Genomic DNA, 45,487 nt, shown 5'->3' on the forward strand with positions numbered 1-45,487 from the left:
GCTCACACCCCCACCCCACCACCCCCCCCACCCCCCTCGCCCACCCCCCCCCCGACGGTGATCAAGGAAGTTCAAACAACCTTGAACACCGAGGGGTTCGTGGGGCGGGGCCCTCAGAGGGGGGCGACGGCGGTGAGCAGGTGGGTGCGGGCACCGTCGCGGCTGCGCACGGCCGTGCGCCAGGTGCCGCCGGCCGGCCCGGGGACGTGCTCGTGCAGGTGCTCCACCGTCGCCGGCAGCAGCAGCGGCGCCTTGAAGCGCACGTCGGCGCGCACCGCGTCCGGCAGCCGGCCGTCGAGGACCGCCAGGCTGCGCGAGGCGGTCCACACCCCGTGCGCCAGGGCGCGCCGGAAACCCAGAAGCCGCGCGGCCGGGGCGGCCAGGTGGATCGGGTTCACGTCGCCGCTGACCTCCGCGTAGCACCGGCCGGCGCCCGCCCCCACCCGCCACCTCCCGACCGCGGCGCCGGGCCCGGGGGACGGCGGCTCCTGCTCGGCCGGCGGGACCGAGCCCGGCAGCCGCGCGCCCGGGGCGAGGTAGCGGCTCGTGCCGGACCATGCCGGCGGCCCGCCGGGGCCCTCGGCGGCACCGCGCACCTCGGTGACCAGTTCCACGACGGCGCCGCGCCGGTGCGGGCGCATCGCCACCGCCCGCACCGACACGTCCAGCTCCTCGGCGACCTCCAGCGGCCGGTGCTGGGTGAAGCCCTGCGCGACGTGCACGAGGCCCAGCAGCCGGAAGGGGAACGGCTCGGACACCAGCAGCTGCACCTGGGCGGTGAAACCCAGCAGGTGCGGGTACGGCAGCGGCAGCCGCGAGCGCAGCGGGTACCCGCACAGGCGCGACCACGCCGCCAGGCGGTCGGGGTCCACGCGCACGCCGCGCTGCTCGACGCGCCGGCGCGGCAGGTCCACCGCGCCGCGCGGTCGGGGCACCACGAGGGAGCGCAGGTAGTTCACGGCCAGGGGCTTCGGGGAGCCCGTCACGGCGCTCACGCCCCCGTCAGGTGCTGGCCGCACACGCGCAGCACCTGCCCGCCGACCCCGCCGGCGCCCGGGGAGGCCAGCCAGGCGACGGCCTCGGCGACGTCCACGGGCAGCCCACCCTGCTGCAGGCTGCTGGCGCGCCTGCCGACCTCCCGCGGCACCGCTGGCATCGCCGCGGTCATGGGCGTCTCGATGAAACCCGGCGCGACGGCGTTGACCACCATCCCGCGCTGCGCCAGCGGCCCGGCCAGCGCCTGCACGAACCCCACGAGCGCGGCCTTGCTGGCGGCGTAGTTCGCCTGCCCCTTCGCCCCGGCGAGACCGTTGATGGAGGACAGGCACACGAACCGCGCCCCGGGCGCCAGGGCGCCGTCGGTGCCGAGCAGCTCCTCGGTCAGCCGCAGCGGGGCGGCGAGGTTCACCCCCAGCACGCTGTCCCAGGCCTCGGCGTCGAGGTTCACGAACGAGCGATCACGGGTGATGCCGGCGTTGTGCACGACGACGTCGGCGCCGCCGAACCGGCGCCGCAGGTGGTCGGCGAGGACCCGCGGGGCGTCGGCGGCGGTGACGTCGAGCGTCAGCGCGGAACCCCGCACCCGGTTGGCGACGCGGGCGAGCTGCTCGCCGGCGGCGGCGACATCGGCGCACACGACGTGGGCGCCGTCGCGGGCGAGGACCTCGGCGATCGCCGCGCCGATGCCGCGCGCGGCACCGGTGACCACGGCGACGCGCCGGCGGGCGGGGTCGGCGGGGGTGCCGGTGGCCGGGCCGACGACGAGGGGCTGACCGGAGACGAACGCCGAGCGGGCCGAGCAGAGGAACTCCAGCGGGGAGCGGAGGGCCTGACCCGCCCCCTCGGCGACGCGCAGCAGGTTCACGGTGGTGCCGCCGCGAGCCTCCTTGGCGAGGCTGCGCACCAGGCCGTCCAGGCCCTGCTGCACGGCACGGGCCTCCACGCCGCCGGGCCCTTCGCCCGCCTCGGCGGGCACCGCGCCCAACAGCAGGACCCGGCCGCTGCGGGCGGTGCGCCGGAACGCCGGCGCCAGCAGCTCCCGCAGCCGCCCCAGGTCCTCCACGCGGCGGGCGGTGCTCGCGTCGACGACGACGGCGCCGAGGCGCTCCTCACCGGCGGCCTCGAGGTCGGCGAGCACGTGGGCCCCGGCGGCCGCCAGCCACACCGCCGCGTCGTCGGCCAGCGGCGCGGCGCCCACGCGCAGGACCAGGGCCGGACCGGTCAGGAACTCCTGCCCGGGGGCGTACCGGCGCAAGCGCGGCGGCACCGGCAGACCCAGCCGCTTCGCCGCAGCGGCACCGGGGCCGGTGCCCACGAGGTCGCCGTACACGTCGTCGGGGAACCCCAGCGGCGCCATCACGCCTCCACCAGGGCCGCGATGCCCTGCCCGCCGGCCGCGCAGATCGAGATGAGCGCGCGCCCGCCGCCGCGCTCGGCGAGCAGCTTCGCCGTGGTGGCCAGGATCCGCGCGCCCGTGGCGGCGAACGGGTGACCGGTGGCCAGCGAGGAGCCGGCGACGTTGAGCTTGGCGCGGTCCACCCGCCCCAGCGGCCCGTCCAGACCGAGGCGCTCGCGGCAGAACTCCTCGTCCTCCCACGCGGCCAGCGTGGCCAGCACGGTGGAGGCGAACGCCTCGTGGACCTCCACGACGTCCAGGTCGGCCAGCGTCCAGCCGTTGCGCTGCAGCAGGACCGGTACGGCGTGGACGGGAGCGGTGAGCAGCCCCTCGCCGCGGTGGACGTGGTCGACCGCGGCGGTCTGCGCGTCGACCAGGTGCGCCAGGACGTCCAGGCGGTGCTCGGCGGCCCACTCGTCGGTGGAGAGCAGCACCGCGGCGGCGCCGTCGGTCAGCGGGGTCGAGTTCCCGGCCGTCATCGTGGCCGGAACCTCCAGGTCGCGGCCGAACACCGGTTCCAGCGCGGCGAGCTTCTCCAGCGTGGTGTCCGGGCGCAGCAGCCCGTCGCGGCGCACCCCCAGGTACGGGGTGACGAGGTCGTCGAAGAACCCGCGGTCGTAGGCGGCGGCGAGGTTGCGGTGGCTGGCCAGGGCCAGTTCGTCCTGCGCCTGCCGGCTCACGCCCCAGTGCGCGGCGGTGCGGGCGGCGTGCTCGCCCATCGACAGCCCGGTGCGGGCCTCGGCGTTGCGCGGGAACTCCGGCACGAGCTGCCCGGGGCGCAGGCCCGCGAGCGCCTTCAGGCGCGCTGCGGGGGTGCGGGCGCGGTTCAGGGCCAGCAGGACGCGGCGCAGGCCCTCGTCGACGGCGATCGGGGCGTCGCTGGCGCTGTCGGCGCCGCCGGCGATGCCGGCGTCCACCTGGCCGAGGGCGATCTTCCCGGCGAGGAGCACGGCGGTCTCCAGACCGGTGGCGCACGCCTGGGAGACGTCGAAGGCGGGGGTGGCCGGGTCCAGCGCCGTGGACAGCACCGCCTCGCGGGTGAGGTTGAGGTCGCGGCTGTGCTTGAGCACGGCACCGGCGACGACCTCGCCGAGGCGCTCGCCGGCCAGCCCGGTGCGGGCCACCAGGCCGTCGACCGCGGCGACGAGCAGGTCCTTCGCGGAGGCCTGCGCGTAGCGGCCGCCCGCCTTGGCGAACGGGGTGCGGTTGCCGGCGACCACGGCCACCGGGCGCACGGCCCGGGTGGAGCGGGGCGGGGGCGTCAGTGCGGTCACGGGACCTCCTCGTCGAGCCTGGACCCCCGAAACTTAACAGGTACTTGGGGTACCGGGTACCCGTCGTCCGGGGTACCGTCGAGACGTGGAACCCGTCACCGCCGACGCACCCGGCGCCGTCGCACCGCGACCGGACGGCCGGCGCACGCGCTGGGCCGAGCACCGCCGCGCCCGGCGCGAGGAGCTCGTCACCGCCGCGCTGCGCGCCATCACCACGCACGGCGCCGGGCTCGGCATGGACGAGCTGGCCGCGGCCGCCGGCACCAGCAAGACGGTCCTGTACCGGCACTTCGCCGACAAGGAGGACCTGTACCTGGCGGTGGCGCGCCGCGTGAACCGGCTGATCGTGCGCGAACTGCGCAGCGCCGTGGAGCGCGCGAGCAGCCCCCGCGAGGCGCTGGCCGGGATCGTCGCCACCTACCTCGGCCTCGTCGAGGCCGACCCCGAGGTGTACCGGTTCGTCGTCTCCCACCCGTTCGGCGCCACCGCCCGCGACCCCGAGCGCGACCCCGTGCAGCGCCTGACCCGCGCGCTGGCCGACGAGACCGCTCGCACCCTCACCGCGCACCTGCGCGCCGCCGGGGCCGCCGACACCTCCGCCGACGCCCTCGCGCACGGCCTCGTCGCGCTCATCCGCTCCGCGGCCGACCGGTGGATCTCCACCCCGGACCGGATCGGCGCCGCCGAGATGAGCGCGACCCTCACCGACCTCGCCTGGGGCGGCCTCGGCGCCGTCCTGGGCACCAGCGCCACCACCCACCCCCGGACCGAGGAGCTCCCGTGACCACCACCGAGTTCGACACCGCCGTCGACGCCCGGGTCACCGCCCCGAACCCCGCAACCCCGGCGCCCGAACCCGGCCCCGTCGACACCGAGGTGCTGCGCACCGTCCTGGACGGCAGGTCCGCCGCACTGCGCGAGCGAGCCCGCCGCGAGTTCCCCGCCGACCTGTTCGGCCCGATCGACCACCTGAGCACCGCCGAGCAGCGCGACCTGACCCGCGCCCGGCTGCGGGTGCTGGCCGAGATGGGCGGGCACGAGGCGGGGTTCTCCTCGCGGTACGGCGGCGGGGACTCCCCCGGCGCGCAGGTCGGCCAGTTCGAGGTGCTGGGTTTTGGTGACGCCTCCCTGATGATCAAGTCGGGCGTGCAGTGGGGCCTGTTCGGCGGCGCCGTGCAGGCGCTGGGCACCGAGCGCCACCACGCCGAACTGCTGCCGCGACTGCTGCGCCTGGAGCTCGTCGGCTGCTTCGCGATGACCGAGACCGGCCACGGCTCCGACGTCGCCTCCCTGGGCACCACGGCCACGTACGACCCCGCCGCGCAGGAGTTCGTCGTCCACACCCCGGACGTCTCCTGCCGCAAGGACTACATCGGCGGGGCGGCCGAGGACGCCGAGGTCGCCGTGGTGTTCGCGCAGCTGATCACCGGCGGGACGTCCCACGGGGTCCACGCGTTCGTCGTCCCGCTGCGCGGCGAGGACGGGAACGACCTGCCCGGGGTGCGGCGCTTCGACGACGGCCGCAAGGCGGGCCTGAACGGCGTGGACAACGGCCGCCTCGAGTTCGACTCCGTGCGGGTCCCGCGCACCGCCCTGCTGGACCGCTACGCGAGCGTCGCGCCGGACGGCACGTACTCCAGCCCCATCGCCAGCAAGAACGCCCGGTTCTTCACGATGCTCGGCGCGCTGGTCAAGGGCCGCGTCAGCATCTCCGGCGGCGCGATCGGCCAGACGAAGGTCGCCCTGGAGATCGCCCTGCGCTACGCGTTGCGCCGCAAGCAGTTCGCCCGACCGGGAACACAGAAGGGGGAACGCGGCGAGGAGGTCGTCCTGCTGGACTACCTGGCCCACCAGCGCCGCCTGCTGATCCCGCTGGCCACCACGTACGCGCTGAGCTTCGCCCAGGACGAGCTCCTGGGCGAGATGGACGACCTGCTGCGCGTGCAGCTGGCCGGCGGCGACCCCGACCCCGCCCGCCAGCGCGCCTTCGAGGCGCACGCGGCCGGGATGAAGGTGGCCTCCACCTGGCACGCCACCCGCACCATCCAGACCTGCCGGGAGGCGTGCGGCGGCAACGGCTACCTCGCCGACTCGCGCCTGCCCCAGCTGAAGGCGGACACCGACGTGTTCACCACGTTCGAGGGCGACAACACCGTCCTGCTGCAGCTGGTCGCCAAGAGCCAGCTGACCGCGTACGCCCAGCAGTTCTCCGACCTGGACACCCTGGGCATGGCGCGGTTCGCCACCCGCGACTTCGTCAGCACCCTCGCCGGGCGCAGCCCCGCCCGCTCCCTGGTCGCCGACGTCGTCGAGGCCGGGCGGGTGCCCGACGACCTGCACGACCGCGCGTGGCAGCTGCGGATGCTCGCCGACCGCGAGCGCCACGTGGTGGAGTCCCTGGCCAAGCGGATGCGCAAGGCCCGCTCCCGCAGCGAGCAGGACGAGTTCGAGGCCGTCGACGGCCTGCAGGACCACCTGCTGCTGGCGGGGCGCGCGCACGTCGACCGCGTGGTCGCCGAGGCGTTCGCCGCCGCCATCGCCCGCACCGAGGACCCCGCGGTCGCCACGCTGCTGGGCGAGGTGCTGGACCTGCACGTGCTGGCGCTGCTGGAGGCGGAGAAGGGCTGGTACCTGGAGCACCGCCGGATGACGACGTTGCGGGCCAAGGCCGTCACCCACGCCGTGAACGAGCTGTGCCGCCGGTTGCGCCCGCGCACCGGGGAGCTGCTCGCCGGCTTCGGGATCCCGCGGCACTGGCTGGCGTCCTCCCTGGTGCCCGGCTCGGTGGTCGCCCGCGAGGACGCAGGGGCGCTCTCGTAGGGTCGCCCCGTGCACGGTGAGTACAAGGTCCCCGGTGGCAAGCTCGTGGTCGCCGACCTGGAGGTGGTCGACGGCGCGCTGGCCGCCGTCCGCCTCTCCGGCGACTTCTTCCTCGAGCCGGACGACGCCCTGGAGGCCGTCGACGCGGCGCTGACGGGCCTGTCGGCGGACGCGGACGCCGCGGCGATCGCCGGCCGGGTCCGTTCGGCGCTGCCGCCGGGGGCCGTGCTGCTGGGGTTCTCCCCCGAGTCGGTCGCCACCGCGGTGCGCCGCGCGGTCGGCGGGGCCAGCGGCTGGCTGGACCACGACTGGCAGCTGGTCCACACCGGCCCGCAGCCGCCGCAGGTGCACATGGCCCTGGACGAGGTCCTGGCCCGCGAGGTCGCCGCGGGCCGGCGCCCGCCGACGCTGCGGGTGTGGGAGTGGGCGAGCTCCGCCGTGGTCATCGGCAGCTTCCAGTCGCTGGCCAACGAGGTGGACGGCGAGGCCGCCCAGCGCTTGGGCGTCGAGGTGGTGCGGCGCATCTCCGGCGGCGGGGCGATGTTCGTCGAACCGGGCAACACCATCACGTACTCGCTGTACGCGCCCGCCTCCCTGGTGGAGGGCCTGTCGTTCACCGAGTCGTACGCGTTCCTCGACGACTGGGTGCTGGTGGCGCTCGGCGACCTGGGCGTGAAGGCGTGGTACCAGCCGATCAACGACATCGCCACCGAACAGGGGAAGATCGCCGGCGCCGCGCAGAAGCGCCTGGCCGACGGCACCGTCCTGCACCACGTGACGATGTCCTACGACATCGACGCCGCGAAGATGCTGCAGGTGCTGCGCATCGGGCGCGAGAAGCTGCAGGGCAAGGGCCTGGCCAGCGCCGCCAAGCGGGTCGACCCGCTGCGGCGCCAGACGGGCCTGCCGCGCGAGGAGGTCATCGAGCGGATGGTCGCCACCTTCCGCCGCCAGTACGGCCTGACCAGTTCCGGCCTCACCGACGCGGAGCTGGCCGCCGCCGAGGAGCTCGTGGCCTCGAAGTTCGCCACCCGCGACTGGATCGCCCGCGTCCCCTGACCCGACCGGCCCACCGCCCCTCGACAAGGGGTGTGCCGCGGCGCACCATCGACGGGTGGACGACGCGGCGGTGCGGACCAGGCACGGGATCCCCACCGGCGTGCTGCGCGACGCCGACCGCCCCGGGCGCGCCCTGCGCGTCAGCGCCCACCCCGACGACGACCGGGTCGTGCTGTCCACCTGGCAGGGGACCTCGTGCGTGTCCACCGTCCGGCTGGACCGCGCCGAGGTCGTCGAGCTGCTCGCGGCCCTGGGGGCGGCGCTGCTGCCGCCCCCGGGGCCGGGCGGTCACCAGGGCACGACGCCGTAGCGGTCCCGGAACACCCCCGTCGGCCCGTCCGGCCCGATCGTCGCCAGCTCGACGATCGCGTCGGCGCCCTCCGCGACGCTCTGGGTGCCGCTGTGGCCGTTGAAGTCGGTGGCGGTGTACCCCGGGTCGGCGGCGTTGACCTTCACACCCGGCAGCGCCTTGGCGTACTGGGTCGTCAGCATCGTCACAGCGGCCTTGGACGACGTGTAGAGCGGGGCCACGAGCTGCGACTCCACGCGGGAGGTGTCGTGGGTGGCCGTGAACGAGCCCATCCCGCTGCTGACGTTGACGATCACCGGGTTCGCCGAGCGCCGCAGCAGCGGCAGGAAGGCGTGCGTGACTCGCACGACGCCGACGACGTTGACGTCGAGCACGGCGGCAGCGGCAGCGGCGGTGAGCTCCTCGGCGGGCACGAGGGGCCCGGGCACCCCGGCGTTGTTGACGAGGACGTCCAGGGCGCCCTCGTGCTCGGCGACCTCGGCGGCCGCCGCGGCCACCGAGGCGTCGTCGGTGACGTCGAGGTGGACGAAGCGCGCACCGAGCTGCTCGGCGGCGGCCCGGCCGCGCTCGGGGTCGCGGGCGCCGAGCAGGACGGTGTGGCCGGCGGCGGTGAGGCGGCGGGCGGTCTCGAACCCGAGGCTGCGGTTGGCCCCGGTGATGAGGGTCGTGGTCATGCCCCCACGCTGACCGTCCCGCGCCGCGCCGGCCAGGGCCGTCGCGACGGGGGGACCGGTGGTACCAGGCCGGGCCCGGCACCGGCGGGCGAGGATGGGCCGGTGCCCGAGCAGCGTCCCGAGACCCTCGCCACGGCTCTGCGCCGCTGGCGCGACCGGCTCTCCCCCCGCGACGTCGGCCTGCCGGAACGGCCCGGCCGGCGGGCGCCGGGCCTGCGTCGAGAGGACCTGGCCGACCTGGCCGGGCTGTCCGTGGACTACGTCGTGCGCCTCGAGCAGGGCCGGGCGGTGAACCCCTCGGCGCAGGTCGTCGGCGCCCTGGCCCGGGCGCTGCAGCTGGACCGCGCCGAGCGCGACCACCTGCACCGACTGGCGGGCCTGCTGCCCCCGGCGGACGGGCTGGTCGACGGCCACGTGCCCCCCGGGGTGCAGCGGGTGGTGGCGCGGCTGGGCGACCTGCCCGTGGCCGTCTTCGCCGCCGACTGGACCCTGCTGTCCTGGAACCGGCCGTGGGCGGCGCTGCTGGGTGAGCCCGGCGCCGACCGCAACCTCGCCCTGGCCGCCTTCGGCCTGGCGCCCGCCGTGAGCGGGTCCGCGGTCGCGCACGACGACGACGCCCTGGCCGCGGCCCTCGTCGGGGACCTGCGCACCGTCGCGGCGGCGCACCCGCGCGACCGCGGCCTGGCGGAGCTGCTGGCGCGGCTGCGCACCGGCAGCCCCCGCTTCGCCCGGCTGTGGGACTCCGGCGCGGTGGGCGCGCACGTCTCGGCCCGCAAGACGGTCCACCACCCACGGGTCGGTGACCTGCTCCTGGACTGCGACGTGCTGGCGGCCCCCGGCAGCGACGTCCGCGTCGTCGTCTACTCGGCCGTCCCCGGCTCGCCCGACGCCGAGGCGCTGGAGTTCCTGCGGGTCACCTCCGGTGCCGAGCCCGTGCCCGCGGCCGCTCCGACGACCGGGGGATGAGCGCACCGCCGAGGTGCGGCGGCGGCGCGCGGTGCGCACCATCGGGGAGTGCCCCGCCTGCGCCGCGTCTCCAGCTCCTCCCCCGGCTTCACGCGCCGCCGGTGCGGGAAGGGCTGGACGTACCTCGACACCGCCGGCGAGCGCATCACCGACCCGGCGGTGATCGAGCGGATCTCGAAGCTGGCGATCCCGCCCGCCTACACCGACGTGTGGATCTGCCCGCACCCCAACGGTCACCTGCAGGCCGTCGGCACCGACGACCGCGGCCGGCGGCAGTACCGCTACCACGAGCAGTGGCGCCTCGAGCGCGACCGCGCCAAGCACGACCGGGTGCTGGAGGTGGCCGCGCAGCTGCCGCGCGCCCGGGAGGTCGTCGCCGAGCACCTGCGGCTGCCGGGGGTCCCGCGCGAGCGGGTGCTGGCCGCGGCGTTCCGCCTGCTGGACCTGGGGTTCTTCCGCGTGGGCGGGGACAGCTACGCGGAGGAGAACGGCTCGTACGGCCTGGCGACCTTGAAGCGCGAGCACGTCGTCCAGCACGGCGGTGAGCTGGTGTTCCGCTACGTGGCGAAGTCCGGCAAGGACCGCACGACCGTCATCGCCGACCCGGACGTGGTGGAGGTGGTGCGCACCCTCAAGCGGCGCCGCGGCGGCGGCGACGACCTGCTCGCCTGGAAGGACGGCTCGCGCTGGCACGACGTCACCAGCGACGACGTCAACGCCTACCTGCACGAGACGATCGGCCCGGACGTGTCCGCGAAGGACTTCCGCACCTGGCACGCCACGGTGCTGGCGGCCGTCGCGCTCGCCGTGTCCCTGCGGGCCTCGGCGACGCCGACGGCGCGCAAGCGGGCGGTGACCCGGGCGGTGGCGGAGGTGTCCCAGTACCTGGGCAACACGCCGTCGGTGTGCCGCAGCAGCTACGTCGACCCGCGCGTGGTGGACCTGTTCGAGGACGGCGTGACGATCGCGCCGGTGCTGGAACAGCTGGGCGAGGACGCCGCGTTCGGGCACCCGGCCACCCACGGGGCCGTGGAGCGGGCGGTGCTGGACCTGCTGCACACCGACCCCGTGGCCGTCTCGCGGGCGGTCGCCCGCGGGCGGCGGGTCCCCGTGCGGTCGCGGCGGCTGTCCGCGCCGGACGCCCCGGGCGGCGCCGCGGCCGCGTGAGCGGCGAGCGGCAGCGCGCCGGCACCCCCTATGCTGGACGGGCTCCCGCGAGCGGGAGCTGCGCCCTCATCGTCTAGTGGCCTAGGACGCCGCCCTTTCAAGGCGGTAGCACGGGTTCGAATCCCGTTGGGGGTACGCGAGCGGCACCCGCCGGCGCGGTCCGCAGGACGGTGTCACGAACACCGTCGAGGATCGGGTACTGTTGGTCCCGCAAGCGAGCAAGGCAAGCAAGGCCTCCTTGAGGCCCCGTAGCGCAGTTGGTTAGCGCGCCGCCCTGTCACGGCGGAGGTCGCGGGTTCGAGTCCCGTCGGGGTCGCTCGTCGTGCCGGTTGATCCGGCCCGGCACGGCCAGGTAGCTCAGTTGGTAGAGCGTCCGACTGAAAATCGGAAGGTCAGCGGTTCGACCCCGCTCCTGGCCACCTGAGTCCCACTCCCTGAAGGCCACCGCGTTCCGCGGCGGCCTTTCGCATCTCCAGCTCCCCGCGCGGCAGTACGCCACTCTCTGTAACCTGCGCCCGTGTCCCGCACCCCCACCTCCCCCGTCGTCGCCGGTGCCGTGCTCGGCGGGTACGCGATCGGCCGCAGCACCGGGAACCGCCGCCTCGCCGGTGTCGCGCTGCTCGCCGGGCTGGGCTGGTCGGCCCCCCGGTGGGCCGCCGCCTCAGCCCCCCTCGCGGTGGGGCTGAGCGCCGGCACCGTGGCCCTCGTGGGCCTCTCGCACCCGCTGTCCAGGCGCGTGGGCCCCTGGCCCGCCGTGCTGGTCTCCACGGCCGCCGCGGCAGCGCTGGCCGCTGTCGGCGACGGAGCCGCGAGACGGCGGTGAGCACCCCCGGCGACGACCGCACCGACTGGCGCGCGGTCGCGGAGCGCGGGCCGGCCACCGCGGTCCTGTCCGGCCGCGTCGTCACCTGGGCCTCCCCCTCCGCCCACGCCCTCGTCGGCGCTCCCGCCGGGACGCTGCCCGGACGCGACGCGCTGGAGCTCCTGGTGAGCGCCGACCGGCCCCTGGCGCGCCGCGCGCTGGAGGAGGCGCGCCAGGGGCCGGGGACCGCGCAGCCGCCGCTGCGGGTGCGTGCGGCGACCCGCCCCCAGCGACGGCTGGAGGTGTCGGTGCACCCGCTGGACGGCCCCCTGGTCGCCGTGGCGGCGTGGGACGTCACCGCGCGGGTGCGCCGGGAACGTGAGCTGCGGCACCGCGCCGGCCACGACGCCCTGACCGGCCTGCCCGACCGCGCGCTGCTGGCCGACCGCTGGGAGGTCCTCCGCTCGCGCAGGCCCGGCGCTGCCGGCAGCGGGACGTACGTGCTGGTGTGCGACGTCGACGGCCTCAAGCAGGTCAACGACCAGCACGGGCACGCCGCCGGGGACCGGCTGCTGCAGGAGGTGGCGCACGCGCTGCGCGGGCACGTGCGCCCCGGGGACACGGTGGCCCGCACCGGCGGCGACGAGTTCGTCGTCCTGGTGGACCGGGTGGCCGCCGAGCACGTCGAGGAGCTGGCCGCCCGGCTGCGGGGGGACGCGCCGGGCGAGGCACCGGGACCGGCGGGCGCGAGGGTCTCGGTGGGCTGGGCCGCGGACAGCCCCGCCCGGTCCCAGGCGTCCGTGCTCGCCGAGGCCGACGCGCGCATGTACGCCGACAAGCGCGCCGCCCGCGAGCGCGCGGGTGGTGCGCTGCCCGCTCCCCGCCTCGGCGAGGACGCCGAGGGCGCGGTCAGGGACGCGGCGCCGTGAGGTCGCGGACCTGGGCGTAGCGCTCGCGCACGGCCGGGTGCGGGTCCGCCTCGAGGGTCTGCTCCGCCTCCACCGCCCACTGCGGCGGTTGCTCCCCGCCCTGGAGCACCCACGCCGCCTGCCGCGCCGCGCCGTCGGCGACGTACTCGCCGGGCGGGGGGACCACGACGGGCCGGCCCAGCACCGCGGGCGCCAGGCGGCGCACGGCCTCCGAGCGGGCCCCGCCGCCGACCAGCAGCACCCGCCGCACCGGCACGCCCTGGGCGACGAGGGCGTCCAGGCCGTCGGCGAGCCCGCACAGCAGCCCCTCCACGGCGGCCCGGGCGAGGTGAGCGGGGGTGGAGGTCTCCAGGGTCAGCCCGTGCAGGGCGCCGGTGGCGTCGGGGCGCACGGGGGTGCGCTCCCCCTCCAGGTAGGGCACCAGGACCAGCCCGCCGGCGCCCGCCGGCGCGCTCAGCGCCAGCCGGGACAGCTCGGCGTGGTCCACGCCGAGCAGACGGGCCGCGGAGTCCAGCACGCGGGCGGCGTTGAGCGTGCACACCAGCGGCAGGTGCCGGCCGGTGGCGTCGGCGAAGCCGGCGACGGCGCCGCTCGAGTCGCGGGTGGCCACGTCGCTGACCGCGCTGACGACCCCGGAGGTGCCGATGGAGACCACGACGTCGCCCGTCCGGGCCCCCACCCCGAGGGCGGCGGCCATGTTGTCGCCCGTGCCGGGTCCCAGGAGCGCACCGCGGGTGAGGTCCACCGCGCTCTCGCCGGCCGTCTCGCGCGGCCCCAGCACCCGCGGCAGCTCCGGCCGGGCGCCGAAGGCCCGCTCGAGCAGGTCGGTGCGGTACTCGCCGGTGGCGGCGGAGTAGTAGCCGGTGCCGCTGGCGTCGCCGCGGTCGGTGACCGGGCCCACCCCGGCGGCGGGCCCCCCGGCGAGGCGGGCGGTGAGCCAGTCGTGGGGCAGGCAGACGGTGCGGGTGCGGGCGGCCGCGTCGGGTTCGTGCTCGGCGATCCAGCGCAGCTTGGTGATGGTGAAGGAGGCCACCAGGACGCTGCCGACCCGCTCGGCCCACGCCTGCGGTCCGCCGAGCTCGGCGGTGAGCTCCTCGGCCGCGCGCGCCGAGCGCCCGTCGTTCCACAGCAGCGCCGGGCGCACCACCGCGCCGGCGTCGTCCAGCAGGACGGAGCCGTGCTGCTGGGCACCGACCGACACGGCGGCGACGTCGTCGAGCCCCCCGGCGTCGGCCACGGCCGTGGTGAGCGCGCGCCACCAGTGCTCAGGGTCCACCTCCGTGCCGGGCGGGTGCGCGGCGCGGCCGGAGCGCAGCAGCCGCCCCGTCGCCGCGTCCCGGACGACCACCTTGCAGGACTGCGTCGAGGAGTCGATCCCGGCCACCGTGGCCGTGCGCTGCGCCATGGGGGCCATCGAACACCACGCCCCGCGACGGCGGGCACGGCCCGCCGTCGCCCGTCCGGGCGCGCGGCGCGCCGACCGGGATGCCGGAAGCTCTCGCGAGCCTGTACGGTTGGCACCACGGAGAGATGACAGCTACTCCGGGGCCCATTCAACCGGCCCCGGCCGACGCGCGAGGGGGTCGACGCCATGGGGCGCGGCCGTCAGAAGGCCAAGCAGACGAAGGTCGCTCGGCAGCTGAAGTACTTCAGCCCGCAGACTGACTACAACGCGTTGCAACGCGAGCTGCACGGTCCTGACCCGTTCCGTCCGTCCGGGCGTGTAGACGCCCAGGAGGTACCGGAAGCTGACGAGGACGAGTCGGACGACGACACGGACTGGTCCCGATACTCCGCGACGGACGACTACGACGACTGGGCGACCAAGCGTCGGGCGTGACGGGGCGTCCCGGGGTGCCGCAGGTGGTGGGCTCCCCCGGACGCGAACCGCACGGCGGGCACCGCCGGCGGTGCAGCACAGCGCAGCAGGACACCAGCGGGGCGTGGCCCTGCCCCGGAGGACCTCACCACCCCTGGTGAGCTCCCCGGAGCAGGGCCACGCCCCCTGCCACGCCCTTGCCGTTGCTGTCCCCGTCCGCGTCCTGACGCGCCCGGACCTGCCCGCACACCCACGCGGGGATGCCGGCGGCCTCCACCGAGGTCACCACGGCGTCGACGGCCTTGGGGCTGACGACGGCCACCATGCCCACGCCCAGGTTCAGGGTGCGTTCCAGGTCGTCGGTGGGGACCCCGCCGAGGTCGCGGACCAGGGAGAACACCGCGCCGGGCGTCCAGGTGGACCGGTCGACCTCGGCGGTCACCGCGGCCGGCAGGCAGCGGGCCAGGTTGGCGGCCAGTCCCCCGCCGGTCACGTGGCTCATCGCGTGCACCCCGCCGGTGGCGAGGGTCGCCAGGGCGGGGCGGGCGTAGATGCGCGTGGGTTCCAGCAGCTCCTCGCCGAGGGTGCGGCCCAGCTCGTCCACGTGGCGCTCGTACGCCCACCCGGCGTCGGCGAAGACCCGGCGCACCAGGGAGTAGCCGTTGGAGTGCAGGCCGGAGGAGGCCATCGCCACGAGGACGTCGCCCTCGCGCACCCGCTCGGCCCCCAGCAGCTCGTCGGCCTCCACGGCACCGGTGACGGCGCCGGCCACGTCGTACTCGTCCGGGCCCAGCAGGCCCGGGTGCTCGGCGGTCTCACCGCCGACGAGGGCGACCCCGGCCTCGGAGCAGGCGCGGGCGATGCCGGCGACGATGCCGGCCGTCCGCTCGGGGACCACCCGGCCGCAGGCGATGTAGTCGGTCATGAACAGCGGCGTCGCCCCGCACACCACGATGTCGTCGACGACCATGCCGACGAGGTCGGCGCCGATGGTGTCGTGCTTGTCCAGCGCCTGGGCGACGGCGACCTTGGTGCCCACGCCGTCGGTGCTGGTGGCCAGCAGGGGGCGGCGGTAGGCCTTCAGGGCGCTGACGTCGTACAGGCCGGCGAACCCGCCGAACCCGCCGACGACGTCGGGGCCCTGGGTGCGGGCGACCGAGGCCTTCATGAGCTCGACGGCGCGGTCACCGGCGACGACGTCGACACCGGCGGAGGCGTAGGTGGTGCCGGTCAACGTCGGGCTCCCGAGTGGGTGGTGTGCGCGGGGTGCACGGGGGTGATGGGCAGGCGGGGCTTGTCCAGGGCGTGCTCGCCCAGGCGCTGCAGGTCGGGCACGGGCACCGGGTAGGTGCCGGTGAAGCACGCCGTGCAGAGGCGGTCGGCGGGCTGGTCGGTGGCGGCGATCATGCCCTCGGCGGAGATGTAGCCGAGGGAGTCCGCGCCGATGCTGGCGCGCACGTCGTCCACCCCCAGGCCGGTGGCGATGAGCTCGGCGCGGCTGGCGAAGTCGATGCCGTAGAAGCACGGCCACGTCACCGGCGGCGAGGAGATCCGCACGTGGATCTCGGCGGCCCCCGCCTCGCGCAGCATCCGGATCAGCGCCCGCTGGGTGTTGCCGCGCACGATGGAGTCGTCGACCACGATCAGCCGCTTGCCCTGCACGACGTGCTTGAGGGGGTTCAGCTTCAGGCGGATGCCGAGCTGGCGGATGGTCTGGCTGGGCTGGATGAAGGTGCGCCCCACGTAGGAGTTCTTCACCAGGCCCTGCCCGTAGGGGATGCCGGACTCCTCGGCGTAGCCGATGGCGGCGGGCGTGCCCGACTCGGGCGTGGGGATGACGAGGTCGGCCTCGACGGGGTGCTCGCGGGCCAGGGTGCGGCCCATCTCGACTCGGGCCTCCTGCACGACCTTGCCGCTGATGCTCGTGTCCGGCCGGGCGAGGTAGACGTACTCGAACACGCACCCCTTGGGCTTCGCCTCGGCGAACCTCCTGGTGCGCAGCCCGTCGGCGTCGATCGCGATGAGCTCACCGGGCTCGACCTCGCGCACGACGCTGGCGCCCACGATGTCCAGGGCGGCGGTCTCGGAGGCCACCACCCACCCGCGCTCCAGGCGGCCCAGCACCAGGGGGCGGATGCCCTGCGGGTCGCGCGCGGCGTAGAGGGTCCGCTCGTCCATGAAGACGAGGCTGAAGGCGCCCTCGACGTGCGGGAGCACCTCCACGGCGGTGGCTTCGAGGGTGTGGTCGGGGTCGCCGGCGAACAGCGCCGTGATGAGCGCGGTGTCGGTGGTGTTGCCGCGCGCGATCTCACCGCCGGAGCCGGGCCGGTGACCGGAGGCGCGCTCGGGGTAGCGCTCGGCGATCAGCTCGCGCAGGCGGAAGGCGTTGGTGAGGTTGCCGTTGTGGGCCAGGGCGACGGTGCCGCCGGCCGTGGCGCCCAGGGTGGGCTGGGCGTTCTGCCAGCCGGCGCCGCCGGCGGTGGAGTAGCGGGTGTGCCCGACGGCGATGTGCCCCTGCAGGGACTCCAGCGCCGACTCGTCGAACACCTGCGGCACCAGGCCGGTGTCCTTGAACACGAGGATCTGCTCGCCGTTGCTGACGGCGATGCCGGCGGCCTCCTGCCCCCGGTGCTGCAGGGCGTAGAGGCCGTAGAAGGCGAGCTTGGAGACTTCTTCGCCGGGAGCCCAGACCCCGAAGACGCCGCAGGCGTCCTGGGGGCCCTTCTCGCCGGGCATGAGGTCGTGGTTCAGACGTCCGTCACCGCGGGCCACGGCTCGAGTGTGGCACACCGGCGCGGGGCCGGCGGTTCAGCGGCGGTCGCGACGGCGCCCCCGGCCGCTGGCGCGGTCGGCCAGCACGCCCACCAGCCCGCCGAGCAACCCGCCCGCCAGCCCCAGCACGACGAACAGGTAGCCGAACAGCGCCCGCTTGGAGTACCCGCCGGCGGGGTCGGTGGTCAGCGCCACGACGGCCGCGGCGAGGAGCGCGGCGACCACCCCCGTCAGCACGAAGGCACGGAACCGGGGGGCGCGGCGCCGCGTCACCTGGACCAGCCGCACCTGCTCGGACCCGCCCCGTCCGCCCTGTCCGTCCTGCCCGTCCTGCTCGTCGGACGGGGGCCGCGTCGGCTGCGCGTCCTGCGGCTGGGGCACCTGCTCGCTCACCCCGGTCACGGTACGCGGCCCGCTCACGCGCCCGGGCCCGTGACCGGCAGCAGCCGCCCGAGGTCGGCGCGCTCACCGCTGGCCCGCACCCGCCCGCTGGCGCGCGCGTCGTCGAAAGTGAGGCGCCCGGCGGCCAGTTCCAGCCACGTCACGGCGTCGGTCTCCACCACCGCGGGCGGGGTGCCGCGGGTGTGCTTCGGGCCGGCGACGACCTGCACGGCCGCGAACGGCGGCACCCGCACCTCGACGCTGCCGCCGGGGTGGCGGGCGGCGAGCTCCTCGAGGGTGAACCGCACGGCGGCGGCCAGGTCGGGACGCGGCGGGGTCGTCCCGGCGTCGAGGGCGTCCAGCGCGGCGCGCAGCGCGGCGCGCCCCTGGGCGGGGTCGGTGCGGCGGCGGGGTGGCACCGGCCCACTGTGGCACCCCCTCCCCCGGTGGGCCCTTCAGCACTCCGGGACGTTGACGCCCACCGCGGCACCGGCGCCCACGACCGTCAGCGCGAGACCACCGCGGGAGGTCTCCTTGTACTCCGCGCGCATGTGCGCCCCCGTGGCGCGCATCGTGGCGATGGCGGTGTCGAGGCTGACGACGTGGGTGCCGTCGCCGCGCAGGGCGGTGCGGGCGGCGTGGACGGCGGTGGTGGCGCCCACGGCGTTGCGCTCGATGCAGGGGATCTGCACGAGCCCGGCGACGGGGTCGCAGGTGAGCCCCAGGTGGTGCTCGATCGCGATCTCGGCGGCGTTCTCGACCTGCTCGGGGGTGCCGCCGAGGACGGCGGTCAGGCCGGCGGCGGCCATGGCGCTGGCGGAACCCACCTCGCCCTGGCAGCCCACCTCGGCGCCGGAGATGGAGCCGGTCTCCTTCAGCACGATCCCGGTGCCGCCGGCCGCGAGCAGGAAGTCCACGGTGCTCGCGTCGTCGGCGCCGGGGGTGAACCGGCGGTGGAAGTGCAGCACGGCGGGCACGATGCCGGCGGCACCGTTGGTGGGGGCGGTGACGACGCGACCACCCGCGGCGTTCTCCTCGTTGACCGCCAGCGCCCACAGGCTCAGCCAGTCCAGCGCGCGCAGCGGGTCGCTGCCCGGCCCCGCGCCCAGCGCCTCGTCCTCGACGAGGAGCTGGCGGTGCAGCGCGGGCGCACGGCGCCGCACGCCCAGACCGGTGCGCCGGCACTGCTCCAGCAGTTCGGCGCCGGTGCGGAAGGGGTGCGGCACGTCGTCGCCGGGGCCGGCGAGCGGGGCGGACCCGTCCAGCGGGTCGTCGCGCACGAAACCCCCGCCGACGGAGTAGGAGGTGCGCTCGGCGAGCACGCGCCCACCGTCGTCGAGCGCGGTGAACACCATCCCGTTGGGGTGGGCGGGCAGGGCCTCGCGGAGCAGGCGCACGTCGGTGCCGGGGTCGAAGCGCACCGGGTGCCGGCCCAGCAGCCGCAGCTCCCCGCGCCCGCGCACGGGGGCCAGCAGCGCGGGCACCGCGTCGGGGTCGACGGCCTCGGGCCGCTCCCCCAGCAGTCCCAGCACGACGGCGCGGTCGGAACCGTGGCCACGGCCGGTGGCCCCCAGCGAGCCGTGCAGGTCCACCCGCACCGCGGCGACCCGTTCCAGCAGACCGTCAGCGTCCAGGCCCTGCGCGAAGCGCAGCGCGGCGCGCATCGGGCCCACGGTGTGCGAGCTGGAGGGGCCGATGCCGATGGAGAACAGGTCGAGGACGCCGGCGGTCACGGGGTTCACCGGGCCCGGCGGTAGAAGGGCAGGTCGACGACCTCCACGGGTTCGGTGCGCCCGCGCACGTCCACGGCCAGCGCGGTACCGGCCCGTGCGGCGGCCGCTTCGACGTAGGCCATGGCGACGGGGTGGCCGAGGGTGGGTGAGAGGGCTCCGCTGGTGACCACCCCGACCGGGCGGCCGTCCTGCAGCACGGGGTACCCCTGGCGCCCGGCGCGGCGGCCGGTGCCGCGCAGGCCGACGAGGACGCGCTCGGGGGTGCCCTGCGCGAGGCGTTCCAGCGCGGCGCGGCCGGGGAACCCGGTGGGCTTGTCGAGCTTGACGACGCGGCCGAGCCCGGCGGTGTACGGGTCGACGTCGCGGGTCAGCTCGTGCCCGTGCAGCGCCATCCCGGCCTCCAGGCGCAGGGTGTCGCGGCAGGCCAGCCCGCACGGCACGGCGCCGTGGGCGCGGCCGGCGCCCAGCAGCGCCTCCCACACGGGGACGGCGTGCCCGGCCGCGGTGAACACCTCGAAACCGTCCTCGCCGGTGTAGCCGGTGCGGGCGAGCAGCACGTCGACGACGCCGCCCGCGGTGCGCAGCGGGGCGGGGGTGCAGCGGTAGTACCCCAGGGCACCGAGGTCGGCGTCGACGAGCTCACCGACGATCGGCGCGGCCGCCGGGCCCTGCACGGCCACCAGCGCGGTGCCGGCGGACTCGTCGGTGACGGTGACGTCGAACCCGGCGGCGCGCACGGTCAGCTCCGCCGCGACGAGGTCGGTGTTGGAGGCGTTGGCGACGACGAGGAAGTCCTCCGCACCGAGGCGGTAGGTGACCAGGTCGTCGAGGATGCCGCCGTCCTCGGCGACGAGCAGGCCGTAGGCGGCGCGCCCGACGGGCATGGCGGAGGGGCGGCCGACGAGGGCGGCGTCCAGCGCCTCCCCGGCCCGCGGGCCGCGTACGCGCACCTCTCCCATGTGGGACAGGTCGAACACGCCGGCGGTGGCGCGCACGGCACGGTGCTCGGCGAGGTCGGAGGCGTAGCGCACGGGCATCGACCAGCCGGCGAAGTCGGTGAACGCGGCACCGAGGGCGGCGTGGGCCTCGTGCAGCGGGGAGGTGCGGGACACGGAGCGCTCCTTCCGGGCGCAGCCGCGGGGTGCGTGGCCGTGTGGTCGGTGGGGACGTGCCCCACCAGGCTGCCACGGGTGGGGGCCGGCAGCCAGTGACCGACCTCCACCCGCGGCGCTCAGAGCTCGCCGGTGAGGAACTGCGCGCGGCCGTGGCCGAAGGACCAGTCGGCGTCGGAGTTCTCCACGACCGAGACGACGACGTCGCTGGGCGCGATGCCGCAACGGTGCTGGAGGTTCTCCACGAGCAGGGCGTAGAAGCGCTCCTTCTGCTCGCGGGTGCGCTGCCGGCTGGTCATCTGCAGGACGACGACGGCGTCGGTGCGCTCGATGCCGAGGCCGGTGTCGTGGACGACGAGCTCACCGGGGGCGTGCTGGTGGACGACCTGGTAGCGGTCGCCGTCGGGCACCTCGAAGGCGCCCACGACGGCGTCGTGGGCGGCGTCCAGCAGGGCGGTCAGGGCCTCGGGGGTGCGGCCGGCGACGAGGTCGAAGCGGAGCAGGGGCACGAAGGTCTCCTCTCGATATGTCTTTACATTCTGACACATCACTACCGGGGAACCCCCGGACGCACGAGGGGGCGGGTGCCCGCGGCACCCGCCCCCTCGTCACGACCCGCTCACCGCGTCACCAGCGGTCGACGTGCTCCTGGATCGCCTTGCGCATGAACCGGCTGGACTCCTCGCGCTTCTCCTCCCAGGCGAAGACGCTGGCGCACAGCGCCCCGTCGAAACCGACCTCGCCGAGGGCGGCGAAGATGCCGTCGAAGTCCACCTCGCCCTCACCGATGTTCAGGTGCTGGTGGATGCGGGCGGTCGAACCGGGCGGGTTGATGATGTACCGCAGCCCGGAGGAGCCGCGGAAGTCGAACGTGTCCGCGACGTGCACGTGGCGCACGAGGTCCCCGGCGTAGCGGATGACGCCCGGGCCGTCGCCGCCCTGGTGGAAGGTGTGCGGGGTGCAGTAGACGAACCCGACCCACGGGCGGTCCAGACCGCGCACGAGGTCCACCGCGCGGAAGCCGTCCTCGATGAAGTCGTCGGGGTGCGGCTCCAGGCGCAGCTCGACGCCGGCGGACTCGAAGACGGGGGCCAGCTCCTCGAAGGACTCGAAGAAGCGCGCCTCGCTGGCCTCGGGCAGCTCCGGGCGCCCGTTGAACTCCGACTGCACGACGGGCACGCCGAGCTCGGTGGTCACCTCGACGATGCGCTTGATGTTGCGCACCGCCTGCTTGCGCTCGTCCTCGCCCGGACCGGACCAGCGCTGCACGAACTGGGTGGAGCACACCCCGACGCCGGCGGCGTCCAGGGCCTTGCGGAACTCGCGCACCGTGGCCAGGTCCACGCGCGGGTGGCGGAAGAAGGGGATGAAGTCCTCGCGCGGCGAGAGCTCGATCCACTCGTAGCCGAGGTCCGCGACCAGACCGGGCAGCTTCAGCAGCGGCACGTCGCGGAACATGTAGGTGTCCAGGGCGATCTGCATCGTGGTCGCTCCCCTCAGACCCGGGCGCCGAGGTCGACCTCGACGCGGCGGCCGGTGCGCAGCGACTCCACGCCCGCGGCGCAGACGGCGGCGGCGGCGTACCCGTCCCACACGCCCGGGCCGTCGACGCCGGCACCGCTGCGGACGGCGTCCACCCAGCGCTGGAACTCGGCGTCGTAGGCGGCGCCGAAGCGCTCCTTGAAGTCGGCGGTGATGTGCCCGCCCCAGCCGGCCGCGGAGTGCTTCACCAGGCCGACACCCAGGCCGATCCGCGCGCTGCCGCGCTCGGCGACCAGTTCGGTGCGGACCTCGTAACCGAACGTGGTGTTGACGAAGATCTCCACGTCGACCAGGGCGCCGCTCTCGGTCTCCATGAGCACGAACTGCGGGTCCTGCAGGCCCTCGGGGGCGTGCGAGGTGCGCCCCGGTGTCAGCACCGTGATGGCCCTGATCTCCTCCCCGAGCAGGAAGCGGGCCACGTCCACCTCGTGCACCACCGAGTCGAGGATGAGCTGCTCGGAGTTGAAGTTCGGCGGGGTGGTGGCGTTGCGGTGCGCGCAGTGCAGGAACAGCGGGCGGCCCAGCTCCTGCGAGGCGATGAGGGCGCGCAACTGCTCGTACTCGGCGTCGAAGCGGCGCATGAACCCGACCTGGACGAGCTGGCGACCCAGGGCGCGCTCGACCTCCACCACCTTGCGGGAGGTCTCCGGGGAGGTCGTCAGCGGCTTCTCGCACAGGGTGGGCTTGCCGGCCTCCAGCGCCGCCAGCACGAGGTCCTCGTGGGTGAAGCCCGGGGTGGCGATGACGACCGCGTCGACCTCGGGGTCCTGGATCGCCGCGACCGGGTCGTGCAGCGCGCGCACGCCGAACTCGGCGGCCACGGCGTCGGTGCGGGCCGCGTCCACGTCGCTGACCGCGACGAGCTGCGCGCCCTTGGTCAGCCGAGCCAGGCGCCGGGCGTGGTCCTGGCCCATCATCCCGACGCCGAGCACGGCGACGCGGAGGTCCCGGTCGTACCCCTGGCGCGCGGTGTGCCGGATGTTCTGCGTCGCCGTGCTCATGTGCTTTCTCCTACCGTGCGTTCTCGTGCGATGCCGCCAGGGTGGCGGCGTTCTCGGGGGTCTGGCCGGGGACGGAGAGCTCGTGGCTGAGCGCCGCGAGCTCGGCGCCGCCGGCCATCTCGTTGGTGAGCTCGTCCAGCGTGATGTCCTGCCGCGACTTGTCCAGCGAGACGTGGCCGCGGTTGAGGATCACGAAGTGGTTGCCCACCAGGTACGCGTGGTGCGGGTTGTGGGTGATGAAGATGACGCCGAGACCCGCGTCGCGGGCCTTGGCGACGTACTTCAGCACCACCCCGGACTGCTTGACGCCCAGCGCGGCGGTCGGCTCGTCGAGGATGAGGACCTTGGCGCCGAAGTAGATCGCCCGGGCGATGGCGATGCACTGGCGCTGCCCGCCCGAGAGGGCACCGACGGGGCGTTCGAGATCGGGCACGTTGATGCCCATCTTCGTCAGCTCCTCGTCGGTGATCTCCATCATGCGCTTGACGTCCAGGCGCTTGAAGGGCCCGAAGCCGGTGCGCAGCTCGGAGCCGAGGAAGAAGTTGCGCCAGATCGACATGAGCGGCACCAGCGCCAGGTCCTGGTAGACCGTGGCGATGCCGCGCTCCAGGGACTCGCGGGGTGAGTTGAAGCGCACCTGCTCGCCGTTGACCTCCACGGTGCCCTCGGTGTGCTGGTGCAGGCCGGCGATGACCTTGATGAGGGTCGACTTGCCGGCGCCGTTGTCGCCGAGGACGCAGGTGATCTCCCCCTGCCGGACCGAGAGCGACACCCCGCGCAGGGCGTGGACGTTGCCGTAGCTCTTGCCGACGTTCGTCAGGCGCAGGATCTCGGTGTTCGGGTCCTGCCCCGGCGCGCCGGAGCGCTCGTGGGTCTGCGTGCTCATCGGTCCCTCACCTCTTCGCGGCCTGGTTCTTGACGACCAGGTTGACGATCGTGGCCAGCAGGAGCATCACGCCGAGGAACAGCTTGAACCAGTTCGCGTCCCAGCCGGCGTAGACGATGCCCAGGCTGGTCATGCCGAAGATGAGGGCGCCGACGGCCGAGCCGACGGCCGAGCCGTACCCGCCGGTGAGCAGGCACCCGCCGACCACGGCGGCGATGATGTAGATGAACTCCTGCCCGACGCCGCCACCGGACTGGATGGAGTCGAAGCTGAACAGCTGGTGCATGCCGACGAACCAGCCGCAGAAGCCGACCGCCATGAACAGGCCGATCTTGGTCTTCCGCACCGGCACACCCACGGCCCGGGCCGCGGCGTGGTCCCCGCCGACCGCGAAGATCCAGTTGCCGACGCGGGTGCGCAGCAGCGTCCACGTGGCGATCGCGACGAACAGGACCCACCACAGGACGGTGATGCGGATCCCCACGCCGCCGACGGTGATCGTCGAGGCGAACACCGCCCGTGCGGAGTCCCAGCCGTCCATGTCGGACACCGCACTGGAGGACACCCCCCCGGTCAGCAGCTTCGTCACACCCAGGTTGATGCCCTGGAGCATGAAGAACGTGCCCAGGGTGATGAGGAAGCTGGGCAGGCCGGTGCGCATGAGCAGCCAGCCGTTGAAGGCACCGATCGCCAGGGCCAGCACGAGCGAGACGACGATGCCGACCCACAGGTTCAGCCGCAGCTGGTAGGAGAAGGTCGCCGCCGCCAGTGCCGTAGTGGTCACCACCACGCCGGCGGACAGGTCGAACTCCCCGCCGATCATCAGCAGGGCCACCGCCACGGCCATGATGCCGATGGTCGAGCCCGCGTAGGCCACCGTGGCCAGCGAGGAGGCCTGGCGGAAGGTGGGTGCGACCGCGCAGAAGAGGATGAACACCGCGAGGGCGCCGATGAGGGAGCCGATCTCCGGCCGGGACAGCAACCGGGACGCGAAGGACCGGGTCTTGACGCGGTCGTCGCGGTCGCGGACCGCGGGACCGGCGCTGGGAGCGGTGACGGAGGTGCTCACGAGGACCTCACCTGGTCCCGCCGGCAGCGAACTCCGCCACGCGGTCGACGTTGGTGGAGTCGATGAACGACGGGCCGGTCAGCGTGGGCTGCCCACCGCCGATGGTGTTGCCGTTGGTGTTGTACAGCCACAGCGAGTCCACGGCCAGGTAGCCCTGCAGGTAGGGCTGCTGGTCGATCGCCCACTGCACGTCGCCGTCCTGGATGGCGCCGATCAGCTCCTCGTTGGTGTCGAAGGTGACCACCTGCGCCGCGGAGCCGGCCGCGTCCACCGACTGCACGGCCGTCATCGCGAACGGCGCCCCCAGGGTGACGACCCGGTCGATGCTCGGGGACTGCTGCAGCTTCGAGGTGATCGCCTGCTGCACCGAGGGCATGTCCGTGCCGGTCACGTACAGCACCTCGCTGGTGCCGTTGAAGGTGTTGTCCACGCCGCGGCAGCGGGCCTCCAGGCCGACGTGGCCCTGCTCCTGGATGACGCAGAGCTCGTGCTGGGCGCCCTCCTCGGTCAGGCGGGTGCCGGCGGCCTCGCCGGCGAGCTCCTCGTCCTGGCCGAAGTAGCCCACGGCACCGGACTCCTGCCAGTCCTCGAAGCCGCCGTTGAAGGCGACCACGGGGATGCCGGCCTCCGTGGCCGCCTGCACCACGGGGGTCAGCGCGTCCGCCTTGGCCAGGGTGACGGCGATGCCGTCCACGCCGGAGTCGATCGCGCTCTGCACCAGGTTCACCTGGTCGCCGGCCTCGGGGGCGCCCTGGAAGTTCAGCTCGACGTTGTCCTTCGCGGCGGCGTCCTCCGCGCCGGAGCGGACGATGTCCCAGAAGGTGTCGCCCGGCGCGGCGTGGGTGATCATCGCGATCTCCATGCGCGGGGTGTCCGCGACCCCCGCGGCTGCGTCGTCGCTGCCGGTCTCCTCCCGCCCACCGGAGGAGCTGCAGCCGGCCACGGTCATCGCGGCCACGGCCACGAACGCGGCGGCGGCGGTCTTGCGCGAGCGAATCCTCATCGATCCGTTCCCTTCTCCTCGGGCGTCGTCGGCCCGCTGGGGTGGAGCCCGCTGTTCCTCAGCGGGGTGGTGCGGCGGTGGGGGTGGTGCGCGCGCCGGCGACCGGGGTCGGTCGCCGGCACGGGGTGGGCCCTGCGGGGATCAGCCCTGCGGGAGCCGGCAGGAGCGCAGGTAGCTGCAGGTGCGCTTGGCGATGGGCAGCGGGGCGTCGAAGGCGACCGGGTACAGGTCCTGCTCGACGATGGCGAAGACGTCACGCCCCAGATCCTCCAGGGCGTCCAGGATCGGCAGCATGTCGGGGACGCCCTGCGGGGGCTCCACCATCGCGCCCAGCTTGACGGCGTCGCCGAAGCCGAGGTCCTGCTGCTTGACCTTGGCCACCACCTGCGGGTCCACCTGCTTGAGGTGGGCGTAGGCGATGCGGTCGGGGTAGCGGCGGATGATCTCCAGGTTGTCCCCGCCGGAGTAGCTGACGTGGCCGGTGTCCAGGCACAGCTTGACCGCGTCGGGGTCGGTCATCTCCAGGAAGCGCTCGATCTCGTCCTGGGTGTCGACGTGGGTGTCGGCGTGGGAGTGGAAGGCCATCTGCAGGCCGTAGCCGTCCTTGATCGCCCGGCCGAGGCGGTCCATGCCGGAGGCCAGCCGCTGCCAGCCCTCCTCGTCCAGGGTGCGCGGCTCCAGGGCCTCGCCGGTCTTGTCGCTGCGCCACTGGCCGGGGATGACCACCAGGTGGGTGCCGCCCATCGCCCGGGTCAGCTCCGCGACCTGCTCGACCTGGGCCCAAGCCGCGTCGTAGTGGTCCGGGCGGTGCAGCGCGGCGAAGATGGTGCCGGCGGAGACCTTGAGGTTCCGCGGCGCCAGCGCGTCGGCCAGCTGCTGCGGGTCGGTCGGGAGGTAGCCGTACGGACCCAGCTCGATCCACTCGTAGCCGGCCTCCGCGACCTCGTCGAGGAAGCGGGTCCAGGGCGTCTGCAGCGGGTCGTCGGCGAACCAGACGCCCCAGGAGTCGGGGGCCGATCCGATGGTGATGCGGCTCACTTCAGAACCCTCCACGTCGTCGTGTTCCTGCACCGTGCGCCCCGGCACCGCCTGCGGGCACGGGAACTGTCGCGCGCCCCGCGCGACCTGTCAAGCATTTGTCTGGACATCATGACCTGACGGCCCGCTGGTCGCCCGACACCGCCGCGCCCCGGGGCGCGGCGGTGTCGTCCCCTCCCCCGGCGGGTGTCAGAGCAGCGGGCGCTGACGCGCCTTGTGCTCCTCGTACTCCGCGCGGGCGGTCTGCGTCGAGGCCAGGTGGGAGACCTCGGAGACGGGCACGTCCCACCAGCCACCGCCGTCGGGGGCCTCGGAGTACAGGTCGGTCTCCACGTGCACCACCGTCGACTCCTCCGACGCCTTGGCGTCGCGCAGCGCCGCCACCAGCTCGGCGCGGGTGGTCACCCGCAGCACGCGCACGCCCAGGCTCTCGGCGTTGGCGGCGAGGTCCACGGGCAGCTTGTCGCCGGCCAGGTGGCCCTGCTCGTCGCGGTAGCGGTACTTCGTGCCGTAGCGCTGCGAGCCGCGCGACTCCGACAGCGCGCCGATGGAGGCGAAGCCGTGGTTCTGCAGCAGGACCACGATGACCTTCACCCGCTCCTGGACGGCGGTGACCAGCTCGGTGGGCATCATGAGGTACGAGCCGTCCCCCACCGTGATGAAGACGTCCCGGTCCGGGGCGGCCATCCGCACCCCGATGCCGCCGGGGATCTCGTAACCCATGCAGGAGTACCCGTACTCGACGTGGTAGCCCTTGCGGTCGCGGGTTCGCCACATGCTGTGCAGGTCCCCCGGGAGGGAACCCGCGGCGCACACGACGACGTCGCGCGCCTCGGCGACCTCGTCGACGGCACCCAGGACCTCGGCCTGCGCGAGGACCCCGTTGCGCTCCCCCAGCCCGGAGCCGTAGTACCGCTCCACGACGGCGTCCCACTCGCGGTTCAGCCGGGCGGCGCGCTCGCGGTACGCGTCCGGCGTGGAGAAGCCCTCCAGCGCCGCCCCCAGGGCCTCGAGCGCCTCGCGGGCGTCCGCCAGCACCGGCAGGCCGGCGTGCTTGACGCCGTCCAACCCGGCGACGTTGATGTTCACGAACCGCACGTCCGGGTTCTGGAACGCCGTGCGCGAGGCCGTGGTGAAGTCCTGGTAGCGCGTGCCGATGCCGATGACGAGGTCCGCCTCGGCGGCGATCTCGTTGGCCGCGGCGGTGCCGGTGGAACCGATCGCCCCCAGGCACAGCGGGTGGTCGTAGGGCAGCGTCCCCTTGCCGGCCTGGGACTGGCCGACGGGGATGCCGGTGGCCTCCACGAACGCGCGCAGCGTGTCGTCGGCGCCCGAGTACGTCACGCCACCGCCGGCGACGATCATCGGCGCCTTCGCGGCGCGCACGAGCGCCGCCGCCTCCTCGATCAGCGCCTTCTCCGGCGCCGGGCGGGCGATGCGCCAGGTGCGCTCGCGGAACAGCTCGACCGGCCAGTCGTGGGCCTCGGCCTGCACGTCCTGGGGCAGGCAGACGGTGGCCGCGCCGGTCTGCGCGGGGTCGGTCAGCACGCGCATCGCCCCCAGCAGGGCCGCGGGCAGCTGCTCGGGCCGCCACACCCGGTCGAAGAAGCGCGACAGCGGCCGGAACGCGTCGTTGACGGAGACGTCGTAGCCGTAGTCCTGCTCGAGCTCCTGCAGCACCGGGGAGGCCACGCGGGTGGCGAAGACGTCGCTGGGCAGCAGCAGCACGGGGATGCGGTTGACGGTGGCCAGCGCCGCACCGGTCAGCATGTTCGAGGAACCCGGGCCGATCGACGCGGTGACCGCGAGGGTCTGCAGCCGGTCCTTCTGCCGGGCGTAGCCGACGGCGGTGTGCACCATCGCCTGCTCGTTGCGGCCGGTGATGTACGGCACCTGCGCCGCCGGCTTCCAGCCGTCACCGGCGTCGGCCTCCAGCTCGGCCTCCAGCAGCGCCTGACCGACGCCGGCCACGTTGCCGTGGCCGAAGATGCCCAGCACACCGCCGAAGAACTGCTGGCGCTGCCCGTCGCGCTCGGTGAACTGGGAGCTGAGGAACCGCACGACCGCCTGGGCGACGGTCAGGCGGACGGTGCCCGCCGGGTTCGGGGTGGGTGCGCTCATGGCGATCGGCTCCGATCGGATCGTGCGGGAGGGGTTTCAGGCGCCGTCGGGCGCGGAGTAGAGGGGCAGGCGGGGGTCGACGTCCTGCTCGGCCCACGTGCCGCGGACCCAGCCGTGAGCGGGGTCGTCGCAGATCTTCCAGGCCCGCTCGTCCTCCGGGCCGGCCATGACGTTGAGGTAGTACATGTCGTGCGAGGGGGAGGCGATGGACGGTCCGTGCCAGCCGTGCGGGATGAGCACGACGTCGCCGGAACGCACCTCCTCGAGCACGTCGATCGGCCGCTCCGGGTCGCCGTACACGCGCTGGTAGCCCAGGCCCGCCTCCGCGCCGGGGGTGCCGGCGGGGGCCAGCGACCGGAACTCGAAGTAGTAGACCTCCTCGAGCTCGCTCTCCACGTCGCTGGTGCGGTCGTGCCGGTGCGGCGGGTACGAGGACCAGTTCGCCGCCGGGGTGAGCACCTCGCAGGCGATGAGCTTGTCCGTCTCGAACGCCTGCGGGGTGGCGAAGTTGTTGACCTGCCGGCTGCACCGGCCCGCCCCCCGCAGCTCCACGGCGACCCCGGAGGCGGGGCCGTAGCGGAACGGCAGCCGGCGGCGCGCACGCGCACCGGGGAACGAGAGCACCGCGCCGTCGCGGCTGGCGACGCGGACGGTGCTGTCGCGGCCGACGTAGGCGAAGTCGCTGACCGCGTCGAACACGCCGGTCCGCCCGGCCAGGTCGAGGACCTCGCCGTCCACCTCGACGCGCGCCGAGCCCGACAGCGGCAGGACGAGCAGTTCCTCCTCCCCCGTGGCGAACTCGTGCGCCGCCCCGGGCGCGAGGGTGAGCGTGCGCAGGCTGGAGAAGCCCCAGCCGGCGCTCTCCGGGGTCACCACGAGGTCGAAGCCGTCGCGGGCGGCGCTGCCGCGGGGAAGGTGGAGGGGGTTCTCCGCCACGTCCTGGGTCCTCTCGTCGTGCGTCGTTCTCGGTGCGTTCGCCGGTCAGTGCACGAGCGAGGCCGCGGTGCGCACGGCACCGGCCACGTCGTCGTCCGGGGGGTACAGCAGGGTCCGCCCGACGGTCAGCCCGCGCACCGAGGGCAGGGCCAGCGCCTTCTGCCAGGTCGCGAACGTCTCCTCCGGGGAGGTGACCGGGTCGCCGCCCAGCAGCACCGTGGGCAGCGTCGTGGCCTCCATGACGCGCTCCATCCCCTCCACCACGGGGACCTTCAGCCAGGTGTACGCGGTGGTGCTGCCGAGGGCCTGGGCGACGTTGACGGACTTGATGACCCCCTCGGCGGTCAGGTCGTGCACGACCTTGCCGTCCACCCACCGCGACCAGAACGGCTCGATCATCGCGACGAGCCGGTGCGCGGCCAGCTCGCTGATGGCCCGGGCGGAGGCGGTCAGGGTCGGCAGCGTGCCCGGGTCGTCCAGCGCGATGCGGGTGAGGAACTTGCCGCCGTCGAGGTTCGCGTCGGCGATCGCCTGCGCGTCGTAGCCGGTGAAGCGGTCGTCCAGTTCGAAGGAGGCGCCCTGCAGGCCGCCGCGGTTCATCGAGCCGAAGACGACCTTGCCCTCCAGGGCCCCCATGAGGGTGAGGTCCTCGATGATGTCGGCGCTGCCGAGCAGGCCGTCCACGCCGGGGTCGGCCAGCGCCACGCGCAGGCGGTCCAGCAGCTCGGTGCGGCTGGCCATGGCCATGGGGCGCGCGCCCACGCCGTTGGCGCCGCGCGCCGGGTGGTCGGCGGCCACGATCATCAGGCGGCCGTCGGCGGGCAGCAGCTGCTCGCGGCGGCGACGCGCCCGGGACAGCTCGGCGATGCGCTCCGGGTGGAACGCGCGGACGTCGGAGACCTCCGCGTAGTCCCTGGCGAAGGAGGGGTTCTCAGGCACGGGCGGCGACCTCCTGCAGCAGGGCCTCGACCTCGGCGGTCGTCGGCATGGCGGTGGAGCACTCGCGGCGGGTGGCGACGATGGCCCCGGCGGCGTTGGCGAACCTCAGCACGTGCTCGAGGTCCCAGCCGGACAGGAGCCCGTGGCAGAGCGCGCCGCCGAACCCGTCACCGGCGCCCAAGCCGTTGACGACCTCGACCGGGGTCGGGGGGACCTCGACGACCCGGGTGCCGGAACCGTCGCGGGTCATGCCGAGCACGCCGCGCGGGCCCTGCTTGACGATGGCGACCTCGACGCCGGCGTCCAGCAGCGCCTCGGCGGCGCGGCGGGGCTCGGTCTCGCCGACGGCGACCTCGCACTCCTCCTTGTTGCCGACCGCGACGGTGACGTGCGGCAGGGCCCGGCGGACCTGCTCGGTGGCCTCGGCGGGGTCCTTCCAGAACATCGGCCGGTAGTCCAGGTCCAGGACCGTCAGCGGCTTGCGGGCGCGGGCGCCCCACGCGGCGTGGTGGGCCCCGCGGCTGGGCTCCTCGCTCAGGCCGGTGACGGTCGCCCAGAACACCCCGGCGTCGGCGATGGCGTCCAAGTCCAGCTCCTCGGCGCGGATCTGCAGGTCCGGCGCGGTCGGCTGGCGGTAGAACAGCAGGGGGAAGTGGTCCGGCGGGTACATCTCGCAGAACGCCAGCGGGGTGTTCAGCCCGTCGACGCCGGAGACGAAGGCGTCGGAGACGCCGAACCCCGCCAGCGCCTTGTGGACGAACGTGCCGAAGGCGTCGTTGCCGGTGCGGGTGACGACGGCGGAGGACCGGCCGTGGCGGGCGGCGGCGACCGCGACGTTGGTGGCGCTGCCGCCCAGGTACTTCCCGAAGGTCTCGACGTCCTCGAGCCCCACACCGTCCTGCAGGGGGTAGATGTCGACCCCGACCCTGCCCATCGTCACCACGTCGAACGCGGCGCTGCTGCTCACGCGAGCCTCCCTCAAGTCTCGTCGGGCCTCGTTCCGGCGGAGCCGGAGCACCGCCCGGGAGGGAGCGCTCCGGTGCGCCCTGGAGCGGTGCGTCCCTCCCGGGCACGTGCGTCGCCCGGGCCGCATCGGCGCGGTGACAGGACCCAGCCTGTCGCCCGCCCCGAACACTGTCAAGCATATGTCAGGACAAATCGACATGCTGACGTGAAAGCCACCCCCGGGCTAGCATGGCGCGACGGCCGGCAGCGGCTGAGCAGCGACGCTGAGCACAGGAGCCCCGCGGTGGACGACCTCTTCGACGACCTGGACCGGTCCAGCCCGGTCCCCCTCTACTTCCAGGTCGCCCGGCAGATCGAGCAGGCCATCGAGGGCGGCAAACTGCCCCCCGGCTCGCGCCTGGACAACGAGATCCACCTGGCGGACCGCCTGGGCCTGTCCCGCCCCACGATGCGGCGGGCCATCCAGCAGCTCGTCGACAAGGGCCTGCTGGTGCGCAAGCGCGGCGTGGGCACGCAGGTCGTGCACGGGCAGGTCACCCGCCCCGTGGAGCTGACCAGCCTGCACGACGACCTGGCGGCCAACGGCCAGCGCCCCACCACGCAGGTCCTCGTGCACGAGGTCGTCCCCGCCCCCGGCGAGGTGGCCGCCTGCCTGGCGGTCGCCGAGGACAGCCCCGTGCTGTACCTGCGCCGCCTGCGCTTCTCCGCCGACGAGCCGCTGGCCGTGCTGGAGAACTGGCTGCCCGAGCCGTTCACCGACCTGGCCGAGAGCAGCCTGGCCGAGCGCGGCCTGTACCAGCTGCTGCGCTCGCGGGGCGTCGGGATGCGCGTGGCCCGCCAGCGCATCGGCGCCCGGCGCGCCACCGCCGAGGAGTGCACGCTGCTCGACGAGACCCGCGGCAGCCCCCTGCTGACGATGGAGCGCACCACGCACGACGACTCCGGCCGGGCCGTCGAGTGGGGCCGGCACGTCTACCGCGCCAGCCGCTACGCCTTCGAGGTCACCCTCGTCGACCGCTGACCCACCCGGCTGCCGTCCCCGTCCCGCGTCACCAGGAGGTCCCGTGGCACTGCTGCCCGGCAAGGTCGTGCTCGTCAGCGGCGGCACCCAGGGGGTGGGAGCGGCCGTGGCGCGGGTGGCCGTCCGCGAGGGCGCCGCCGTGGTCGTCACCGGCCGGCGTCCGGGCCCCGGCGAGGCCCTCGTCGCCGAGCTGACCGCCGGCGGCGGGGACGCCGCGTTCGTGCGCGCCGACGTGGCCGACGTCGCGCAGGCGCAGGCGTCGGTGGCGGCGACGGTCCAGCGCCACGGCCGCGTCGACCACCTCGTCAACGCCGCCGGCCTCACGTCGCGCGGCACGCTGCTCGACACCACCCCGGAACTGTTCGACGCCCACGTCGCGGTGAACCTGCGCGCACCGTTCTTCCTCATGCAGGAGGTGGTGCGCCACCTGGTCTCCCGCGGCGCTCCCGGCAGCGTCGTGAACGTCATCTCCTCCTCCGAGCACGGCGGGCAGCCGTACCTGGCGCCGTACGTCGCCGCCAAGGCCGGGCTGGCGGGGCTGACCCGCAACGCGGCCCACGCGCACCGCCGCGACCGCATCCGCGTCAACGGCCTCGACATCGGCTGGACCGCCACCGAGGGCGAGGACGCCACCCAGCGGCAGTTCCACGGCGCCGGCGACGGCTGGGCGCAGGCCGCCGGGCGGGACCTGCCGATGGGGCGCCTGGCGGACCCGGCGGAGGTCGCCGAGATGGTCGTGTTCCTGCTCTCGGACCGCTCCGGCGTCGTCACCGGATCGGTCCTCGACTGGGACCAGAACGTCCTGGGCGCCCTGGACTGACCGCTCCCCCGGGTCGGCCGGGGGTCCCACCACGCACCCGGAGGTACCCGTGCGCTTCGGACTCATCGGTCTCGGCCGCATCGGCGCGGTCCACGCCGCGACCCTCAGCGGCCTGGAGGTCGTCGACTCCCTCGTCGTCGCCGACGCCGTCCCCGGTGCCGCACAGGCGTTCTGCGACCGGCACCCCGGCCCGGCCGTCGCCGCCGCCGACGTCGCCCAGGTGCTGGCGTCCGGCGTCGACGGCCTCGTCGTCGCCGCCGCGACCGACGCGCACCCCGAGCTGCTCCTCGCCGCCGTCGACGCCGGGGTCCCGGTGTTCTGCGAGAAACCCGTCGCCCGCGAGGCCGCGGACGCGGTGGCGGTGCTGCAGCGCGTGCGGGCGAGCGGGGTGCCCGTGCAGATCGGCTACAACCGCCGCTTCGACGCCGCCGTGGCCGCGGCCCGCGAGGCCGTGGCCGGCGGCGCGCTGGGCCGGCTGCACACGGTGCGCTCCACGACGATGGACCCCGCCCCACCGCCCGCCGCGTACATCGCCGCTTCCGGCGGCATCTTCCGCGACTGCAGCGTCCACGACTTCGACACCGTGCGGTTCGTCACCGGCCGGGAGGTCGTGGAGGTGTACGCCACCGGCAGTGCGAACGGCGACCCCGTGTTCGCCGAGCACGGCGACGTGGACACCTCCGCCGCCGTCCTGACCCTCGACGACGGCGCGCTCGCCGTGGTGTCGAACACCCGCTGCAACGGGCGCGGCTACGACGTGCGCCTGGAGCTGCACGGCACGGCCGACAGCGTGGCCGTCGGCCTGGAGGACCGGCTGCCGCTGCGCTCGCTGGAACCGGGCACCGCGTTCCCCGCCGGGCCGCCGCACGGGTTCTTCGTGGACCGCTTCGCCGACGCCTACCGCGCCGAGCTGCTCGCCTTCACCGAGGTGGTCGCCGGGCTGCGGCCGTCGCCGTGCAGCGTGGCCGACGCGGTGGAAGCCGGCTGGGTCGCCGAGGCGTGCACGCTCTCGCTGCGCGAGCACCGGCCGGTGCGCGTGGCGGAGGTGCGCACCCCGGCGTGACGACGACACCGATCCCCGCAACAGAGAGGCCGGAGCGATGACCACCCCCACCGGATCGCGAACCCCCGCCTGGTTCACCACCGCCGACTGCGACCTCGACGCGTTCCGCGCCGTCGTCGAGCAGGAGACGGACCCGCGGGACCACCCGCACGCCGACGCGGTGGAGCAGGGGGTCCCCGTCTACGGGGACCGGTTGCGCCGGTCGCCGGGCGAGGGACCCGCCCGGCGCGAGGTGCAGGCCGAACTGGTGCGCGCCCTCGCGGACGGCCCCGGGATCGTGGTGTTCCGGGGCGCCTTCGAGCCGGGTGCCGTGGACCGCGCCACCGAGGTGTTCCTCGCCCTCATCGACGAGCAGCAGGCCGCAGGCGTCAGCGGTGGCGACCACTTCGCCAAGCCCGGCGCGAACGACCGGGTGTGGGGGGCGCTGGACAAGTTCGCCGTGCGCGACCCCGAGGGGTTCTGCGACTACTACGCCAACGACGTGCTGGCCCTGGTCAGCGAGGCGTGGCTGGGCCGCGGGTACCAGGTGACGTCCCAGGTGAACGTCGTGAACCCCGGCGGCACCGCGCAGCGCGCGCACCGCGACTACCACCTGGGGTTCATGGACCGCGAGCAGGCGCTGGACTACCCGGCGCACGTGCACACCCTCTCGCCCGCGCTGACGCTGCAGGGGGCGGTGGCGCACGTCGACATGCCCGTGGAGACGGGCCCGACGCTGTACCTGCCGCACTCGCAGAAGTACCCCGCCGGTTACGTCGCCTTCCACCAGCCGGAGTTCACCGGGTACTTCGACGCCCACCGCGTGCAGCTGCCGCTGCGCAAGGGCGACGCGGTCTTCTTCAACCCCGCGCTGTTCCACGGCGCCGGCTCCAACGTGTCCGCGGACGTGGCGCGGATGGCGAACCTGCTACAGGTGTCCTCAGCGTTCGGCCGGGCGATGGAGACGGTCGACACCACCGCGGTGAGCTCGGCGGTCTTCGGCACCCTGCGCGCGCGCCGGGCGGCGGGGGTGGACGAGCGCGGGCTGCGCAACGTCGTGGCGGCGGCCGCCGAGGCGTACGCCTTCCCCACGAACCTCGACCGCGACCAGCCCGTCGGCGGGCTGGCGCCGGCCTCGCAGGCGGACCTCCTGTGGCGAGCCGTGGTCGACGGGTGGGGGCAGGAACGCCTCGACGCCGAACTGGCCGCGCAGGAGGACCGCCGGCGCACCGGACTGCGCTGAACGCCCGGACGGCACGGGCCCGCAGCGGGGCGCGTCAGCCGCTCGTCGCCCCGGCACCAGCGGTGCCGCCCCGCGCGTCCTCGCGGTCGGCGCCGCCCTTGCCGTCCTTCGCCGGTCGCGGCAACTTCACCGCGAGGATGGGCACATCGGCCTCCATGAGGAGCTCCTGCGACAGGCTGCCGAGCACGGCCTTGCCGACGGGCGAGCGCCGGCGCACCCCGATGACGAGGCGTTCCACGCTGCCGGAGCGCTCGGCCAGGGCGTCGAGCACGGCTTCGGCGGTGTTGCGCCGCGCGCGCCGGTCCACGACCTCCAGCCGGAGCCCCTCGGGGGCCTCCGACACGTCCAGGGGGCTGAGCCGGAGGTTGACCACGACGAGGTCCGTCCCGAGGCGCTGGGCCTCGGCGTACGCCGCTTCGAGGGCGTTCTGCCCCTCGGCGGAGTCGGTGACGGCGACCATGACAGACATCTGCTCGCTCCTTGCGTGGTCAGGCGTAGTCGCGGCGGAACTGGCTCTCCAGCTCCTCCAGGGAACGACCGCGCGTCTCGGGGACCATCCTCCAGGAGAAGACGATCGCCGCCGCGCCGAGGGCCGCGAACACGAAGAACGTGTTGGAGATGCCGACGCCAGTCTCCGGGTCGACCAGCTGCGGGAAGAAGTAGGCCACCAGGAAGTTGGTGATCCACAGGATGAAGACGCTGATGCCCAGGCCGATGCCGCGCAGCTTCAACGGGAAGATCTCCGCCAGCATCAGCCAGACCAGCGGTCCGATGGTGCCCTGCATGACGAACACGAAGGCCACGACGAGCACGAGGATCGTGTAGCTGCGCAGCTGCCCCTCGGGCAGCACGTTCGCCATGACGCCGACGAGCAGGTGCACGGTCGTGGTGCCGATGAACCCGCCGATGAGCATGGTGCGCCGGTCGATCCTGTTGATGAGGGCCAGGCCGGTGAGGATGCCGGCCATGCTGAAGACGCCGTTGAAGACGTTGGCGATCAGCGCACCGCTGGCGGAGAACCCGGCCTCCACCAGGAGCTGGGTGCCGTAGTACATGATCGAGTTGATGCCGGTCAGCTGCTGGAAGATCGCCAGGCCGGCTCCGATGACGATGAGGCGGCGCACCCAGCGGGTGCCGAGGTCGGAGAAGCCGCCGACGTGCGCCTGCTCCTCCTCCTCGGCCAGGGCGTGCACCTCGGCGAGCTCCGCCTCGGCGCGCTCCGGCGAGCGGACCTGCTTCAGGACCGCGAGGGCGTCGGCGTCGCGGCCCTTGGAGACCAGCCAGCGCGGGCTCTCGGGCATGCGCAGCATGCCGATGAACAGCGCGATCGCCGGCAGTGCGGCGATGGCGAGCATGTACCGCCAGACGTGCTCCTCGGTGCCCCACACCGTGCCGATGACGGCGTTGATGGCGAAGGCCGCCGTCTGCCCGCCGACGATCATCACCTCGTTGCGGGTCACGAGCCCGCCGCGGCGCTCCGCCGGGGAGATCTCGGCGAGGTAGACGGGCACGGTCACCGAGGCGCCGCCGACGGCCAGACCCAGCAGGAACCGGGCCGGGATCAGCACCCCGAGCGTGGGGGCCACGACGCACGCCGCGGTGCCGACGAAGAACAGCACGGCCAGCAGGAGGATGTTCGCCCGCCGGCCCTGGCGGTCCGAGAGCCGCCCGCCCACGGCGGCGCCGAGGGCTGCGCCGAACAGCAGCGAGCTGGTGACCAGCCCCTCCTGCTGGGACGTCATGCCGAAGTACTCCACCATCGGCACCAGCGCACCGTTGATGACACCGGTGTCGTAACCGAAGAGCAGGCCGCCGAACGTGGCGATGACGGCGACGAGGCCGAGCCGGCGGGAGTGCGGTCCGCGGGTGTCCGGCGGCAGCGCCGGCAACCCGGTGGCGGTCGTTCCGTGCGTCGGTGAGGCCATGGGAAACCCTTCGTGCGTGCTGCGTCGCAGCGTCGATCGGGTGCAGGACGGCTCGGGGCTCACGACCGTGTCGTCGCGGACCGCTGTCCCCCGGCGCCGGCTGGCACCGGCGCGGGAGCGGGTACCGGCGCGCGCAGGGCGGTGGTCCGTCGACGTCCTCGGCCAGCCACGCACACCCCCGGGTTCACCCTCGAACTCGTACGGCTCGCGCCGGGTGGGCGAGCGGGACGACCGTAGGAAATCCACGTCCATATGTCAAGACATAAAGACGAGAGCTCCGTGGTCGCCCACTGCGGTGAACGCGCGACGGCGCCCCCACCGGTGGTGGGGGCGCCGTCGTACCCGGGGCCGGGGGTGGGCTCAGAGGCTGAAGCGACCGACCAGCTGGCGCAGCGACCCGGCGGCCTCGGACAGGCTCGCGGCGGTCGAGGCCGTGCTCTCGGCGGCGGCCTTCGTCCCGGACACCGACCCGGCGATGGCGACGATGTTGGCGGAGATCTCCTCGCTGCCCGCCGAGACCTCGCTGACGTTGCGCACCATCTCGGAGGTGGTCGCGGACTGCTCCTCCACCGCCGCGGCGATGGTGGCCTGCAGCCCGTCGATGCGGGCGATGACCTCGCTGATGCCGCTGATCGCGCTGGCCGCGGCCGCCGCGTCGGTCTGGGTCGCGCCCACCCGCCCGGTGATCTCCTCCGTGGCCCGGGCGGTCTGCTGCGCCAGCTCCTTCACCTCGCCGGCCACGACGGCGAAGCCCTTGCCCATCTCCCCGGCGCGGGCGGCCTCGATGGTGGCGTTCAGCGCCAGCAGGTTCGTCTGCTCGGCGATGGAGGTGATGAGCTTGACCACGTCGCCGATCTCCCGGCTGGAGGCGCCCAGGCGCTCCAGGATCGCCGAGGCGTCGGTGGCGGAGGCCACCGCGGCGCTGGCCACGGAGGAGGCCTCGGCGGTGGAGGAGGCGATCTCGCGGATCGCCGCGCTCATCTCGTCACCGGCGGCGGCCACGGTGGAGATGTTCGCCGAGATCTCGTGGCTGGCGCCGGAGACCATCTGGCTCTGCTGGTCCGTGGCCGACGCCTGCCCGGCGAGCTCGGCGGCGACGGCGGTCATGGAGCCGGAGGAGGCCGCCAGGGCGTCGGCGTTCGCGGAGATCTGCCGCATCGTGTCGGCGAGCCGGTCGAAGGAGGTGTTGAGGGCCGCGGCGGTCAGGCCCAGCTCGTCGCGGCCGTCCACCTCGATGCGCAGGTCCAGGCGACCGGCGGCCAGCCCCTCGGCGACGCGGCGCGTCCGCGCCAGCGGGCCGGTGATCGCACGGGAGACGACGACCACCGCCGCCACGAGGGCGGCCGAGCCGATCAGCGCGGTGAGCGCGATCATCAGCGCGGCGTCGTGGTGGGAGTCCCGGCCCGCCTGCGCGGCGGCCGCAGCGGCCTCGGACTCGGCGCTCTGCATCTCGTCCAGGGCCGTGTTGATGTCCGCGAACGCCTGCAGGGCGGGGGACGCGCGGTACGCGTCGACCCACGCCGCGGCGTCACCGGCGATGGCCTGCGGGTCGAGGTCGTCCACGCGGGCCTGCCGGTACACCCGCAGGTTCTCCTCGAACGACTCGCGCTGCTCGGCCGTGCTCGCCGGCCCGGCCGCCAGGTAGGCCTCCCACGCCTCGTCGACCTCGGCGTCGTGCCCGGCGCGGTTCTTGTCGCGCACCTCGGCGGTCTTCACCTCCGGCTCCTGGGTGATGAGCATGTCGGTGTTGTCCTTGGCGCTGGAGTTGAACGACGCGCGCACGCGGCCCAGCTCGACGGCCGCCTGGACGTTCGAGGAGTACATGGTCTCCAGCCGATCGCTCAGCCCGGCGGCCACCCGCAGGGACACCGCGGCCAGCAGCCCCGTGGTGAGCACGGCCAGGAGGGCGATGACGCCCAGCTTCTTGGCGATCTTGGCGTCGCGGATGACGTTCACGTGCGCTCCCCGGTTCCAGCACGGCCACCGAGGCCGCCTGCGGTCCATCGGCACGCACGGGCGCCGGCCGAAGCCCGGACGGCCGCCGCGCGGGCTGCGCGGCGGCCGTCCGGGTTCGCCCGGGGGGCTGCTCAGGCGCCGAAGCGCGCCGGCAGCGTCGCGGTGTGCACCTCGCGCAGCTCGGCGAGCGGCACCGCGAACAGCCCCTGGAGGTCCAGGGCCGGCTCCTCCCCCTCGACCGCGTCGGTCACGCCGATGCGCAGGTGCGCCAGCCCGCGCGCGGTGCACACGTCGGTGAAGCGGACCTCGTCCTCGCGGGGCACCGCGACGATCACGCGGCCCGCCGACTCGGAGAACAGCGCCGTGAACGCGTCGATCCCGTCGCGCTCGCAGAGCTCGTCCAGCCACACGCGCGCGCCCACGCCGAAGCGCAGGCAGCTCTCCACGAGGGCCTGGGCGAGGCCGCCGTCGGCGAGGTCGTGCGCGGCGTCCACCAGGCCGTCGCGCGAGCAGTTCACCAGCACGTCCGCCAGCAGCTTCTCGTGCGCCAGGTCCAGCGCCGGGGGCAGGCCGCCCAGGTGGCCGTGCTCGGCCCACGCCCACTCCGAGCCGCCCAGCTCGTCGCGGGTGGTGCCCAGCAGGTAGACGTTCTGCCCGGCCTCGCGCCACCCCGAGGGGGTGCGGCGCGAGACGTCGTCCAGCACGCCCAGCACGCCGATCACCGGGGTGGGCAGGACCGCGGAGTCCAGGCCGGCGTCACCGGTCTGGTTGTACAGCGACACGTTGCCGCCGGTGACGGGCACGCCCAGCGCCTCGCACGCCTCGGCCAGGCCCTGCACGGCCTCGGCGAACTGCCACATGACGCCCGGGTCCTCCGGGGAGCCGAAGTTCAGGCAGTCGGTGACCGCGAGCGGCTTCGCGCCGGCGGTGGCGACGTTGCGGTACGCCTCGGCCAGGCACAGCTGCGCGCCGGTGCGCGGGTCCAGCTTCGCGTAGCGGCCGTTGCCGTCCAGGCTCAGCGCCACCCCGAGGCCGCTCTCCTCGTCCACGCGCACCACGCCGGCGTCGTCCGGGGTGGCCAGGGTCGTGTTGCCCAGCACGTAGCGGTCGTACTGGTCGGTGACCCACGCGCGGCTGCACAGGTTCGGGGAGGCGACCATCCGCAGCAGCGTGGCGCGCAGCTCGTCGGCGCCCGCCGGGCGCGGCAGGCGCTGCGCCGTGGGGGCGTCGGCCTGCAGGGCGTCCTGGGAGGCGGGGCGCTCGTACGGGCGCTGGTACACCGGGCCCTCGTGGGCCACGGTGCGCGGCGGCACGTCCACGACCGTCTCGCCGTGCCACTGCACGACGAGGTGGTCGCCGTCGGTGACCTCGCCGAGGACCGCGGCCTCCACGTCCCACTTCGCCGTCACGGCGAGGAAGGCCTCGACGTTGGCGGGCGTGACCACCGCCATCATGCGCTCCTGCGACTCGCTCATGAGGATCTCCTCCGGCGAGAGGGAGGGGTCGCGCAGCGGCACCCGGTCCAGGTGGATGAGCATGCCGCCGTCGCCGGCGCTGGCCAGCTCGCTGGTCGCGCAGGACAGGCCCGCGCCGCCGAGGTCCTGGATGCCCTCCACCAGACCGGCGTGGAACAGCTCCAGGCAGCACTCGATGAGCACCTTCTCCTGGAACGGGTCGCCCACCTGCACGGCGGGGCGCTTGCTGGGGCCACCGGCTTCGAACGTCTCGGACGCCAGCACCGACACCCCGCCGATGCCGTCGCCGCCGGTGCGGGCGCCGAAGAGCACCACGAGGTTGCCCACGCCGCGCGCGTTCGCCAGGTGCAGGTCCTCGTGCTTGAGCGCGCCCACGCACAGGGCGTTGACCAGCGGGTTGCCCTGGTAGGAGGGGTCGAAGACGACCTCGCCGCCGATGTTGGGCAGGCCGATGCAGTTGCCGTACCCGCCGACGCCGGAGACGACGCCGGGCACCACCCGGGCGGTGTCGGGGTGGTCGATCGCCCCGAAGCGCAGCGAGTCCATGACGGCGATCGGGCGCGCACCCATCGCCATGATGTCGCGGATGATCCCGCCGACACCGGTGGCCGCGCCCTGGTACGGCTCGACGTAGCTGGGGTGGTTGTGGCTCTCCACCTTGAACGTCACGGCCCAGCCGTCGCCGATGTCCACGACGCCGGCGTTCTCGCCGATGCCCACCATGAGGTGCTTCTTCATCTCGTCGGTGGTGTGCTCGCCGAAGGTGCGCAGGTGCACCTTGGAGGACTTGTAGGAGCAGTGCTCGCTCCACATCACCGAGTACATCGCCAGCTCCGCACCCGTGGGGCGGCGCCCCAGGATCTCGCGGATGCGCTCGTACTCGTCGGCCTTCAGGCCCAGCTCGGCCCACGGCTGCTCGCGCTCGGGGGTGGTGGCGGCGCGCTCGACGGTGTCCAGGGCGCTGGTGACGGGCAGGCTCACGCGCCCACCGCCGCGAGGCCCGCGCCCAGCACGGAGGCGAACAGCCCCAGCCCGTCGGTGCCGGGGCCGTAGCCGGCCTCCACCGCGTGCTCGGGGTGCGGCATGAGGCCCACGACGTTGCCGCGCTCGTTGGCGATGCCGGCGATGTCGCGCAGCGAGCCGTTGGGGTTGCCGCCCAGGTAGCGGAAGACCACGCGGCCCTCGCCCTCCAGGCGGTCCAGGGTCTCGGCGTCGGCGACGAAGCCGCCCTCGCCGTTCTTCAGCGGCACGGTGATCTCGGCGCCGGCCTCGAAGGCAGACGTCCACGCCGTCGCGGTGGACTCCACGCGCAGGCGCTGGTCCGTGCACACGAACTTCTGGTGGTCGTTGCGCACCAGGGCGCCGGGCAGCAGGTGCGACTCGCACAGCACCTGGAAGCCGTTGCAGATGCCCAGGACGGGCAGGCCGCGCTGCGCGCCGGCGACGACCTCGCCCATGACGGGCGCGAAGCTGGCGATGGCCCCGCAGCGCAGGTAGTCGCCGTAGGAGAAGCCGCCGGGCAGCACGACGGCGTCCACGCCGCGCAGGTCCGCGTCGGCGTGCCAGAGGGCCACCGGCTCGGCACCGGCCAGGCGCACCGCGCGCCGGGCGTCGCCGTCGTCCAGGGAGCCGGGGAAGGTGACGACGCCGATCTTCATGCGGGGACCTCCCCGGCGGCGCGGACGGAGACGACGTCCTCGATGACCGGGTTGGACAGCAGCTTCTCGGCCGCGGCGCGGGCCTGCTCGAGGACCTCCGGGGTGACCTCCCCGTCGACCTCCAGCTCGAACCGCTTGCCCTGGCGGACGCCGGTGAAGGCGTCGAAGCCCAGTCGCGGCAGGGCGCCGACGACGGCCTTGCCCTGCGGGTCGAGGATCTCGGGTTTCGGCATGACGTCGATGACGACGCGGCCCATGCGCGGCGCTCCTTCGAGGGGGTGGACCCAGGGGGCTCGGATGCCCCCAGGTTACCGCCGCGGCGCGGGCGTCCCGTCCGCCGGGACGCGGTCGTCCTGCACGTCCCAGCCCGCCAGGCGGTGCGGCAGGCCCCGGTGGCCGCGCGTGGTCCACACCGACACCGCCGCGGCCACCGCGAGCGCGGCGGCCAGGGTGGAGGCGGCACCGGGCCCGGCGGTGTTCAGCAGGTGGAAGCCGCCCGCGCCCGCCAGCCAGCGCACGACCACCCGCGCCGGGCGCAGCGGGCCGCGCGGGCGCAGCCGCACCACCACCTCCCCCGGGGTGCGCCCGGAGCTCAGCAGCCACAGCAGCAGCACCGCCGCCGGCAGCGCGCAGGCCAGCAGCAGCAGCACCGCGCGGTCCGCGGCCGGCGGCACGCGCAGGCCCGCGCCGACCACCAGCACCCGCCAGGTGAAGGCGGCCGCCGCCCCGGCGCCCGTCAGCAGGACCGCGTCGACGGCCATGCCCAGCAGCCGGCGCCAGACGGTCACCGGGCGCGGGACCTGCGGGGCCTGCGGCGCCTGCCCGGGCAGCAGCCGCAGCAGCGGGGCGAGCAGCGCCCCCACCAGGGCGCCGCCGGTGTTGGCCAGCAGGTCGTCCACGTCGAAGAGGCGGTAGGCGCACGGGTAGAGGAACCACACGCCCGTCAGCTGGGTCAGCTCCACGAGCAGGGAGACCACCAGGCCCACCGCGGTCGCACCGGCGGTCCCGCGGCGGGTCAGGTGCCGCACGAAGGCGCCCAGCGGCACGAACAGGGCCACGTTGAAGGCGAACGACTGCAGCGACGCGTTCGCGACCACGTCGGCGGGGCCGTGCAGGCCCAGGCCGGCGGCGTCCGCCAGGAAGCGCCCGAGCCGCAGCTGGGGGTCCTCGCCGCCGCCCGCGCACAGCCGGGCCGTGTTCGACGGCAGCGGCAGCAGGGTGTAGGCCACGACCGCCAGGGCGTGCACCAGCACCGCCAGCGCCAGCACGGAGGGGACCAGACCCACGCTGCCGCGCCGGCGGAACTGCACGGCCACGTACGGCACGAACAGGACCACCGCCAGCAGCACGCCGCCGGCCACGGCCACCACCGCCGGCAGCAGCACCCGGTTCACGGCGCCGTGCCCGCCCGGTCGGCGGGGGCCGCGGCCTCACGGCGGCGCGTTCGCGGGGGCACACCACCAGCCTGGCGCAGGAGGGGCCCCGGGCACGCCCCGCACCGGGCCGGGGGGGGGCGCCACCCGCACGGCGCAGCCGCACCGGTGGTGCGGGCCACCGCCACCCGTCCCGGCGGTACCGTGCGCTCACCCGCGCACCGGGCGGGACGGACCGAGGAGCTGCCGTGGCCACCATCATGGACGTCGCCGCGGCCGCGGGGGTCTCCGCGAGCACGGTGTCGTACGTGCTCAGCGGCAAGCGCACGATCTCCGCGGCCACCCGCTCGCGCGTGGAACGCGCGATCCAGGACCTGGGGTACCGCCCGCACGCCGGCGCCCGAGCGCTGGCGTCCAACCGGACGAGCATCATCGGGCTGGTCGTCCCGCTGCGCGAGGACGTCAACGTCAACGTCATCATGCAGTTCGTGCGGTCGGTGACCACGACCGCGCGCGGCCACGACATGGACGTCCTGCTGCTGACGCAGGAGGAGGACGCGGGCCTGCGGCGCGTCAGCAGCGGCTCCCTCGTCGACGGTCTGCTGGTCATGGACATCGAGGCGGACGACCCGCGCATCGAGGTGCTGACCTCCATCGACCGCCCCACGGTCCTCATCGGGGTGCCGGACGACCCCCGGGGCCTGAGCTGCGTCGACTTCGACTTCGCCGGCGCGGCGCGCACCGCCGTGGCCCACCTGACGTCCCTGGGGCACCGGCGGATCGCGGTGCTGGCGTCCCCGCCGGGCTCGCTCACCCGGCACGCCGGGTACGCCGAGAGGGTGCGCGACGGGTTCCGCGAGGCGGTGCGGGCGGCCGGCGCCGAGGGCGCGTACCAGCCGTGCGAGCCGGGCACCGAGGGCGTGCGCGCCAGCCTGGCGGCGGTGCGCGCGGAACTGCCGGGGGTCAGCGCCCTGGTGGTGCACAACGAGGCGGCGCTGCCGTCGCTGCTGGCGGTGCTGGCCGAGGAGGGGGTGGACGTGCCCGGGGACGTCTCGGTGGTCACCATCGCCGCCAGCGAGGGCGCGAACCTGCCCCGCCCGCTGACCTCGCTGGACATCCCCGCGCTGGACGTGGGCCGGATCGCGGTGGACATGCTGGTGGCCCGCATCGGCGGCGAGCGGACCACGGAGACGCGGCTGCTGGCGGCGCGGCTGGTGGACCGCGGCAGCACGGCGGCGCCCCGCGGCTGAGGACGCGGGG

Annotated in this window: 43 protein-coding genes and 3 tRNA genes; 17 read left to right on the plus strand and 29 right to left on the minus strand. The window is 74.7% G+C overall.

Annotated elements, in window-relative coordinates; all coding sequences use genetic code 11:
• Positions 1-113: 113 nt before the first annotated feature.
• From ACRYM0_RS08055 to ACRYM0_RS08065, 3 genes are read right to left on the minus strand one after another with little or no spacing between them, the layout of a single operon-like run.
• Positions 114-995 (minus strand): MaoC family dehydratase, encoded by an 882-nt coding sequence (locus tag ACRYM0_RS08055; protein ID WP_432503849.1) that lies wholly within the window; start codon positions 993-995, stop codon positions 114-116.
• The gene (locus tag ACRYM0_RS08060; protein ID WP_432503850.1) at positions 992-2,356 is read right to left on the minus strand and encodes a 3-oxoacyl-ACP reductase; all 1,365 of its coding nucleotides are present in this window, start codon (positions 2,354-2,356) and stop codon (positions 992-994) included. The genes ACRYM0_RS08055 and ACRYM0_RS08060 overlap by 4 nt, the downstream gene beginning before the upstream one ends.
• The gene (locus ACRYM0_RS08065; RefSeq protein ID WP_432503852.1) at positions 2,356-3,669 is read right to left on the minus strand and encodes an acetyl-CoA C-acetyltransferase; all 1,314 of its coding nucleotides are present in this window, start codon (positions 3,667-3,669) and stop codon (positions 2,356-2,358) included. The genes ACRYM0_RS08060 and ACRYM0_RS08065 overlap by 1 nt, the downstream gene beginning before the upstream one ends.
• Positions 3,670-3,754: 85 nt before the next feature.
• Here ACRYM0_RS08065 and ACRYM0_RS08070 point away from each other — a divergent pair, with 85 nt between their 5' ends.
• Genes ACRYM0_RS08070 through ACRYM0_RS08085 form a run of 4 tightly spaced genes read left to right on the plus strand, consistent with a single transcriptional unit; the run spans position 3,755 to position 7,858 of the window.
• Entirely contained in the window at positions 3,755-4,453 is a 699-nt protein-coding gene (locus ACRYM0_RS08070; protein ID WP_432503854.1) for a TetR/AcrR family transcriptional regulator, read from the plus strand.
• Positions 4,450-6,489 carry an acyl-CoA dehydrogenase family protein gene (locus tag ACRYM0_RS08075; RefSeq protein WP_432503856.1) on the plus strand — a complete coding sequence of 680 codons (2,040 nt, stop codon included), beginning with the start codon at positions 4,450-4,452 and terminating at the stop codon, positions 6,487-6,489. The genes ACRYM0_RS08070 and ACRYM0_RS08075 overlap by 4 nt, the downstream gene beginning before the upstream one ends.
• 9 nt (positions 6,490-6,498) lie before the next feature.
• Positions 6,499-7,548, plus strand: coding sequence for a lipoate--protein ligase family protein (locus ACRYM0_RS08080; RefSeq protein WP_432503857.1), 1,050 nt, complete (start codon positions 6,499-6,501; stop codon positions 7,546-7,548).
• 55 nt (positions 7,549-7,603) lie between these two features.
• Entirely contained in the window at positions 7,604-7,858 is a 255-nt protein-coding gene (locus ACRYM0_RS08085; RefSeq protein ID WP_432503859.1) for a hypothetical protein, read from the plus strand.
• Here ACRYM0_RS08085 and ACRYM0_RS08090 read toward each other — a convergent pair.
• Positions 7,837-8,532, minus strand: coding sequence for an SDR family NAD(P)-dependent oxidoreductase (locus tag ACRYM0_RS08090; protein ID WP_432503860.1), 696 nt, complete (start codon positions 8,530-8,532; stop codon positions 7,837-7,839). The genes ACRYM0_RS08085 and ACRYM0_RS08090 overlap by 22 nt on opposite strands.
• Before the next feature lie 102 nt (positions 8,533-8,634).
• Here ACRYM0_RS08090 and ACRYM0_RS08095 point away from each other — a divergent pair, with 102 nt between their 5' ends.
• The 7 genes from ACRYM0_RS08095 (at position 8,635) to ACRYM0_RS08125 (ending at position 12,396) form a co-directional block, all read left to right on the plus strand.
• Positions 8,635-9,498 carry a helix-turn-helix transcriptional regulator gene (locus ACRYM0_RS08095; protein WP_432503862.1) on the plus strand — a complete coding sequence of 288 codons (864 nt, stop codon included), beginning with the start codon at positions 8,635-8,637 and terminating at the stop codon, positions 9,496-9,498.
• A 48-nt stretch (positions 9,499-9,546) separates the two neighbouring features.
• The gene (locus ACRYM0_RS08100) at positions 9,547-10,665 is read left to right on the plus strand and encodes a DNA topoisomerase IB (protein WP_432503864.1); all 1,119 of its coding nucleotides are present in this window, start codon (positions 9,547-9,549) and stop codon (positions 10,663-10,665) included.
• 62 nt (positions 10,666-10,727) lie between these two features.
• Positions 10,728-10,800, plus strand: a tRNA-Glu gene (locus ACRYM0_RS08105).
• A 107-nt stretch (positions 10,801-10,907) separates the two neighbouring features.
• Positions 10,908-10,981 (plus strand) — tRNA-Asp (locus tag ACRYM0_RS08110).
• A gap of 30 nt (positions 10,982-11,011) precedes the next feature.
• Positions 11,012-11,084, plus strand: a tRNA-Phe gene (locus tag ACRYM0_RS08115).
• 98 nt (positions 11,085-11,182) lie between these two features.
• A complete protein-coding gene (locus ACRYM0_RS08120) occupies positions 11,183-11,488 on the plus strand; it encodes a hypothetical protein (RefSeq protein WP_432503866.1) in 306 nt (101 codons plus the stop codon).
• Positions 11,485-12,396, plus strand: a complete 912-nt coding sequence (locus ACRYM0_RS08125) for a GGDEF domain-containing protein (protein ID WP_432503868.1) — start codon at positions 11,485-11,487, stop codon at positions 12,394-12,396. The genes ACRYM0_RS08120 and ACRYM0_RS08125 overlap by 4 nt, the downstream gene beginning before the upstream one ends.
• Here ACRYM0_RS08125 and xylB read toward each other — a convergent pair.
• The gene (xylB, locus tag ACRYM0_RS08130; RefSeq protein WP_432503870.1) at positions 12,377-13,801 is read right to left on the minus strand and encodes a xylulokinase; all 1,425 of its coding nucleotides are present in this window, start codon (positions 13,799-13,801) and stop codon (positions 12,377-12,379) included. The two genes, ACRYM0_RS08125 and xylB, sit on opposite strands and share 20 nt — an antisense overlap.
• Positions 13,802-13,987: 186 nt before the next feature.
• On the opposite strand from xylB, the gene ACRYM0_RS08135 reads away from it, so the two are divergent.
• Positions 13,988-14,236, plus strand: a complete 249-nt coding sequence (locus ACRYM0_RS08135) for a DUF3073 domain-containing protein (RefSeq protein ID WP_432503872.1) — start codon at positions 13,988-13,990, stop codon at positions 14,234-14,236.
• A gap of 124 nt (positions 14,237-14,360) precedes the next feature.
• On the opposite strand, the gene purM is transcribed toward ACRYM0_RS08135, so the two are convergent.
• The 17 genes from purM to iolC all read right to left on the minus strand — a co-directional run bounded on the left by purM (position 14,361) and on the right by iolC (position 31,682).
• Positions 14,361-15,449 carry a phosphoribosylformylglycinamidine cyclo-ligase gene (gene purM / locus ACRYM0_RS08140; protein WP_432503873.1) on the minus strand — a complete coding sequence of 363 codons (1,089 nt, stop codon included), beginning with the start codon at positions 15,447-15,449 and terminating at the stop codon, positions 14,361-14,363.
• Positions 15,446-16,987 carry an amidophosphoribosyltransferase gene (purF, locus tag ACRYM0_RS08145; protein WP_432503875.1) on the minus strand — a complete coding sequence of 514 codons (1,542 nt, stop codon included), beginning with the start codon at positions 16,985-16,987 and terminating at the stop codon, positions 15,446-15,448. The genes purM and purF overlap by 4 nt, the downstream gene beginning before the upstream one ends.
• Positions 16,988-17,023: 36 nt before the next feature.
• Positions 17,024-17,380, minus strand: coding sequence for a hypothetical protein (locus ACRYM0_RS08150; protein WP_432503877.1), 357 nt, complete (start codon positions 17,378-17,380; stop codon positions 17,024-17,026).
• A gap of 23 nt (positions 17,381-17,403) precedes the next feature.
• Positions 17,404-17,787, minus strand: coding sequence for a sterol carrier family protein (locus ACRYM0_RS08155; RefSeq protein ID WP_432503879.1), 384 nt, complete (start codon positions 17,785-17,787; stop codon positions 17,404-17,406).
• Between the two features lie 36 nt (positions 17,788-17,823).
• Positions 17,824-19,101 (minus strand): L-serine ammonia-lyase, encoded by a 1,278-nt coding sequence (locus ACRYM0_RS08160; RefSeq protein WP_432503927.1) that lies wholly within the window; start codon positions 19,099-19,101, stop codon positions 17,824-17,826.
• A 5-nt stretch (positions 19,102-19,106) separates the two neighbouring features.
• Positions 19,107-20,213 carry a glycine cleavage system aminomethyltransferase GcvT gene (gcvT, locus tag ACRYM0_RS08165; RefSeq protein WP_432503881.1) on the minus strand — a complete coding sequence of 369 codons (1,107 nt, stop codon included), beginning with the start codon at positions 20,211-20,213 and terminating at the stop codon, positions 19,107-19,109.
• A gap of 119 nt (positions 20,214-20,332) precedes the next feature.
• The gene (locus tag ACRYM0_RS08170) at positions 20,333-20,722 is read right to left on the minus strand and encodes a tautomerase family protein (RefSeq protein WP_432503883.1); all 390 of its coding nucleotides are present in this window, start codon (positions 20,720-20,722) and stop codon (positions 20,333-20,335) included.
• Between the two features lie 118 nt (positions 20,723-20,840).
• Positions 20,841-21,695 carry a sugar phosphate isomerase/epimerase family protein gene (locus tag ACRYM0_RS08175; RefSeq protein WP_432503884.1) on the minus strand — a complete coding sequence of 285 codons (855 nt, stop codon included), beginning with the start codon at positions 21,693-21,695 and terminating at the stop codon, positions 20,841-20,843.
• Positions 21,696-21,709: 14 nt separating this feature from the next.
• Entirely contained in the window at positions 21,710-22,756 is a 1,047-nt protein-coding gene (locus ACRYM0_RS08180; protein ID WP_432503886.1) for a Gfo/Idh/MocA family protein, read from the minus strand.
• Positions 22,757-22,766: 10 nt separating this feature from the next.
• Positions 22,767-23,642 (minus strand): ATP-binding cassette domain-containing protein, encoded by an 876-nt coding sequence (locus ACRYM0_RS08185; protein ID WP_432503889.1) that lies wholly within the window; start codon positions 23,640-23,642, stop codon positions 22,767-22,769.
• Positions 23,643-23,649: 7 nt separating this feature from the next.
• Positions 23,650-24,711: an ABC transporter permease gene (locus ACRYM0_RS08190; RefSeq protein WP_432503891.1), complete on the minus strand. Its 1,062-nt coding sequence runs from the start codon at positions 24,709-24,711 to the stop codon at positions 23,650-23,652.
• A 7-nt stretch (positions 24,712-24,718) separates the two neighbouring features.
• Entirely contained in the window at positions 24,719-25,714 is a 996-nt protein-coding gene (locus ACRYM0_RS08195; RefSeq protein WP_432503892.1) for a sugar ABC transporter substrate-binding protein, read from the minus strand.
• A 141-nt stretch (positions 25,715-25,855) separates the two neighbouring features.
• Positions 25,856-26,752 (minus strand): sugar phosphate isomerase/epimerase family protein, encoded by an 897-nt coding sequence (locus ACRYM0_RS08200; RefSeq protein WP_432503894.1) that lies wholly within the window; start codon positions 26,750-26,752, stop codon positions 25,856-25,858.
• Positions 26,753-26,941: 189 nt separating this feature from the next.
• Positions 26,942-28,873 (minus strand): 3D-(3,5/4)-trihydroxycyclohexane-1,2-dione acylhydrolase (decyclizing), encoded by a 1,932-nt coding sequence (iolD, locus tag ACRYM0_RS08205; protein ID WP_432503896.1) that lies wholly within the window; start codon positions 28,871-28,873, stop codon positions 26,942-26,944.
• Between the two features lie 36 nt (positions 28,874-28,909).
• A complete protein-coding gene (iolB, locus tag ACRYM0_RS08210) occupies positions 28,910-29,809 on the minus strand; it encodes a 5-deoxy-glucuronate isomerase (protein WP_432503899.1) in 900 nt (299 codons plus the stop codon).
• Positions 29,810-29,854: 45 nt separating this feature from the next.
• The gene (locus ACRYM0_RS08215) at positions 29,855-30,748 is read right to left on the minus strand and encodes a Cgl0159 family (beta/alpha)8-fold protein (protein WP_432503901.1); all 894 of its coding nucleotides are present in this window, start codon (positions 30,746-30,748) and stop codon (positions 29,855-29,857) included.
• On the minus strand, positions 30,741-31,682 hold the full coding sequence (gene iolC, locus ACRYM0_RS08220) for a 5-dehydro-2-deoxygluconokinase (protein ID WP_432503929.1): 942 nt from the start codon (positions 31,680-31,682) through the stop codon (positions 30,741-30,743). The genes ACRYM0_RS08215 and iolC overlap by 8 nt, the downstream gene beginning before the upstream one ends.
• A 315-nt stretch (positions 31,683-31,997) precedes the next feature.
• Between iolC and ACRYM0_RS08225 the strand changes: the two genes are divergently transcribed.
• From ACRYM0_RS08225 to ACRYM0_RS08240, 4 genes are read left to right on the plus strand one after another with little or no spacing between them, the layout of a single operon-like run.
• Positions 31,998-32,735, plus strand: coding sequence for a GntR family transcriptional regulator (locus ACRYM0_RS08225; RefSeq protein WP_432503903.1), 738 nt, complete (start codon positions 31,998-32,000; stop codon positions 32,733-32,735).
• Between the two features lie 43 nt (positions 32,736-32,778).
• On the plus strand, positions 32,779-33,555 hold the full coding sequence (locus ACRYM0_RS08230) for an SDR family oxidoreductase (protein WP_432503905.1): 777 nt from the start codon (positions 32,779-32,781) through the stop codon (positions 33,553-33,555).
• A 49-nt stretch (positions 33,556-33,604) separates the two neighbouring features.
• Positions 33,605-34,618, plus strand: a complete 1,014-nt coding sequence (locus ACRYM0_RS08235; RefSeq protein WP_432503907.1) for a Gfo/Idh/MocA family protein — start codon at positions 33,605-33,607, stop codon at positions 34,616-34,618.
• Between the two features lie 37 nt (positions 34,619-34,655).
• Positions 34,656-35,840 (plus strand): phytanoyl-CoA dioxygenase family protein, encoded by a 1,185-nt coding sequence (locus ACRYM0_RS08240; RefSeq protein WP_432503909.1) that lies wholly within the window; start codon positions 34,656-34,658, stop codon positions 35,838-35,840.
• A 34-nt stretch (positions 35,841-35,874) separates the two neighbouring features.
• On the opposite strand, the gene ACRYM0_RS08245 is transcribed toward ACRYM0_RS08240, so the two are convergent.
• The 7 genes from ACRYM0_RS08245 to ACRYM0_RS08275 all read right to left on the minus strand — a co-directional run bounded on the left by ACRYM0_RS08245 (position 35,875) and on the right by ACRYM0_RS08275 (position 44,248).
• A complete protein-coding gene (locus tag ACRYM0_RS08245) occupies positions 35,875-36,309 on the minus strand; it encodes a universal stress protein (protein ID WP_432503911.1) in 435 nt (144 codons plus the stop codon).
• Positions 36,310-36,328: 19 nt separating this feature from the next.
• Positions 36,329-37,765 (minus strand): sugar porter family MFS transporter, encoded by a 1,437-nt coding sequence (locus ACRYM0_RS08250; RefSeq protein ID WP_432503913.1) that lies wholly within the window; start codon positions 37,763-37,765, stop codon positions 36,329-36,331.
• Between the two features lie 360 nt (positions 37,766-38,125).
• Positions 38,126-39,721, minus strand: coding sequence for a methyl-accepting chemotaxis protein (locus ACRYM0_RS08255; RefSeq protein ID WP_432503916.1), 1,596 nt, complete (start codon positions 39,719-39,721; stop codon positions 38,126-38,128).
• Positions 39,722-39,852: 131 nt separating this feature from the next.
• Positions 39,853-42,177 carry a phosphoribosylformylglycinamidine synthase subunit PurL gene (gene purL, locus ACRYM0_RS08260; RefSeq protein ID WP_432503918.1) on the minus strand — a complete coding sequence of 775 codons (2,325 nt, stop codon included), beginning with the start codon at positions 42,175-42,177 and terminating at the stop codon, positions 39,853-39,855.
• On the minus strand, positions 42,174-42,854 hold the full coding sequence (gene purQ, locus ACRYM0_RS08265; RefSeq protein WP_432503921.1) for a phosphoribosylformylglycinamidine synthase subunit PurQ: 681 nt from the start codon (positions 42,852-42,854) through the stop codon (positions 42,174-42,176). The genes purL and purQ overlap by 4 nt, the downstream gene beginning before the upstream one ends.
• Positions 42,851-43,111 carry a phosphoribosylformylglycinamidine synthase subunit PurS gene (gene purS / locus ACRYM0_RS08270; protein ID WP_432494804.1) on the minus strand — a complete coding sequence of 87 codons (261 nt, stop codon included), beginning with the start codon at positions 43,109-43,111 and terminating at the stop codon, positions 42,851-42,853. Before purS ends, purQ begins: the two co-directional genes overlap by 4 nt.
• A gap of 51 nt (positions 43,112-43,162) precedes the next feature.
• Positions 43,163-44,248: a VanZ family protein gene (locus ACRYM0_RS08275; protein WP_432503923.1), complete on the minus strand. Its 1,086-nt coding sequence runs from the start codon at positions 44,246-44,248 to the stop codon at positions 43,163-43,165.
• A gap of 227 nt (positions 44,249-44,475) precedes the next feature.
• On the opposite strand from ACRYM0_RS08275, the gene ACRYM0_RS08280 reads away from it, so the two are divergent.
• Positions 44,476-45,477: a LacI family DNA-binding transcriptional regulator gene (locus ACRYM0_RS08280; RefSeq protein WP_432503926.1), complete on the plus strand. Its 1,002-nt coding sequence runs from the start codon at positions 44,476-44,478 to the stop codon at positions 45,475-45,477.
• Positions 45,478-45,487: the final 10 nt, after the last annotated feature.

The organism is Kineococcus arenarius subsp. arenarius, assembly GCF_050871845.1.
In the GTDB taxonomy this organism is placed as follows: Bacteria; Actinomycetota; Actinomycetes; order Actinomycetales; family Kineococcaceae; genus Kineococcus.

What these genes read in the sequence shown, in the direction of transcription:
- ACRYM0_RS08060 (WP_432503850.1), bottom strand. Translation starts at nt 2,356, where the DNA reads ATGGCGCCGCTGGGGTTCCCCGACGACGTGTACGGCGACCTCGTGGGC.
- ACRYM0_RS08090 (WP_432503860.1), bottom strand. Translation starts at nt 8,532, where the DNA reads ATGACCACGACCCTCATCACCGGGGCCAACCGCAGCCTCGGGTTCGAG.
- xylB (WP_432503870.1), bottom strand. Translation starts at nt 13,801, where the DNA reads ATGGCGCAGCGCACGGCCACGGTGGCCGGGATCGACTCCTCGACGCAG.
- ACRYM0_RS08135 (WP_432503872.1), top strand. Translation starts at nt 13,988, where the DNA reads ATGGGGCGCGGCCGTCAGAAGGCCAAGCAGACGAAGGTCGCTCGGCAG.
- ACRYM0_RS08175 (WP_432503884.1), bottom strand. Translation starts at nt 21,695, where the DNA reads ATGCAGATCGCCCTGGACACCTACATGTTCCGCGACGTGCCGCTGCTG.
- ACRYM0_RS08180 (WP_432503886.1), bottom strand. Translation starts at nt 22,756, where the DNA reads ATGAGCACGGCGACGCAGAACATCCGGCACACCGCGCGCCAGGGGTAC.
- ACRYM0_RS08185 (WP_432503889.1), bottom strand. Translation starts at nt 23,642, where the DNA reads ATGAGCACGCAGACCCACGAGCGCTCCGGCGCGCCGGGGCAGGACCCG.
- ACRYM0_RS08195 (WP_432503892.1), bottom strand. Translation starts at nt 25,714, where the DNA reads ATGAGGATTCGCTCGCGCAAGACCGCCGCCGCCGCGTTCGTGGCCGTG.
- iolD (WP_432503896.1), bottom strand. Translation starts at nt 28,873, where the DNA reads ATGAGCGCACCCACCCCGAACCCGGCGGGCACCGTCCGCCTGACCGTC.
- iolC (WP_432503929.1), bottom strand. Translation starts at nt 31,682, where the DNA reads ATGGGCAGGGTCGGGGTCGACATCTACCCCCTGCAGGACGGTGTGGGG.
- ACRYM0_RS08240 (WP_432503909.1), top strand. Translation starts at nt 34,656, where the DNA reads ATGACCACCCCCACCGGATCGCGAACCCCCGCCTGGTTCACCACCGCC.
- ACRYM0_RS08245 (WP_432503911.1), bottom strand. Translation starts at nt 36,309, where the DNA reads ATGTCTGTCATGGTCGCCGTCACCGACTCCGCCGAGGGGCAGAACGCC.
- ACRYM0_RS08250 (WP_432503913.1), bottom strand. Translation starts at nt 37,765, where the DNA reads ATGGCCTCACCGACGCACGGAACGACCGCCACCGGGTTGCCGGCGCTG.
- purQ (WP_432503921.1), bottom strand. Translation starts at nt 42,854, where the DNA reads ATGAAGATCGGCGTCGTCACCTTCCCCGGCTCCCTGGACGACGGCGAC.
- purS (WP_432494804.1), bottom strand. Translation starts at nt 43,111, where the DNA reads ATGGGCCGCGTCGTCATCGACGTCATGCCGAAACCCGAGATCCTCGAC.